This is a genomic window from Altererythrobacter sp. CAU 1778 (genome assembly GCF_054482795.1).
In genome coordinates this window covers 884,255-936,623 of sequence record NZ_JBTLRP010000001.1, presented here as the reverse complement: position 1 = coordinate 936,623, position 52,369 = coordinate 884,255, and the positions used below count along the sequence as shown (strand labels likewise).

65 protein-coding genes and 2 tRNA genes (2 of these 67 cut by a window edge) are annotated in these 52,369 nt (G+C 64.3%); 33 read left to right on the top strand and 34 right to left on the bottom strand.

The window, feature by feature from the left end; all coding sequences use genetic code 11:
* The 5 genes in view from ACXYN8_RS04290 to ACXYN8_RS04270 are tightly spaced (at most 58 nt apart) and all read right to left on the bottom strand, a layout consistent with a single transcriptional unit that may run on beyond the window.
* Positions 1-402, bottom strand: the start of a protein-coding gene (locus tag ACXYN8_RS04290) for an acyl-CoA dehydrogenase family protein (RefSeq protein WP_458888075.1). 744 nt of this gene lie to the left of the window's left edge; the window shows 402 of its 1,146 coding nt (coding positions 1-402); its start codon is at positions 400-402; its stop codon lies beyond the left edge, outside the window.
* Between the two features lie 58 nt (positions 403-460).
* Positions 461-850, bottom strand: coding sequence for a RidA family protein (locus ACXYN8_RS04285; RefSeq protein WP_458888074.1), 390 nt, complete (start codon positions 848-850; stop codon positions 461-463).
* Positions 847-1,161, bottom strand: coding sequence for an I78 family peptidase inhibitor (locus tag ACXYN8_RS04280; RefSeq protein ID WP_458888073.1), 315 nt, complete (start codon positions 1,159-1,161; stop codon positions 847-849). The genes ACXYN8_RS04285 and ACXYN8_RS04280 overlap by 4 nt, the downstream gene beginning before the upstream one ends.
* Positions 1,162-1,165: 4 nt before the next feature.
* Positions 1,166-1,660 carry a hypothetical protein gene (locus tag ACXYN8_RS04275; protein ID WP_458888072.1) on the bottom strand — a complete coding sequence of 165 codons (495 nt, stop codon included), beginning with the start codon at positions 1,658-1,660 and terminating at the stop codon, positions 1,166-1,168.
* A gap of 58 nt (positions 1,661-1,718) precedes the next feature.
* Positions 1,719-3,230, bottom strand: a complete 1,512-nt coding sequence (locus tag ACXYN8_RS04270) for a CoA-acylating methylmalonate-semialdehyde dehydrogenase (protein WP_458888071.1) — start codon at positions 3,228-3,230, stop codon at positions 1,719-1,721.
* Between the two features lie 226 nt (positions 3,231-3,456).
* Between ACXYN8_RS04270 and ACXYN8_RS04265 the strand changes: the two genes are divergently transcribed.
* Positions 3,457-6,339, top strand: a complete 2,883-nt coding sequence (locus ACXYN8_RS04265; RefSeq protein WP_458888070.1) for a TonB-dependent receptor — start codon at positions 3,457-3,459, stop codon at positions 6,337-6,339.
* Between the two features lie 75 nt (positions 6,340-6,414).
* Here the strand turns inward: ACXYN8_RS04265 and ACXYN8_RS04260 are convergent, their stop codons facing one another.
* Both ACXYN8_RS04260 and ACXYN8_RS04255 read right to left on the bottom strand, forming a co-directional pair.
* Complete coding sequence (locus ACXYN8_RS04260) at positions 6,415-7,740, bottom strand: alkaline phosphatase PhoX (protein ID WP_458888069.1); 1,326 nt, start codon at positions 7,738-7,740, stop codon at positions 6,415-6,417.
* A gap of 84 nt (positions 7,741-7,824) precedes the next feature.
* Positions 7,825-7,914 (bottom strand) — tRNA-Ser (locus ACXYN8_RS04255).
* 159 nt (positions 7,915-8,073) lie between these two features.
* Between ACXYN8_RS04255 and hspQ the strand changes: the two genes are divergently transcribed.
* Entirely contained in the window at positions 8,074-8,454 is a 381-nt protein-coding gene (gene hspQ / locus ACXYN8_RS04250; RefSeq protein ID WP_458888068.1) for a heat shock protein HspQ, read from the top strand.
* Here hspQ and ACXYN8_RS04245 read toward each other — a convergent pair.
* Positions 8,451-9,332 (bottom strand): ABC transporter permease, encoded by an 882-nt coding sequence (locus ACXYN8_RS04245; protein ID WP_458888066.1) that lies wholly within the window; start codon positions 9,330-9,332, stop codon positions 8,451-8,453. The two genes, hspQ and ACXYN8_RS04245, sit on opposite strands and share 4 nt — an antisense overlap.
* 91 nt (positions 9,333-9,423) lie before the next feature.
* Here ACXYN8_RS04245 and ACXYN8_RS04240 point away from each other — a divergent pair, with 91 nt between their 5' ends.
* Together ACXYN8_RS04240 and ACXYN8_RS04235 are read left to right on the top strand one after the other, a co-directional pair.
* Positions 9,424-10,131: a GcrA family cell cycle regulator gene (locus ACXYN8_RS04240; protein WP_458888065.1), complete on the top strand. Its 708-nt coding sequence runs from the start codon at positions 9,424-9,426 to the stop codon at positions 10,129-10,131.
* 64 nt (positions 10,132-10,195) lie between these two features.
* Positions 10,196-10,714 (top strand): DUF1993 domain-containing protein, encoded by a 519-nt coding sequence (locus tag ACXYN8_RS04235; protein WP_458888064.1) that lies wholly within the window; start codon positions 10,196-10,198, stop codon positions 10,712-10,714.
* Positions 10,715-10,721: 7 nt separating this feature from the next.
* Here the strand turns inward: ACXYN8_RS04235 and ACXYN8_RS04230 are convergent, their stop codons facing one another.
* A complete protein-coding gene (locus tag ACXYN8_RS04230; protein WP_458888063.1) occupies positions 10,722-11,405 on the bottom strand; it encodes a spermine/spermidine synthase domain-containing protein in 684 nt (227 codons plus the stop codon).
* 152 nt (positions 11,406-11,557) lie between these two features.
* Between ACXYN8_RS04230 and ACXYN8_RS04225 the strand changes: the two genes are divergently transcribed.
* The gene (locus ACXYN8_RS04225; protein WP_458888062.1) at positions 11,558-12,847 is read left to right on the top strand and encodes a sensor domain-containing diguanylate cyclase; all 1,290 of its coding nucleotides are present in this window, start codon (positions 11,558-11,560) and stop codon (positions 12,845-12,847) included.
* A gap of 117 nt (positions 12,848-12,964) precedes the next feature.
* Here ACXYN8_RS04225 and pnp read toward each other — a convergent pair whose 3' ends face one another.
* The 17 genes from pnp to pspF all read right to left on the bottom strand — a co-directional run bounded on the left by pnp (position 12,965) and on the right by pspF (position 29,852).
* Entirely contained in the window at positions 12,965-15,274 is a 2,310-nt protein-coding gene (pnp, locus tag ACXYN8_RS04220) for a polyribonucleotide nucleotidyltransferase (protein ID WP_458888061.1), read from the bottom strand.
* Positions 15,275-15,449: 175 nt separating this feature from the next.
* Positions 15,450-15,719 carry a 30S ribosomal protein S15 gene (gene rpsO / locus ACXYN8_RS04215; protein ID WP_458888060.1) on the bottom strand — a complete coding sequence of 90 codons (270 nt, stop codon included), beginning with the start codon at positions 15,717-15,719 and terminating at the stop codon, positions 15,450-15,452.
* 11 nt (positions 15,720-15,730) lie between these two features.
* On the bottom strand, positions 15,731-16,726 hold the full coding sequence (truB, locus tag ACXYN8_RS04210) for a tRNA pseudouridine(55) synthase TruB (protein ID WP_458888059.1): 996 nt from the start codon (positions 16,724-16,726) through the stop codon (positions 15,731-15,733).
* A complete protein-coding gene (locus ACXYN8_RS04205) occupies positions 16,719-17,402 on the bottom strand; it encodes a site-2 protease family protein (protein ID WP_458888058.1) in 684 nt (227 codons plus the stop codon). The genes truB and ACXYN8_RS04205 overlap by 8 nt, the downstream gene beginning before the upstream one ends.
* Positions 17,403-17,426: 24 nt before the next feature.
* A complete protein-coding gene (locus ACXYN8_RS04200; protein WP_458888057.1) occupies positions 17,427-18,005 on the bottom strand; it encodes a thymidine kinase in 579 nt (192 codons plus the stop codon).
* Positions 18,005-18,427: a 30S ribosome-binding factor RbfA gene (rbfA, locus tag ACXYN8_RS04195; protein WP_458888056.1), complete on the bottom strand. Its 423-nt coding sequence runs from the start codon at positions 18,425-18,427 to the stop codon at positions 18,005-18,007. The genes ACXYN8_RS04200 and rbfA overlap by 1 nt, the downstream gene beginning before the upstream one ends.
* A complete protein-coding gene (locus ACXYN8_RS04190) occupies positions 18,427-18,972 on the bottom strand; it encodes a DUF1697 domain-containing protein (RefSeq protein ID WP_458888055.1) in 546 nt (181 codons plus the stop codon). Before ACXYN8_RS04190 ends, rbfA begins: the two co-directional genes overlap by 1 nt.
* Positions 18,969-19,223 (bottom strand): hypothetical protein, encoded by a 255-nt coding sequence (locus ACXYN8_RS04185; protein ID WP_458888054.1) that lies wholly within the window; start codon positions 19,221-19,223, stop codon positions 18,969-18,971. The genes ACXYN8_RS04190 and ACXYN8_RS04185 overlap by 4 nt, the downstream gene beginning before the upstream one ends.
* A 22-nt stretch (positions 19,224-19,245) precedes the next feature.
* Positions 19,246-21,798, bottom strand: a complete 2,553-nt coding sequence (infB, locus tag ACXYN8_RS04180; protein ID WP_458888053.1) for a translation initiation factor IF-2 — start codon at positions 21,796-21,798, stop codon at positions 19,246-19,248.
* Between the two features lie 48 nt (positions 21,799-21,846).
* Positions 21,847-22,587 carry a DUF448 domain-containing protein gene (locus tag ACXYN8_RS04175; protein WP_458888052.1) on the bottom strand — a complete coding sequence of 247 codons (741 nt, stop codon included), beginning with the start codon at positions 22,585-22,587 and terminating at the stop codon, positions 21,847-21,849.
* Positions 22,568-24,289, bottom strand: coding sequence for a transcription termination factor NusA (nusA, locus tag ACXYN8_RS04170; protein WP_458888050.1), 1,722 nt, complete (start codon positions 24,287-24,289; stop codon positions 22,568-22,570). The genes ACXYN8_RS04175 and nusA overlap by 20 nt, the downstream gene beginning before the upstream one ends.
* 3 nt (positions 24,290-24,292) lie before the next feature.
* Entirely contained in the window at positions 24,293-24,868 is a 576-nt protein-coding gene (gene rimP, locus ACXYN8_RS04165; RefSeq protein WP_458888049.1) for a ribosome maturation protein RimP, read from the bottom strand.
* A 209-nt stretch (positions 24,869-25,077) separates the two neighbouring features.
* A complete protein-coding gene (locus ACXYN8_RS04160; RefSeq protein ID WP_458888048.1) occupies positions 25,078-26,199 on the bottom strand; it encodes a S8 family serine peptidase in 1,122 nt (373 codons plus the stop codon).
* A gap of 269 nt (positions 26,200-26,468) precedes the next feature.
* The gene (locus ACXYN8_RS04155; protein ID WP_458888047.1) at positions 26,469-28,052 is read right to left on the bottom strand and encodes a type II secretion system protein GspD; all 1,584 of its coding nucleotides are present in this window, start codon (positions 28,050-28,052) and stop codon (positions 26,469-26,471) included.
* Between the two features lie 127 nt (positions 28,053-28,179).
* Complete coding sequence (locus ACXYN8_RS04150; protein ID WP_458888046.1) at positions 28,180-28,467, bottom strand: hypothetical protein; 288 nt, start codon at positions 28,465-28,467, stop codon at positions 28,180-28,182.
* 4 nt (positions 28,468-28,471) lie between these two features.
* Positions 28,472-28,762 carry a hypothetical protein gene (locus ACXYN8_RS04145; protein ID WP_458888045.1) on the bottom strand — a complete coding sequence of 97 codons (291 nt, stop codon included), beginning with the start codon at positions 28,760-28,762 and terminating at the stop codon, positions 28,472-28,474.
* 67 nt (positions 28,763-28,829) lie between these two features.
* Positions 28,830-29,852 carry a phage shock protein operon transcriptional activator gene (gene pspF / locus ACXYN8_RS04140; RefSeq protein WP_458888044.1) on the bottom strand — a complete coding sequence of 341 codons (1,023 nt, stop codon included), beginning with the start codon at positions 29,850-29,852 and terminating at the stop codon, positions 28,830-28,832.
* A gap of 152 nt (positions 29,853-30,004) precedes the next feature.
* On the opposite strand from pspF, the gene ACXYN8_RS04135 reads away from it, so the two are divergent.
* The 12 genes from ACXYN8_RS04135 to ACXYN8_RS04080 all read left to right on the top strand — a co-directional run bounded on the left by ACXYN8_RS04135 (position 30,005) and on the right by ACXYN8_RS04080 (position 34,591).
* Positions 30,005-30,163 (top strand): hypothetical protein, encoded by a 159-nt coding sequence (locus tag ACXYN8_RS04135; RefSeq protein ID WP_458888043.1) that lies wholly within the window; start codon positions 30,005-30,007, stop codon positions 30,161-30,163.
* A 152-nt stretch (positions 30,164-30,315) separates the two neighbouring features.
* A complete protein-coding gene (gene pspA, locus ACXYN8_RS04130; protein WP_458888904.1) occupies positions 30,316-31,080 on the top strand; it encodes a phage shock protein PspA in 765 nt (254 codons plus the stop codon).
* A gap of 3 nt (positions 31,081-31,083) precedes the next feature.
* The gene (gene pspB, locus ACXYN8_RS04125; protein ID WP_458888042.1) at positions 31,084-31,392 is read left to right on the top strand and encodes an envelope stress response membrane protein PspB; all 309 of its coding nucleotides are present in this window, start codon (positions 31,084-31,086) and stop codon (positions 31,390-31,392) included.
* Entirely contained in the window at positions 31,389-31,868 is a 480-nt protein-coding gene (locus ACXYN8_RS04120) for a PspC domain-containing protein (protein ID WP_458888041.1), read from the top strand. Before pspB ends, ACXYN8_RS04120 begins: the two co-directional genes overlap by 4 nt.
* A gap of 5 nt (positions 31,869-31,873) precedes the next feature.
* Positions 31,874-32,251 (top strand): envelope stress response membrane protein PspC, encoded by a 378-nt coding sequence (gene pspC, locus ACXYN8_RS04115; RefSeq protein ID WP_458888040.1) that lies wholly within the window; start codon positions 31,874-31,876, stop codon positions 32,249-32,251.
* 28 nt (positions 32,252-32,279) lie between these two features.
* The gene (locus tag ACXYN8_RS04110; RefSeq protein WP_458888039.1) at positions 32,280-32,594 is read left to right on the top strand and encodes a hypothetical protein; all 315 of its coding nucleotides are present in this window, start codon (positions 32,280-32,282) and stop codon (positions 32,592-32,594) included.
* The gene (locus ACXYN8_RS04105) at positions 32,594-32,941 is read left to right on the top strand and encodes a hypothetical protein (RefSeq protein ID WP_458888038.1); all 348 of its coding nucleotides are present in this window, start codon (positions 32,594-32,596) and stop codon (positions 32,939-32,941) included. Before ACXYN8_RS04110 ends, ACXYN8_RS04105 begins: the two co-directional genes overlap by 1 nt.
* Positions 32,941-33,246: a hypothetical protein gene (locus ACXYN8_RS04100; RefSeq protein WP_458888037.1), complete on the top strand. Its 306-nt coding sequence runs from the start codon at positions 32,941-32,943 to the stop codon at positions 33,244-33,246. The genes ACXYN8_RS04105 and ACXYN8_RS04100 overlap by 1 nt, the downstream gene beginning before the upstream one ends.
* Before the next feature lie 13 nt (positions 33,247-33,259).
* Entirely contained in the window at positions 33,260-33,520 is a 261-nt protein-coding gene (locus ACXYN8_RS04095; RefSeq protein ID WP_458888036.1) for a hypothetical protein, read from the top strand.
* A gap of 38 nt (positions 33,521-33,558) precedes the next feature.
* On the top strand, positions 33,559-33,795 hold the full coding sequence (locus ACXYN8_RS04090) for a hypothetical protein (RefSeq protein ID WP_458888035.1): 237 nt from the start codon (positions 33,559-33,561) through the stop codon (positions 33,793-33,795).
* Between the two features lie 25 nt (positions 33,796-33,820).
* Positions 33,821-34,228 (top strand): SufE family protein, encoded by a 408-nt coding sequence (locus tag ACXYN8_RS04085; RefSeq protein ID WP_458888034.1) that lies wholly within the window; start codon positions 33,821-33,823, stop codon positions 34,226-34,228.
* A gap of 15 nt (positions 34,229-34,243) precedes the next feature.
* Complete coding sequence (locus tag ACXYN8_RS04080) at positions 34,244-34,591, top strand: YbaN family protein (RefSeq protein ID WP_458888033.1); 348 nt, start codon at positions 34,244-34,246, stop codon at positions 34,589-34,591.
* 1 nt (position 34,592) lies between these two features.
* Here the strand turns inward: ACXYN8_RS04080 and ACXYN8_RS04075 are convergent, their stop codons facing one another.
* Complete coding sequence (locus ACXYN8_RS04075; RefSeq protein ID WP_458888032.1) at positions 34,593-35,114, bottom strand: sterol desaturase family protein; 522 nt, start codon at positions 35,112-35,114, stop codon at positions 34,593-34,595.
* Positions 35,115-35,128: 14 nt separating this feature from the next.
* On the bottom strand, positions 35,129-35,530 hold the full coding sequence (locus ACXYN8_RS04070; RefSeq protein WP_458888031.1) for an acyl-CoA thioesterase: 402 nt from the start codon (positions 35,528-35,530) through the stop codon (positions 35,129-35,131).
* Positions 35,531-35,633: 103 nt separating this feature from the next.
* On the opposite strand from ACXYN8_RS04070, the gene leuC reads away from it, so the two are divergent.
* From leuC to ACXYN8_RS04025, 9 genes are all read left to right on the top strand, one after another.
* Positions 35,634-37,070 (top strand): 3-isopropylmalate dehydratase large subunit, encoded by a 1,437-nt coding sequence (gene leuC, locus ACXYN8_RS04065; protein WP_458888030.1) that lies wholly within the window; start codon positions 35,634-35,636, stop codon positions 37,068-37,070.
* 31 nt (positions 37,071-37,101) lie between these two features.
* Positions 37,102-37,275, top strand: a complete 174-nt coding sequence (locus ACXYN8_RS04060; protein ID WP_458888029.1) for an isopropylmalate isomerase — start codon at positions 37,102-37,104, stop codon at positions 37,273-37,275.
* Complete coding sequence (locus tag ACXYN8_RS04055) at positions 37,275-38,123, top strand: N-acyl homoserine lactonase family protein (protein ID WP_458888028.1); 849 nt, start codon at positions 37,275-37,277, stop codon at positions 38,121-38,123. Before ACXYN8_RS04060 ends, ACXYN8_RS04055 begins: the two co-directional genes overlap by 1 nt.
* Positions 38,123-38,713 (top strand): 3-isopropylmalate dehydratase small subunit, encoded by a 591-nt coding sequence (gene leuD / locus ACXYN8_RS04050; protein ID WP_458888027.1) that lies wholly within the window; start codon positions 38,123-38,125, stop codon positions 38,711-38,713. The genes ACXYN8_RS04055 and leuD overlap by 1 nt, the downstream gene beginning before the upstream one ends.
* A 24-nt stretch (positions 38,714-38,737) precedes the next feature.
* Positions 38,738-39,739: an NADPH:quinone oxidoreductase family protein gene (locus tag ACXYN8_RS04045; protein ID WP_458888026.1), complete on the top strand. Its 1,002-nt coding sequence runs from the start codon at positions 38,738-38,740 to the stop codon at positions 39,737-39,739.
* Positions 39,740-39,832: 93 nt separating this feature from the next.
* Positions 39,833-40,156, top strand: a complete 324-nt coding sequence (locus ACXYN8_RS04040) for a DUF1476 domain-containing protein (protein ID WP_458888025.1) — start codon at positions 39,833-39,835, stop codon at positions 40,154-40,156.
* A 19-nt stretch (positions 40,157-40,175) separates the two neighbouring features.
* Positions 40,176-40,409, top strand: a complete 234-nt coding sequence (locus ACXYN8_RS04035) for a BolA family protein (RefSeq protein WP_458888023.1) — start codon at positions 40,176-40,178, stop codon at positions 40,407-40,409.
* A gap of 40 nt (positions 40,410-40,449) precedes the next feature.
* On the top strand, positions 40,450-40,779 hold the full coding sequence (grxD, locus tag ACXYN8_RS04030; protein ID WP_458888022.1) for a Grx4 family monothiol glutaredoxin: 330 nt from the start codon (positions 40,450-40,452) through the stop codon (positions 40,777-40,779).
* Positions 40,780-41,059: 280 nt separating this feature from the next.
* Positions 41,060-41,872 (top strand): NUDIX hydrolase, encoded by an 813-nt coding sequence (locus ACXYN8_RS04025; protein WP_458888021.1) that lies wholly within the window; start codon positions 41,060-41,062, stop codon positions 41,870-41,872.
* A 5-nt stretch (positions 41,873-41,877) separates the two neighbouring features.
* Here the strand turns inward: ACXYN8_RS04025 and ACXYN8_RS04020 are convergent.
* Positions 41,878-41,954 (bottom strand) — tRNA-Arg (locus tag ACXYN8_RS04020).
* A 58-nt stretch (positions 41,955-42,012) separates the two neighbouring features.
* Between ACXYN8_RS04020 and ACXYN8_RS04015 the strand changes: the two genes are divergently transcribed.
* The gene (locus tag ACXYN8_RS04015; protein ID WP_458888020.1) at positions 42,013-42,735 is read left to right on the top strand and encodes a queuosine precursor transporter; all 723 of its coding nucleotides are present in this window, start codon (positions 42,013-42,015) and stop codon (positions 42,733-42,735) included.
* 25 nt (positions 42,736-42,760) lie between these two features.
* Here the strand turns inward: ACXYN8_RS04015 and ACXYN8_RS04010 are convergent, their stop codons facing one another.
* On the bottom strand, positions 42,761-42,970 hold the full coding sequence (locus ACXYN8_RS04010) for a PspC domain-containing protein (RefSeq protein ID WP_458888019.1): 210 nt from the start codon (positions 42,968-42,970) through the stop codon (positions 42,761-42,763).
* A complete protein-coding gene (locus ACXYN8_RS04005) occupies positions 42,967-43,101 on the bottom strand; it encodes a hypothetical protein (protein WP_458888018.1) in 135 nt (44 codons plus the stop codon). The genes ACXYN8_RS04010 and ACXYN8_RS04005 overlap by 4 nt, the downstream gene beginning before the upstream one ends.
* A 233-nt stretch (positions 43,102-43,334) precedes the next feature.
* Between ACXYN8_RS04005 and recF the strand changes: the two genes are divergently transcribed.
* Positions 43,335-44,420, top strand: a complete 1,086-nt coding sequence (recF, locus tag ACXYN8_RS04000) for a DNA replication/repair protein RecF (protein WP_458888903.1) — start codon at positions 43,335-43,337, stop codon at positions 44,418-44,420.
* Here recF and ACXYN8_RS03995 read toward each other — a convergent pair.
* Positions 44,417-45,118, bottom strand: coding sequence for an arylesterase (locus tag ACXYN8_RS03995; protein WP_458888017.1), 702 nt, complete (start codon positions 45,116-45,118; stop codon positions 44,417-44,419). The two genes, recF and ACXYN8_RS03995, sit on opposite strands and share 4 nt — an antisense overlap.
* Before the next feature lie 12 nt (positions 45,119-45,130).
* Between ACXYN8_RS03995 and ACXYN8_RS03990 the strand changes: the two genes are divergently transcribed.
* Positions 45,131-45,856 (top strand): ABC transporter ATP-binding protein, encoded by a 726-nt coding sequence (locus ACXYN8_RS03990; RefSeq protein WP_458888016.1) that lies wholly within the window; start codon positions 45,131-45,133, stop codon positions 45,854-45,856.
* Positions 45,856-48,378, top strand: coding sequence for an ABC transporter permease (locus tag ACXYN8_RS03985; RefSeq protein ID WP_458888014.1), 2,523 nt, complete (start codon positions 45,856-45,858; stop codon positions 48,376-48,378). Before ACXYN8_RS03990 ends, ACXYN8_RS03985 begins: the two co-directional genes overlap by 1 nt.
* Positions 48,379-48,385: 7 nt before the next feature.
* Here ACXYN8_RS03985 and ACXYN8_RS03980 read toward each other — a convergent pair whose 3' ends face one another.
* Positions 48,386-48,844 carry a DUF805 domain-containing protein gene (locus ACXYN8_RS03980; RefSeq protein WP_458888013.1) on the bottom strand — a complete coding sequence of 153 codons (459 nt, stop codon included), beginning with the start codon at positions 48,842-48,844 and terminating at the stop codon, positions 48,386-48,388.
* Positions 48,845-48,964: 120 nt separating this feature from the next.
* Here ACXYN8_RS03980 and ACXYN8_RS03975 point away from each other — a divergent pair, with 120 nt between their 5' ends.
* Positions 48,965-50,116 carry a glycosyltransferase family 4 protein gene (locus tag ACXYN8_RS03975; protein ID WP_458888012.1) on the top strand — a complete coding sequence of 384 codons (1,152 nt, stop codon included), beginning with the start codon at positions 48,965-48,967 and terminating at the stop codon, positions 50,114-50,116.
* Here the strand turns inward: ACXYN8_RS03975 and ACXYN8_RS03970 are convergent.
* Positions 50,113-50,556: a hypothetical protein gene (locus ACXYN8_RS03970; protein ID WP_458888011.1), complete on the bottom strand. Its 444-nt coding sequence runs from the start codon at positions 50,554-50,556 to the stop codon at positions 50,113-50,115. The two genes, ACXYN8_RS03975 and ACXYN8_RS03970, sit on opposite strands and share 4 nt — an antisense overlap.
* Positions 50,557-50,643: 87 nt before the next feature.
* Here ACXYN8_RS03970 and ACXYN8_RS03965 point away from each other — a divergent pair, with 87 nt between their 5' ends.
* Both ACXYN8_RS03965 and ACXYN8_RS03960 read left to right on the top strand, forming a co-directional pair.
* Positions 50,644-51,963 (top strand): replication-associated recombination protein A, encoded by a 1,320-nt coding sequence (locus tag ACXYN8_RS03965; protein WP_458888010.1) that lies wholly within the window; start codon positions 50,644-50,646, stop codon positions 51,961-51,963.
* On the top strand, positions 51,953-52,369 hold the 5' portion of the coding sequence (locus ACXYN8_RS03960) for a hypothetical protein (RefSeq protein ID WP_458888009.1). It continues 462 nt past the right edge of the window; only the first 417 of its 879 coding nucleotides appear in the window; it begins with the start codon at positions 51,953-51,955; its stop codon lies off the right edge, out of view. The genes ACXYN8_RS03965 and ACXYN8_RS03960 overlap by 11 nt, the downstream gene beginning before the upstream one ends.

Genomic DNA, 52,369 nt, shown 5'->3' with positions numbered 1-52,369 from the left:
GTCGGAGCCGCTGCCCGGCTCGGTCAGCGCATAGCTGGCGATCTTTTCCATGCTGACGAGGTCCGGTAGGTATTTCGCCTTCACTTCCGCCCCGCCGAAGCGGTCGATCATCCATGCGGCCATGTTGTGGATCGAGATATAGGCGCTGGTCGCAGGACAGCCGTAGGCCATCGCCTCCATCACCAGCGCTGCCTCCAGCCGACCGAGCGCAATGCCACCCGATTCCTCGGACACGTAGATCGCGCCGAAGCCGAGCTCTCCGCTCTGCTTGATGACATCGCGCGGGAAATGCGATTTTTCATCCCACTCGGCGGCGAAGGGCGTGATGTTGTCGGCAGTGAAGCGCTGCGCCATGTCCTGAATCGCGAGCTGGTCTTCGGTGAGCTGGAACTGGTTTCTCATGCAACTGCCCTAGCGAGGACCGGAGGCGGAGAAAAGGGTCGCCCGCGCTCCGCCTCGATCAATCCTCCACGATCGCTTCGGCTTCGATTTCCACTTTCCATTCTGGACGACACAGCCACGCGACGCCAGCCATGGTGGCAGCAGGCGGATGATCGCCAAAGAAGTTGGAATGAACGGCCCCGACTGCGTCCTGATCCGCCGGATCGGTTAGGAGCATTCGCGTACGCACGATACCGGCACCTGTTCCGCCGAGTTCCTCAATCGCTCGAATAATCAGATGAAAGCAACGCTCCGCCTGCGCGGAAACATCGCCGGGTGTGGTGGTCCCGTCATCCTCGACCGGCCCCGTCCCGGCAACGACGATGCGATCGCCCACCCGCACCGCGCGGGCAAAGCCGAATTGCGCTTCGTAGGGAGAGCCGGTGAAGGACCGGCTGCGCCCGCTCATCCGCAGCGCACCTCGGTAATCATCGAGTTCTCGTCATACATCACGTTCACCCGGTCCTCGCGATAATCCATGGTGAATACGGCGCCAGGCGGGCCCCAGCGCAAGCTCGTCGCGCCGGTGAGTTCGAGCGCGCGCTGCCCGGTTGCCGAGGTCGCCTGCTGGCCGACGAGAACCTGCCCGGCCTGCGCGTTGCATGCACCGGCTTCGGCGGGCGGACGGATCGTGTCGCCCGGTTCGGAACCAGGGTCAGCCATCGAGGTCGTGTAACCGCTGAGGGCAGCAGCCGTGACGAGGAGCAGGGGCCATTTCATGCATTTATCCTTTGCACATCGTGAGAGGAACGGGGTCGATCTGGGTCTGGCCATCGACGCCGGAAAGGGTCAGGGTCGTACCATCGTCGGACAGCGACATCCCCCGGGTCATTGTCCAGGTTTCGCCCTCCCCTTCCATGTCGAACGATACGTTGATTTCCTGCATCGATTCGATTTCGACCTGCGTGACGGTACCTCGGGATTCGTAGAAACCGACCAGCTCCGGCGAAACCTCTAGGCGGTTTTCCGAAGTCGGTTCGCACGCGCCCTCCTCGGAATCCCAGACCCCCAGGAAGCCCGCCGGGATTTCCTCCGCAACCGTCGCCTCTTCCGGCGCAGCAGCGCCACCGCTTCCGCCGTCAGGACCGGCCGCGATCTCCCGGTCGGTTGCCGCCGCGTCGACCTGATCGTCAGTCTGACGCTCTACCGGTTCGGCACAGGCGCTAAGCGCAAGCCCTGCCGCAGTCACGCTGGCGATACTGAAAAACCTGGCATTCATGAGGTAAGACTCCCTTTGCACGAACCAACGGAGGACCGGCAACGACCGTTCCCCGCGCTCAACCCATTGTCGGTATGATAAAGGCGTTGCTTCCATTGCCGCCGGGATCACTGGCGCCATCGGGCCAGCGTTGCGTGACCTTCTTGGCCTTGGTCCAGAACCTCAGGCCTTCCATGCCATATTGGTCGATATCTCCGAAGCCGCTGCGCTTCCACCCGCCGAAGCTGTGGTAGCTGACCGGCACGGGTATCGGCACGTTGATGCCCACCATGCCCACGTTGACCCGCGACGCAAATTCACGCGCGGCATGGCCATTGCGCGTGAAGATGGCGACACCATTGCCGTACTGATGCTCGCTCGGCAGGCGAACGGCTTCCTCGAAGTCGGCCGCACGCACGATCTGCAGGACAGGGCCGAAGATCTCTTCCTTGTAGCTTTCCATGTCGGGCGTCACGCGGTCGAGCAGCGTGGGACCGACGAAGAAGCCCTTTTCATGGCCTTGCAGGGAGAAGCCGCGCCCGTCGATGACGACTTCCGCGCCCTCCTTCTCCGCCGTGTCGATCCACTGTTCGACGCGGGCCTTGTGCTCGGGCGTGACGACGGGACCGTAATGTGCGTCCTTGTCGGTCGATACGCCGACACGAAGGGCGTTGATCGCAGGGATGAGCTTTGCCTTGAGCCGTTCCGCCGTGTCTTCGCCCACAGGCACCACGACGGGCAGCGCCATGCAGCGCTCGCCAGCGGAACCGAAGGCGGCCCCGGCGAGGTCGCCGACCACTTGATCCAGATCCGCGTCGGGCATGACAATGCCGTGGTTCTTCGCCCCGCCGAACGCCTGAACGCGCTTCGCATTGGCGGTGCCGCGCTGGTAGATGTACTGCGCGATGTCGGAGGATCCGACGAAGCTGATCGCTGCAATTTCGGGATGGTCGAGGATGGCTTCGACCATCTGCTTGTCACCGTGGACCACCTGCAGCAATCCTTCGGGCGCGCCTGCTTCCACGAACAATTGGGCAAGCCGCACAGGTACGCTCGGGTCGCGTTCGGACGGTTTGAGGATGAAGGCATTGCCCGCCGCGACGGCCATGCCGAACATCCACATCGGGATCATGGCGGGAAAGTTGAAAGGCGTGATGCCCGCGCCGATGCCCAGCGGCTGGCGCATCGAATAGACGTCGATGCCCGGCCCTGCGCCCTGCGTGTACTCGCCCTTAAGCGCCTGCGGGATGCCGCAGGCGAATTCGATCACTTCCAGCCCGCGCTGCACATCGCCATGCGCATCGTCGACGACCTTGCCGTGCTCGCTGGAAAGAAGCTCTGCCAGTTCCTGCTTGTGCGCTTCGACCAGACGCTTGAATTCGAACATCACGCGGGCGCGCTTCTGCGGATTGGTTGCCGCCCATTCGGGCTGCACTTCCATGGCCCTTGCGACCGCCGCGTCCAGCACGCTTGCATCGCCCAGCACGACCTCGGCCTGCACTTCCCCGGTCGACGGGTTCCAGACCTTGTGCGTGCGGCCGGAAAAGTCGCTTCCGCCGTGGCCCGCAATGAAGTGGTCGATCTGTCGCATACCAATGTCCTCTCTCGCGTGGTTCTTTCGCGAACCGCTTTTTTCGCTTTATGCGTTCCGAGATGTCGCCGCCGCCAGCCAAGCGCAAGAGCCTGTGACGTCTTGGCAACAAATGTGCGAAAAATGGCCGCAGACCAGCGATATATTGTCAAGGCACGCCGGATAGTGTTGTAGTCTGACCACGTAACCGCCTCGCAAAGGGCGGTACGCTTAGGAGAGGAATACTATGCGGGTCAGAACTACCCTGCTTGCCGGCGTGTGCGCCGGAGCAATCGCTTTCCCTGCCCATGCGCAGGATACCACTGCCGAGGAAGAAGCCATCGGCACGGGCAACGTCATTCTCGTCACCGCGCAGCGCCAGGCTGAAAGCCTGCAGGAAGTACCGATCGCCGTTTCCGCCTTCGACAGCGAAGCGCTGGAAACGCAGCAGATCGAAAACGCCAGCGACCTTCAGCTCACGCTGCCGAACGTCTCCTTCACCAAGAGCAACTTTACCGCGTCCAGCTTCACCATCCGCGGCATCGGCGACCTTTGCGTCGGCGTGACCTGCGACAGCGCGACCGCAATCCACGTCAACGGCAGCCCGCTGTTCGGTACGCGCCTGTTCGAAACGGAGTATTTCGATCTTGAGCGCGTCGAAGTGCTGCGCGGCCCGCAAGGTACGCTGTTCGGCCGCAACGCGACCTCGGGCGTGGTCAACGTCGTTACTGCCAAGCCGGACCTGTCCAGCTTTGGCGCCAAGGGCGAGCTGTCCTACGGCAATTACGATGCCATCACCGCGAAGGGCATGGTCAACCTGCCGATCGGCGACAGCATCGGCGTGCGCGTGGCGGGCTTCTACCTGACGCGCGACGGCTATACCGAAAACCTCTACGACAATTCGCGCATCGACGACCGCGACATGTTCGCGATCCGTGGCTCGATCCGCTTCGAACCCACGGTCGACACCACGATCGACCTGATGGCCTACTACTTCAAGGAAGACGACAACCGCCTGCGTATCCAGAAGCAGCTTTGCCAGCGCGACCCGACCGGCGTGCTGGGCTGCCTCAACGGTCGCCGGGACTTCGACAAGGTCAACGCCAACGCGACCTTCACGGGCACGCTCGGTTCCAGCGAATTCCTCGCCCTGCGCGGCATTCCCGCCAGCTTCGGCCTCAACAGCCTGTACGGCCCCGATGCCTATGCCGGCTTCGAAGAGCCGGACGACGTGCGCAAGGTCCGTACGCAGTACACGCCGACCTACGAAACCGACGAACTCCAGCTCCAGGCCCACCTGGAACAGAACTTCGGCGCGATGACGCTGGGCGTGACCGGCATCTACCAGGAAAACTTCGTCGACTCGCGGCAGGACTACAACCTGTCGATCGGCAGCAACCCGCAGGGCCCGACCGCCTTTGCAACACTGCAGGCATATGCCGCCATTCCCGGCGTGGGTGCCTACTTCCAGCCGATCGTCGACGCGCTGTTCGACGAAAACGGCAATCTGTGCAGCTCTGACGCACGGATCGACAATCTCGGCGCATTCGAAGGCAACCGCGTCTGCACGCCCAACGGCCCGCAGTTCGACCGTTCCACGCAGGACGGGAAAGCCTGGTCGGTGGAAGCCCTTCTCAACAGCGACTACGACGGCCCGTTCAACTTCCTGCTCGGCGGGATTTACGCAAAGAACGAAGTCGCCAACAACAGCTACTTCGTGAACACCTTCACGATCGATTACGTCGCAGGTGTGCTGGGCTCCTTCAGCAGCCTCGCAGGGGGGCTGCAGCCGTCCTATCTCGCGACTTCTTTCTTCCACAACAATACGCTGGACTTCGAACTGGAAAGCTTCGGCATCTTCGGCGAAGCCTATTACGAGGTTTCCGACCGGCTGAAGGTGACCGCGGGCCTGCGTTACAACGACGACAGCAAGAGCGTGCAGGCACGCAACACGCTGGCCAGCTTCCTCAATCCCTATTCCAATGACGGCGATCCGTTCACCTCGCCCTACGTCGGTAGCTACGACGCGGATTCGAGCACGCCGGAAATCGACGCGTTCCAGATGCGCGATGTCGGCTTCAACGAGATCACGGGTCGCTTCGTGGTCGACTATCAGGTGAGCCCGGACAACCTGCTCTATGCCTCGTATTCGCGCGGCTACAAGTCGGGCGGCATCAACCCGCCGGTGGACCAGGCATTCCAGGTCAACGACAGCTTTGGTCCGGAATCGATCGACGCATTCGAAATCGGCAGCAAGAACGTCTTTGGCAACGGTGCGCTGGTGCTGAATGCGACGGCCTTCTACTACAAGTACAAGGACTTGCAGCTCAGCCGCATCGTTGCCCGGACCTCCGTCAACGACACGATCGATGCCAATATCTGGGGCGTCGAGCTGGAAGGGCTGATCCGGCCGTCCGATCGCTGGCTGTTCAACCTCAACTTCAGCTACCTCAATGCCGAAGTCGCGGGCGACCAGTTCTTTGCCAACCCGCGCGATCCGGGCGGTGGCGATCCGGATGCGGTCATCATCAAGGACCTGCCGACGGGTTCGAACTGTGCCGTCACCGGCGCGGGCGCCAATGGCTTCGTCGCTGCCGTGAACGGCGGTCTCGGGCTGCAGGGTCCGACGGCCTTCCCCGACGATTCGGGCATAGCCTCGACCGGCGCATTCGGTGTCTGTTCGGTGCTGGCAGCGCAGGCCGCCAATCCCGTCCTGACCGGCATCTTCGGTCCGGTGCAGGTGCTGACGCCAGGCGTCGAAGTGAACCTGAAGGGCAACAAGCTGCCGCAGGCGCCGAACGTGAAGGCGTCGGCTGGCGTGCAGTACACCTACGACTTCAGCAACGGCATGACCTTCGTGCCCCGCTTCGACGTCGCCTTCACGGGTGAGCAGTACGGCAATGTCTTCAACGGCAACGTCAACCGCATTGCACCGTTCGTGCAGGCCAATGCCTCGGTCACGCTGAACGGTCCGGACGACAGCTGGTTCGTGCGCGGTTTCATCCAGAACATCTTTGACGACGATTCGGTGACCGGCCTCTACGTCACCGATGCGTCTTCGGGTCTCTACACCAATATCTTCACGCTCGATCCGCGCCGTTACGGCGTGACGGTCGGTTTCGAATTCTGATCGAAACGACAGCGTGAAAAAGCAAAAGGCCGGGCATCACGCCCGGCCTTTTTCGTTTGCGAAGCCTTCCGGTCGTTACGACCAGAGCCAAGGCCCGGTTATCGCGAGTGTCGCCGCAGGGCTGTAGGCGTTGACGAACAGCGTTCGCCCGTCGGGGCTGAAGCAGGCGCCGGCAGGCTCCGTCTGGACCCGCAGGCGCGCGAAAGGATAAGGCACGCCGTCGGGCGTGATGCCGCGCAGATGGTTGTCGACCACGTCGGTATACTGGTCCTCGCAGACGATCAGATGACCGTCGGGAGCGATCGTCAGGTTGTCGCCGTAACTGAACTGTTGCTTCGACGTACTTTCGAAGAACAGCTCCAGCCGGTCGACCCCTCCGGGATTGGGTGCGAAGCGGAATATCTGCCCCTCCTTCGCCGCACCGCCGCTGGTGGCGGCGAAGTACAGTTCGCCGTCGCCCATGTGGATGCCCTCGCCCCGCGCGATCACGAGGCCACCTGCCGCCGCACCGCGAAGCCTCAGGTCGTTCTGCGGTGCTTCGACGTCGTCCATGTCGATCCAGCGCACCGCATGGCTCTTGCCCACTGCCATGGCAGGAGACGTCCAGTTGCGGCTGTCCGCCGGTCCGTCGACGATTGCGAGCGCCTGTAGCCGGCCGCCCTCCGCCAGTTTCCCCGGCACCTTCGGGATGAAACGGTAGAGCATGGAATCCTCCATGTCCTCGGTCAGATAGACAACGCCCGTGCGCGGATCGATGGCCGCTGCTTCGTGATTGAAGCGCCCCATCGCCTTCAACGGCGTCGGTTCCACCAGACCTTCGGAGCGCGCGGGGACTTCGAACACCCAGCCGTGCCCAGCGCGGATCGCGGCATCGTCGGTGAACATCGATTCCTCACAAGTCAGCCAGCTACCCCAAGGTGTCGTTCCGCCCGCGCAGTTGCGGACTGTCCCGCCGAGCGAGCGGTGCTGACGTTCGACCTCCAGCGTCCGGGCGTTCAGGACGATGGTGGTGGTACCACCCGCCAAGGGCTGACCGTTCGCATCGCGGCCGAACGGATTGGCAATCGCTCCACCAGCACCGTGCCCCGGCCCCAGTTCGTGATTGCGGACAAGCGCAATGCGACCGCCGCCGAGGTCGAAGCAGCCCATGCCGTCCGCCCGGTCCGGCACCGTGCCACCGTCTGCCATCGCGTCACCGAGGCGCGAGATCACGCGGTAGGAGAACCCCTCCGGCAGATCGAGCATCCCGGCCGGATCGGCCTTGAGCGGACCGTAGGGTAGCACCGGCGCCACGCCGGGGGTCGCAATGTTGCGCGCCACGCAGCCGCTCGCCGCCAGCGCGGCAAAAGCCGATGCGGTCGATTGCAGGAAACGGCGGCGGTGAAGCGTATCGGGGATCATGGGTAAGGCGGCCTCGCGTTAAACACGCGAACCGGCTTAGGCCTTGATTGCGACTGTTGGAAGACACGTGCCGTGGAGATCGACTGGCGGAGAGGGTGGGATTCGAACCCACGATACGGTTGCCCGCATACCGCATTTCGAGTGCGGCGCATTCGACCTCTCTGCCACCTCTCCGCTTCGAGTCAGGCGCAACGGGCCGCGTAGGCCCAGGTCGTTGGAAAGCGGGCCGGTAGCGGATGCCCCGCCCCTTGCCAAGGGGGAATGCGCGCGAAATCGGGGCATTGCGGCGGCGCGCACTTGTTTCGCACTCGCAGCGAAATTACATTGGACCCAATGAACAGGACGCAGTTCTTCTCCCCGCAGGCGGGCCGCACGATCGATGCGCCCATGAATGCCGAGGCGCGCTTCGGCATCGGGGACGTCGTGCGCCACCGCATGTACGACTTTCGTGGCGTGATTTTCGATATCGACCCGGTCTTCGCCAATAGCGAGGAATGGTACCAGTCGATCCCCGAAGACAAGCGTCCGCGCCGCGATCAGCCTTATTACCACCTGCTCGCCGAGAACGAGGAATCGTCCTACGTTGCTTACGTCAGCCAGCAGAACCTGCTTGCTGACAGTGCCAGCGGCCCGGTCGATCACCCTTCGGTTGACGAAATCTTCGAAGGTTTCGCCGATGGTCGCTACCGCCTGCGGCGCGGGATGACCCACTAGCTTTTGATTTTCCAGCCGCTCTTCAGGATCTGATAGGCGAGCACCGCAAGCAGCAGGTTGAACAGGCCCAGCCCGATGGCCGCCTGCACCACGGCCGCGTTGGTGTTGCCGATGTCGCTTTCCCCCAGAAAGCCGAAGCGGAAGCCTGAAATCACGTAGAAAAACGGGTTGAGCCGGCTGATCGTCTGGAACGCGGGCGACAGGTTGTGAATGACGTAGAACGTGCCCGACAGCAGCGAAAGCGGTGCGACGACCATCGTCGTAACGGCAGCGGCGTGGTCGAACTTCTCCGCCCAGATCGAGGTCAGCAGCCCCAGCAAGGCGAGCATCAGCGCGCCCAGCAGACCGAACACGACGATCGCCCACGGATGCGCCGAGAACAGCTCTGCCCCCGGATAGAGCCAAACGGCGAAGGCGACTGCCGCGCCCACCAGCACCGCGCGCGTCATCGCAGCGAGCACGATGCCGGCCATCAGTTCACCCACCGACAAGGGCGGCATCAGCATGTCGATGATGGTGCCCTGGATCTTGCCGACAAGCAGCGCGAAGCTGGAATTGGCAAAAGCGTTCTGCATCATACCCATCATGATCAGGCCGGGCGCGATGAAGCTGGTGAAGGGAACGCCCAGCACCATGCGATCGCCGCGACCGAAAGCGACGGCGAAAATGATCAGGAACAGCACCGTGCTGACCGCCGGCCCCCAGATTGTCTGGGTCTGCACCTTGAGAAACCGGCGGACTTCCTTAATATAGAGGGTCCACAAACCGATGCGGTTGATGCCGTTGAATACCGGCACCCCCGGCGGGGCGAAGGGCGCCTCTGTCGAGACAGCTGCAGGTGTCTTGGATGCGGCGGGCATGTGGACTTGATCGGCCATTTGGCTGCGACTAGGGCCAAGCACCAGTGCTGGCAAGCAGCCGCTAGCAAGAATGGCTATCCGCCATGATGAAGGATTTGAAGATACCCTTATGAGCTGGACCGACGAACGCATCGCGAAGCTGACCAAGATGTGGGAAGGCGGCGCGACAGCCAGCCAGATTGCCGACGAACTGGGCGGTGTCAGTCGCAATGCGGTGATCGGCAAGGCCCACCGGCTCGGGCTGAAATCGCGCCCGTCGCCAGTGAAGGCAGCCGAAGCGAAGAAAGCCGCGGCGAAGACGACCGCGGCGGAAAAGCCCGTGGCGAAGCCGGTCAAGAAAGCGGCAGCGCCTGCGCCCAAGCGCGCGCCCGCTCCTGCCGCGCCGCGTCCGGAAGCGGAAGCCAAGCCGGCTCCCGCAAGTCCGAGCACCGGCGGCGCCAGTGGCAATTCGCAGCCCATTCCCAACCGTTCGCCCGATCTTCCGAAGATCGTTTCGGTCGGCCCCGGCGGGTTCCTGCGTCAGGGCCCCGGCGATCAGCAGGCACCGATTCCCCCCGCGCCACCGCGCCGCCTCGTTCCTGCGAAGCCCAGCGCCGATATTGCCGACAAGACGAGCCTGCTCGACCTGTCGGAAAAGGTCTGCCGCTGGCCGATGGGCCATCCTGGCGAGCCTGACTTTCATTTCTGCGGCGAAGCGGTGAACCCCGGCTTCCCATATTGCGTCCAGCATTGCGGCCGGGCGTATCAGGCACAGCTGCCCCGCGGTGCGCGGCGTCCGCCCCCGCCCCTGCCCTTTGGCGGTCCCCGCGTCCGCTGATCGAGAATTCCGGCCCGGCCCGTCACGCGACAGGCCGGGCCTTTTTCATGGAGAGGAGAGGTTCATGGCAATTTCGCTTTACGACGCCTTCGTGCCCGGCTGCCGCCAGATCCTGGCCGGGCTCGGCAAACTGGTAGACAAGGGCGAAGCCTTTGCGGCGGAGAATGGCGCGGGCCTGATCGACGCCCGACTGGCCGAGGACATGTGGCCGCTTCCCTGGCATATCCGCGCGTGCTGGTTGCACTCCGCCCAGACGCTGGCGCTGATCCCCGCCGGCGAATTCTCACCCGACTTCACCGACATTCCGGCCGACTGGGCGGCGATGCGTGCCATGCTGGCCGACGCCGCCAGCACGCTCGCCGCAATCGAACCCGACGCGCTGGAAGCGCTGGTCGACAAGCCCGTCGGCTTCGTGCTGGGCGGCAATCGCCTGTTCGACATGACGGGCCAGAATTTCCTGCTGAGCTTCAATCAGCCCAACTTCTATTTCCACGCCACGACCTTCTACGACATACTGCGTGCGCAGGGCGTACCGCTGAGCAAGCGGGACTTCATGGGACCGCTGCCGATTATCGGCGCCTGAGGATCGGTCAGCCGCGTTTGGTGGCGAACCAGATCGTGTGCTTGGGGCCCTTGTTGTTCGGACGGGCGCGCACGAAACGTTCTTCAACCTCGAAGCGGGCGTCCTTGAGTCGGCGGGTGAACCTGTGGTCGGGCGCGGCCGACCATACCGCCAGCACCCCGCCCTCGTTCAGCGCATCGCGCGCGCGGGCCAGGCCGGTTCGCGAATAGATCTGCTCGTTCCCGTCGCGCACCAGGCCGTCCGGACCATTGTCGACGTCGAGCAATATGGCATCGAAGCGCGCAATCGTCCCGTCGGAGGCGTCGTCGATGACCGCAGCGACGTCCGCAATCTCGATCGCAAGCCGCGGGTCGGACAGGCTGTCCCCCGTCAGTTCCGCCATCGGCCCGTGCGCCCAGTCGATGATGTCAGCGACCAGTTCCGCTACGACGACCTCGCTGTTTGCCGCCATGCGGGCGAGTGCCGCACGCAGAGTGAACCCCATGCCGTAGCCGCCGATCAGGACGCGCGGCTGCACCGCCTTCACCCGCTCCAGCGTCAGTTCCGCAAGCTGTTCTTCGGAAAACTGCATCCGGCTGCTCATCAATTCTTCGCGGCCTATCATGATGATAAAGTCGCTGCCGTGAGAGACGAGGTGCAGGCTATCCCCATCGGGGATTTTTGCTTTGGCGAGTTCGATCCGAGGAAGCATTGGCTAGCTTTAACGCAGGTGCAGCATTTCGCAACGGGTAGCCATTAAATCAGGGCCGGACAAAAAGGGCAGTTGTTCGTACTTTTTCGAACGGCTCGTTAACCTGTTTCATACATTGTCGGATTATTCGCTCTCCTCGGGGGATAGAATTCATGGACGCATATGCGTCGGAGACCAGCAAAGGGATGCTCTGGCTGCAGGCAAGCGGCCGGTTGGGTCTCCTGCTCGTCGGACTCTCGACGATCGCTGCGGGAACCTGCGTGTTCCTGGCGGAAGGCGCGGTGCGTTACGTCGCGGTCGGCTTCCTCCTGCTTCAGATACTCGTCCTGTTGAACGCCACGGCGGCCTACGGCCTCGCCACGCGCGCCTTTACCGCCACGTTCAAGCAACGCTCCATGGCGCAGGATTCGCACGCGCAGGTGCAGGAACTGTTCGCGATGACGGACATGTTGCAGGCGGCGGAAAGCTACTCCGACGCCGGCGCCGTCCTCAATGCCGCGGCGGCACGGCTGTTGCCCGATTGCGGCGGTGCATTCTACGTGTTCAACAACTCGCGCGACCGGCTCGATCTGTCGCACAGCTGGAATTATCCCGAAGGTCATCGTCCGCCGGAATCGCTCAGCCCGGATCAGTGCTGGGCGCTGAAGCGCGGGAAGCCGCACCTCAATTCGCCCATCGCGGAGACGCTGTGCTGCATGCACCACGGCACGGGCATCGCGGCGAGCGAGATTCCGATGATCGCGCGCGGCAAGGTCCACGGCCTGCTGATCGTGGCGATGGAGGATTCGGCCAAGGCGACGCAGAAGCTTCAGGAAACGCACCGGACGGCGCGTGCGCTGGCGGATTCGATCTCGCTTGCCATCGCCAATATCGCGCTGCGCGAGAAGTTGCAGACGCAGTCGCTGCGCGATCCGCTGACCGGCCTTTACAACCGCCGTTACATGGAAGATTCGCTGCACCGCTATTCGGAGCTGACCAAGCGCGGCGGTCCGTCGCTCTCGGCGATCATGATGGATCTCGACAATTTCAAGCGCCTCAACGACGAGGAAGGCCATGCGCGCGGCGATGCCGTGCTGGCCGCGGTAGCGTCGAGCATTGTCAGCAACGTGCGCCCATCGGACATCGTTTGCCGCTATGGCGGAGAGGAATTCCTGATCCTGCTGCCCGATTCCGACCTCAAGGCAGGGCGCGACCTAGCGGAGCGCCTGCGCCTCCAGACCGAGCAGCTGGGCGCGGCCTACGACTGCAAGATTTCCGCCTCCTTCGGCGTGTCCAGCATGCCGGAGACGGTTCTCGAAAAGAACGAGTTGATCGAGCAGGCCGACAAGGCCCTGTATCACGCCAAGCGCAACGGCAAGAACCGGGTAGAGATCGCACAGACGAGCGATCATCCGTCGGGACGCGATCCGGAAACGACGCCGCGTCTCGCCGCTGCCAACTAGGCACGGGTCTCCTTCCAGCGCACAGGCAGAGAAAAGGCCGCCGAGGATTGCTCCCCGGCAGCCTTTTCTGTGTCGTGGCGGCCCCGGTTTTGCCGGGGCCTGCCGATCGACAGGCGATCAGTCTTCCTTGAGGAAGGCCGGCATGTGGCCACCGCCGTTGCCGCCGCCATTGTCGTCGCCGTCGCGGTTGCCGCCACGCTCGCCGCCATCACGACGACCGCCACGATCACGACCACGGTCGCGATTGCCGCGCGGGCCACGACGATCGCCGCGGTCGCTGCTGCCTTCACGCTTTTCGCGCGGAGGGCGGGTGTCTTCCAGCTCTTCGCCGGTTTCCTGGTCGACGACGCGCATCGACAGGCGGACCTTGCCGCGGTTGTCGATTTCGAGAACCTTGACCTTAACTTCCTGCCCTTCGGACACGACGTCGGTCGGCTTCTCGACACGCTCGTTCTTCATTTCACTGACGTGGACGAGACCGTCCTTGCCGCCCATGAAGTTCACGAATGCGCCGAAGTCGACGATGTTGACGACCTTGCCGTTGTAGACCTTGCCGACTTCCGCTTCTTCGACGATGCCGAGGATCCACTTCTTCGCGGCTTCGATCTGGTCGAGGTCGCTCGAGGAGATCTTGATCACGCCTTCATCGTCGATGTCGACCTTGGCGCCGGTTTCGGCAACGATCTCGCGGATCACCTTGCCGCCCGTACCGATGACGTCGCGGATCTTCGACTTGTCGATCTGGATCGTCTCGATGCGCGGAGCGTGCTTGGACACTTCCGTACGCGAACCGGTCAGCGCCTTATTCATCTCGCCCAGGATGTGCGCGCGGCCGGCCTTCGCCTGCTCGAGCGCCTTGGACATGATTTCCTGCGTGATGCCGGCAACCTTGATGTCCATCTGCATGGTGGTGATGCCGGCTTCGGTGCCCGCGACCTTGAAGTCCATGTCGCCGAGGTGATCTTCGTCACCCAGGATGTCGGACAGGACGGCGAAGTCGCTGCCTTCCAGGATCAGGCCCATCGCGATGCCCGACACAGGACGTTCGATCGGAACGCCTGCGTCCATCATCGACAGACAGCCACCGCAGATCGTCGCCATCGAACTCGAGCCGTTCGACTCGGTGATGTCCGACAGAACGCGGATGGTGTAAGGGAAGTCGTCATGCGTCGGCAGCACGTTGTGCAGCGCGCGCCATGCCAGCTTGCCGTGCCCCGTATCGCGACGCGACGGGGCGCCGAAACGACCGACTTCGCCAACCGAATACGGCGGGAAGTTGTAGTGCAGCATGAAGCGTTCGTACGACAGGCCTTCGAGACCGTCGATCATCTGCTCGCTTTCCTTGGTGCCGAGCGTGGTCGAGCACAGCGCCTGCGTTTCGCCGCGGGTGAACAGCGAGGAACCGTGCGCGCGGGGCAGCACGCCGACAATGGCTTCGATCGGGCGGACCTGATCGAGCTTGCGGCCATCGATACGGGTGCCGTCCTTCAGGATGGCGCCGCGCACGATGTCGGCTTCGATCTTCTTGGTCAGCTTGATCGCGGTCATGCGCTGCTGGCCGTCGAAGCTTTCGCCGGCGTAATGCGCCTTCACCTTTTCACGAGCGGCATTCAGCGCGTCCGAGCGTTCCGACTTGTCGGTCAGCTTGTAGGCGGCAGCGATATCGTCGCCGATCATCGCCTTGATGGCCGACTTCATGTCTTCGTTGCCGTCCTGCGAAGCGACGTCCCACGGATCCTTGGCGGCCTGTTCGGCCAGGTCGATGATCGCATTGACGACCGGACGGATGTTGTCGTGAGCGAAGGCAACCGCACCGAGCATTTCGGCTTCGGTCAGTTCCTTGGCTTCCGATTCCACCATCATCACGGCATCGCCGGTGGCGGCGACGATCAGGTCGAGGCGACCGTCGTCGGACAGCGCGGTGGCCTGCTTCGGATTGAGGATGTATTCGCCATTCTCGAAACCGACGCGGCAGGCGCCGATCGGACCCATGAAGGGCACGCCGGAAATGGTCAGCGCAGCCGATGCGGCGATCATCGCCAGAACGTCGGGCTCGCATTCGCCATCATAGCTGAATACCTGGGCGATGACGTTGATTTCGTTGTAGAAACCTTCGGGGAACAGCGGACGGACCGGACGATCGATCAGACGGCTGGTCAGCGTTTCCTTTTCGGTCGCGCCGCGTTCGCGCTTGAAGAAGCCGCCCGGGATACGACCGGCCGACGAGAATTTTTCCTGGTAGTGGACGGTCAGCGGGAAGAAGTCCTGACCTTCCTTGACGCTCTTCGCAGCGGTGACCGCGCAAAGGACGACGGTTTCGCCGTAAGTGGCGAGGACCGCGCCGTCAGCCTGACGGGCAATGCGGCCGGTTTCCAGAGTGAGGGTCTTTCCGCCCCACTCCAGCGATACAGTTTTCGTGTCGAACATGGATTTTCCTTATCGAACCCGCGAAGCCTGATTGCGGCGCGGGGCCTACTTGTTCCGGGAAAGCCGGCCCGGTCCGGTGCGGGGCTGATTTCGCCCCATGTGTCCGCCCCGCGCCGAATTGCGCCGGGGCCGGATAGACAAAGGGCGGCCACTCGAGCCGCCCTTCGCAAAACTCTTACTTACGAAGCCCAAGCTTCTGGATCAGCGCGTTATACCGCTCCACATCCTTCTTCTTCAGATAGGCGAGGAGCGAGCGGCGCTTGTTGACCATCATCAGCAGGCCGCGGCGCGAGTGATTGTCCTTGTGGTGATCCTTGAAGTGTTCGGTCAGGTTGCGGATACGCTCGGTCAGGATCGCGACCTGCACTTCCGGGCTGCCCGTGTCGTTCTTGTCGCGGGCGTTGTCCTTGATGACCTTCTGCTTCGTTTCGGGTGTAACCGACATAAATTCTCTTTCTACTCAGCGACATCGGCAAGGTTGAAGCCCCGCACGACCTTGGCCGTGCCATCGATGAGTTCCATCAACGCCACCGGCACGTCGTGCAGACTGGCAAGATAGAGCCCATCGCTTTCGGGCATTCCCAAGATGACCCGGCCCTGTCGGACCGCCTGCGCACTATCGGGATCGAGTTTCAGAGCCGGGATGTCGTCCAGCCCCGCCTCGAGCGGCAGGAGGAGGTCTTGAAGTCGCGCGCCCTTGCCGATTTCGTTGAGTTTGTCCAGCGAAATCGCCTGTTCCTCGCGGAACGGACCGGCCTTTACACGGCGCAGATAGGTAACGTGCCCGCGCGTTCCAAGCGCCAGCGCGATGTCCCGTGCAAGGGAGCGGATATACGTCCCCTTGCTGACCGAAGCGCGCAGAGTGACGCTGTCGGCAAGCTCCAGCGGCGCGGACGGGTCGTAGGGGTCCGGACGGCCACTGGTGGTGGCAAAGGCAGAGGTGAGTTCGCCGTGGTCCCGTTCCGACGCGAGCGAGAGAGAGTGGATTGTCACCCGGCGCGTCTTCATCTCCACATCCTCGCCAGCGCGCGCAAGATCGTAGGCGCGCTTGCCGTCGATCTTGACGGCCGAATAGGCGGGCGGTGTCTGTTCGATCTCGCCGGTGAAATGCTCCAGCACCGCCGCGACGGCAGCCATCGGCGGGAATCGGTCGGACGTTGCGATGATCTCCCCCTCGGTGTCGAGCGTGTCGGTCTGCGCGCCGAACTGGACCGTGAACTCGTAAATCTTGCTCGCGTCGAGCATCCGGCCAGCCAGCTTGGTCGCCTCGCCCAGCGCGATCGGCAGCACGCCCTCGGCCAGCGGGTCGAGCGTGCCCCCGTGACCGACCTTGACCTTCGCATAACCGCCCTCGCGCAGATTGCGCTTCACCGCCCCGACCGCCTGCGTCGAGCCGAGACCGCGCGGCTTGTCGAGGATCAACCAGCCGTGGGGAGCAAAAGCGTCACTCACCGGCAATCGACGATGCGAGGCTGAGGTATTTTTCCAGCGCCCAGTCAACCGGCGGGCCGATGGTCTTGTCGAGCACGCCCAGTTGCGGGGCGAACCACGTCAGCGCGATCAACCCGACGAACAGGAGCATCCCGAAGGGCCGCAGCCGCTCGTAATGATGCACCCAGCGGCGCGGCATGGCGCCCTCCAGTATGTGCGACCCGTCGAAAGGCGGGATCGGCAGCAGGTTGAAGACGGCGAGGAAGACGTTGATCAGGATGAAATAGAACAGTCCCGTGGCGAGGAGCCCCGGTTCCGCACCCGGTGCAGGGGTCAGCTGCGTCGCGAACACCCCCAGCAACACCGCGCCGATCCCGGCGAGCAGGAAGTTCGTCCCCGGTCCGGCCGCGGCCACGGCCATCATGCCGAAACGCGGGTTGTCGAGGCGATCCTTGCGGACCGGCACGGGCTTGGCCCAGCCGAAGATTGGCCCCCCGACGACGGCAAGGAAACCCGGCACCAGAATCGTTCCGATGGGATCGACGTGCCGCAAGGGATTGAGGGTGAGCCTGCGCTGCTCCTTCGCCGTCGGATCGCCCAGCGCGAGCGCGACCCAGCCGTGGGCGACCTCATGGAAGACGATGGCGATCACCAGCGCGGGCACCAGCACCGCGATCAGCGTGAGTGTGTCTGTCATGTCGGGAAGATAGGCGCTGACGCGCTATCCCGCCAGCGCCGCGGTGAAATGCTTGCGGCACAGCGCGAGATAGCGATCATTGCCACCAATCTCCGTCTGCGCGCCCTCGCTCACCGCTGCGCCGCTATCGTCGACGCGCAGGTTCATCGTCGCCTTGCGCCCGCAGTGGCATACGGCCTTCAGCTCGACCAGCGCATCGGCAATGCCGAGCAGGGCGGCGGAGCCGGGGAACAGTTCTCCCTGAAAATCGGTGCGCAGGCCATAGCACAGCACCGGAATGCCCGCCTCGTCAGCCACGCGCGCCAGTTGCCACACCTGCGCGGGAGAGAGAAACTGCGCCTCGTCCAGCAGCACGCAATGCAGCGGCGTCGCGGCATGGCGGGCACCGATGGCGTCCCACAGATCGGTGTCGCCGGTGAACCGGTTGGCATCTGCGCCAAGGCCGATGCGGCTCTCGATCGCCTTGTCCGCGCCCCGATCGTCGAGCTGAGCGGTCCAGAGCATGGTTTCCATGCCCCGCTCCCGGTAATTGAAGTCGGCCTGGAGCAGCGTGGTCGATTTGCCCGCATTCATGCTGGCGTAGTAGAAATAGAGCTTCGCCATCAGGCGCCCGCTTCCTCATCCTCGTCGCCATCGTCCTCCAGATCGCGCGCCACCTTCGGATCACGCAGCAGCGCCTCGATCCGGTCGGCTTCGTCGAAACTCTCGTCCGGGCGAAACTTCAGCTTGGGCGCGAATTTCAGGCCGAGACGCTTGGCAACCTCACGCTGGAGATAGGCCGTATTCTGCCGCAACGCCTTCACGATCTCGCCTTCGTCCTTGCCGAGCAGCGGCTTGACGTAAGCGGTGGCGTTGCGAAGGTCTGGTGTCATGCGGACTTCGGTGACGGCGATATTCGCCGCGCTCACCCTCTCGTCATGCACTTCCTGCCGGGCGAGCAGTTCGGACAGGATATGGCGCACCCGCTCCCCCACCTTCAGGGTGCGGACCGATTGCTGTTCGGTGGTGAATTGCTGGCGGGCCATCAGCCCTCCCCTTCCATCTTTTCCAGAATGCGGCGCAGCGAACCGATGTTGCGCGCGGTGAAGCGGCAGCCCAGCCGCCGCTCGATAAAGCCCGTGGTCAGCCTGCTGTCGCCCACGCCCCCGACGTAATCGACGAACAGGCAGCGATCGCCCAGCGCCAGCTTCTCCGGCCCGCGGCCCTCGTAATCGGCGCAAATTCTCTCGAAGCCGCCCTCTTCCGGCGCCCGCTCCAGCAGCAGGGTATGAACGAATTTCGCCTCCCCGCTGTCCTTGAAGGGATTGTCCTCGATCGCGGCGCGTACGCCATCGGTATCGCGGACCGCTGCAAAGGTCGGGAAACCGAAGCGGTCGTTGACGATGAAGCTCAGCATCTCGGTCAGGCCTTCATCCGGCCGCTCGTCGAAGGAAAACAGCACATTGCCGCTGGCGACGACGGTCTCGACGTCTTCCAGGTCCTCCCGTTCCAGCGCATCGCGCAGGTCCGCCATCTTCAGCCGGTTGCCGCCGACGTTCATGCTGGCGAAGAAGGCGCAATAGCGCGTCACTGCTCTTCCGTTCGGTTGCGGGCGCGGGCGCGGCGAAGGGTGGCGAGCAGCGCGTATGGCACAGCGACGTAGAGAAACGTGACCAGCCACACCGCGATCCACCCGACCGGGCCGTGCGGCATCGGATCGAGCATGACCGCGGCAGCAGTCGGCATGATCGCGGCCAGCGCCAGCAGGAGGAAGCTGCGCGGATGAAGGTCCGCGATCTTCCAGCCTGCAACGGCGCCGATGACGATCAGGATCAGGCCCATTCAGGCTGCCTTTCTGCCTGCCTTAAAGCGTGCGCTCACGCTCCTCGACCTCGAAGACTTCGAGCTGGTCGCCCGGCTGGATGTCGTTGGTATCCTCCAGCACGACACCGCATTCGAGACCTGCACGCACTTCGTCCACGTCGTCCTTGAACCGGCGCAGCGACGCGATGGTGGTCGCCGAAACGATGACGTCGTCGCGGGTGAGACGGGCGAACAGACCCTTGCGGATGACGCCTTCCTCGACCAGCAGACCGGCCGCCTTGTCGCGCTTGCCCGACTTGAAGACTTCCTTGACCTGCGCACGGCCGACCACGTTCTCGACCTTGAGCGGGCCGAGTTCGCCGAGCATCTCTTTCGTGATCTCGTCGGTCAGGTGATAGATGACGTCGTAATACATCATCCGCACGTTATCGCGCTTGATCAGGTCACGCGCCTTGGCATTCGGACGCACGTTGAAGCCGATGATCGGCGCGTTCGAGGCCGCAGCCAACGTAACGTCGCTTTCGGTGATCGCGCCGACGCCTGCGTGCAGGATGCGGACTTTGATGTCGTCGTTCGAGAGGTTGTGAAGCGCGGTGTTGATCGCCTCCACGGACCCTTGGACGTCGGCCTTCACCAGCAGCGGGAACTCGATGACGTTGCTGGCCAGCGTGTTGAACATGGTGTCGAAGCTGGTCGGAGCGAGCGCGGTGCGCTTCTCCGTTGCCTTTTCCTGGCGATACTGCGCGACTTCGCGGGCGCGCTGTTCGTTCTCCACCACGGTCAGCAAATCGCCCGCCGCAGGCACACCGCCGAGGCCGAGGACTTCGACCGGCATGGAGGGTCCGGCTTCCTTGATCTGCTTGCCCTGATCGTCGATCAGCGCGCGCACCTTGCCGCTCTGCGTGCCGACGACGAAGGTGTCGCCGCGCTTCAGCGTGCCGCGATTGATCAGCACGGTGGCGACAGGACCGCGGCCCTTGTCGAGCTGCGCTTCCACCACGGTCGCTTCCGCGTCGCGGTCGGGCCGCGCCTTCAGCTCCAGCAGTTCGGCTTGCAGTGCGATCTTCTCGATCAGTTCATCGAGGCCAGTGCCCTTGGTCGCGGACACTTCCACGTCCTGCACGTCGCCCGACATCCCTTCCACCACGACCTCGTGTTCGAGCAGACGCTCGCGAACCTTCTGGGCATTGGCTTCGGGCTTGTCGATCTTGTTGATAGCCACGATCAGCGGCACATCGGCAGCCTTGGCGTGTTTGATCGCCTCGACCGTCTGCGGCATGATACCGTCGTCCGCCGCGACCACGAGGATCACGATGTCGGTGACGTTGGCACCGCGCTGGCGCATTTCGGTGAAGGCGGCGTGGCCCGGCGTGTCGAGGAAGGTGATCTTCGACTTGTCCTTCGTCGTCACCTGATACGCACCGATGTGCTGGGTGATGCCGCCGGCTTCGCCCTTCGTCACATTGGTCTTGCGCAGCGCGTCGAGCAGACTGGTCTTGCCGTGGTCGACATGGCCCATCACGGCCACCACCGGCGGGCGGGGCTGCAAGGTTTCTTCGGGATCCTGCTCCGCCGTGCTGTCGATATCGACATCGGCTTCGGAGACCTTCTGGATGTTGTGGCCGAACTGTTCGACCAGCAGCTCTGCCGTGTCCTGATCGATGGTCTGGTTGACCGTCACCATCATGTCGAGGTTGAACAGTTCCTTGACCAGGTCGGCGCCCTTTTCGCCCATGCGCTTGGCGAGTTCGCCCACCGTGATCGCCTCGGGCACCACGACGTCGCGAACCTGCTTCTCGCGCGGCTTGTTGGAGCCGCCGCCCTGCAGGCGACGTTCCTTTTCACGCGCGCGCTTGAGCGCGGCGAGGCTGCGGGCACGGCGGCCCTCGTCCTCGTTCAGCGCCTTGTTGACCGTCAGCTTGCCCGAACGACGCTTGTCGTCGGTTGCAGGCGCGGTGCGGGCCTTCTTCTTATCTTCCTTCTTGGGCCGCTTGATCTCGGGCCGGGCGACCGGCGAGAACTTGCGCGGTGCAGGCGTGGCCGTGCCGGCATCGGTGGATGCGGCGGCGGCGGGCGCTTCCTCGGCCTCGGCCTCGGCCTCTGCGGGCGCTTCGGTTGCAGGCTTGGCTTCCTCCGCCGCGCGAGCCTTCGCGTCGGCTTCGGCCTGCTTTTCCTGCTCGCGATTTTCCTCGGCGCGCCGCTTTTCCTCGGCGGCAGCCTTCTTCGCCTGCTCGTCGTCGCGCACGCGCGCTTCTTCGGCCTGGCGCAGGCGGTCTTCCTCGGCCTCGCGCTGGAGACGGGCGACGCGTTCCTGCGGCGTCTCATCCGAGGGCGCGGGCTTCTTCGCGACCGGGGCTGGCGCGGGTGCGGGAGCCGGTGCGGGTGCGGGGGCCGGAGCGGGCGCTGGTGCAGCCTCCGGCGCCGTCGCGGCTTCCTCACCGGGCTTCACGAGCTTGCGGCGGCGCTTCACCTCGACCGCCACCTTGTTGGTGCGACCGTGGCTGAAGGTCTGCTTGACCTCGCCAGCATCGACCGACCGCTTCAGCCCGAGGGGCTTGCGGGTACGGGTCGGTTTGTTGTCACTGTCGCTCATAAAACTCGTATTTCCTTCACATCAATCCATGTCGACCACGCGCCCGCGTCACGCAGGCTGGCCACCCAATTCCTTGGCCGTATCTTCGGGCTTGGCCCCCTGAAAACGCAGCAATCGCGACACGATCTGCATCACACGCTCGGTCGCACCGTCGTTGGCGAGCGCCAGGTGGACGACATTGTCGCGGCCCAATGCCACAGACAGGGCGTCGCGGTCCAGTGGCAAGCGGATGCCACGCCGGTCGCTGCCTTCCATGTCGCTGCCCACCCGCCAGGCCTGGTCGAGCTTCTTGCACCCGTCCTCGCCCGCATCGCAGGCGTGGCCGAGCCACGCAACCGCACCTTCGCGCGCGGCGCGATCGATGCGGTCATTGCCCAAGATAAGCGTTCCGCTGCGTTTTTCGAGACCCAGCCGGTCCAGCAATGCCTTAACCAGCCCGCGCTCGATCAGATCGGGCAATTCGGGCGGGATCGCCAGATTGCCGGTCTTGAACGCGCGAGACAGGCCGCCTTTCAGCTTTCCGTTCGCCAGCGCCTCGCTCAGCGCGGCGCGATCGACACCGAGCCACGCACCGCGGCCCGGAGCCTTGGCGAGTATATCAGGCAGAACCGCGCCATCGGGACCAAGCGCCAGGCGAACCATCGCGGAGCGTTCGCCACTTTGGCCCGTAATGACGCAGCGGCGTTCAGGCCCGTTTTCCTGCGCGCGCGCCTTGCCGGACCCCGGTTTGCGGGGTCGCGGCGTGTCAGCGATGTCGGAACTCAGGCGCTCATTGGGTGGAGTCCGCATCGGCGGCCTCCTGCGTTTGCCCCTGCGGGGCAGCTTCGCTTGCCTCAGCTTCGGCAGGCGCCGCAGCTTCTGCATCGCCGTCGGTCGCTTCGGCAGCCGCCTGCGGCTCTTCGTCGTCGAACCAGTGTGCGCGGGCAGCCATGATGATTTCGTTGCCCTGCTCTTCCGAGAGGCCGAATTCACCCAGCACGCCGCCCTTGTCTTCCGGACGCGGCGCAGGGCGGCGCATCGGCGGACCATCAGGGCTCTGACGGCGACGCGGCGCTTCGCGCTTCTTCGCGATCAGTTCGTCGGTGGCGAGATCGGCCAGATCGTCGAGCGTCTTGATGCCGGCCTTGCCCAGCACAACCAGCATCTGTTCGCTGAGGTGCGCGATTTCGGCCAGATCGTCCTCGACGCCCAGTTCGCGGCGCTCGGCACGATAAGCTTCTTCCTGACGCTCGATCGCCTCGAGCGCACGGCTCTGAAGTTCCTCGGCCAGTTCTTCGTCGAAGCCTTCAATCATCGCCAGTTCGTCGAGCTGGACATAGGCGACTTCCTCGAGATCGGCGAAGCCTTCGGCGACCAGCAGCTGCGAAAGCGTTTCGTCGACGTCGAGTTCTTCCTCGAACATCTTGGAGCGTTCGGAGAATTCCTTCTGTCGCTTCTCGCTCGCCTCGTCCTCGGTCATGATGTCGATCTGGTGGCCGGTCAGCTGGCTGGCGAGGCGCACGTTCTGGCCGCGGCGACCGATCGCCAGCGACAGCTGGTCTTCGGGCACGACGACTTCGATGCGGCCTTCTTCTTCGTCCAGCACGACGCGCGCCACCGTGGCGGGCTGCAATGCGTTGACGACGAAGGTGGCGGTGTCCTCGCTCCAGGGGATGATGTCGATCTTCTCGCCCTGCAGTTCCTGCACCACCGCCTGCACGCGGCTACCCTTCATGCCGACGCAGGCGCCGACCGGGTCGATGGAGCTGTCGTGGCTGATGACGCCGATCTTGGCGCGGCTGCCCGGGTCGCGGGCGGCGGCCTTGATCTCGATGATGCCGTCGTAGATTTCCGGCACTTCCTGCGCGAACAGCTTGCGCATGAAATCGGGATGCGCGCGGGTCAGGAAGATTTGCGGCCCGCGGTTGTTGCGTTCCACCTTGCTGATCAGCGCCCGAACGCGCTCGCCCACGCGGGCGGCTTCGCGCGGGATCTGCTGGTCGCGGCGGATGACGCCTTCGGCGCGGCCGAGGTTGACGATCACGTGGCCGAACTCAACCGACTTGATCACGCCGGTGATGACTTCGCCGGCGCGGTCCTTGTATTCTTCGAACTGACGTTCACGCTCTGCATCGCGGACCTTCTGGAAGATCACCTGCTTGGCGCTCTGCGCGTCGATGCGGCCGAGATCGACCGGCGGCAGCGGATCGACGATGAAGTCGCCCACGCTCGCGCCGTCTTCCAGCTTCTGCGCCTGCTTCAGGTCGACCTGCTTGAAGTAGTCCTCGACCTCTTCGACGACCTCGACCACGCGCCACAGGCGCAGGTCGCCGGTCTGCGGATCGAGCTTCGCGCGGATGTCGTTTTCCGCGCCGTAGCGGGCACGCGCCGCCTTCTGGATCGCTTCTTCCATCGCTTCGACGACGATCGCCTTGTCGATCATCTTTTCCGAAGCGACCGCATTCGCGATCGCGAGCAGTTCAGCCTTGTTGGCGGAAATCGCACTGGCCATGAGTTAGTCTGCCTTCTCTTCGTCTTGAATATCGTTGTCTTCGTAAATCTCTTCGGCACCGTCGGTGTCGAGGGGGCGAGTCGCGGCGATCAGCGCGTCGGTCAGCACCAGTCGCGCCGAATGGATGGCTTCGCGCGGGAAAGACACCGTTCCGCTGCGGTTATCCTCCATCGTCACAGTATCGCCTTCGATACCGGACAGGATTCCGCGGAAGTTGCGCTGCCCGTCCCAGCCCTTGTCCATGCTCACCTTGGCTTCGTGCCCGGCCCAGTTCGCGTAATCCTTCGCACGGGTCAGCGGCCGGTCGATGCCAGGGCTGCTGACTTCGAGGTGGTAGGCGCCTTCGATCAGCACTTCCCCGCCCTCTTCCGCGGCGTCGATCGCGTCGGATACGCGGCGCGACAGGGCGGCGCACTGTTCGATCACGAGCTGCCCGGTGGCCGGGTCTTCCGCCATGATCTGCAGGGACTGTCCGCCGTCGCCAGCTTCGGACGGCATCATCTTCACGCGCACGAGGTCGAAGCCGAGCGCCCGCGCTTCGGGTTCGATCACTTCGGTCAGGCGTGCGATGTCTGCCATTCAATCTCCATTGGCCTCGCCATGCGACAAACCGGTTTCGGGCCGGCCCCTCGCGGCGCCAGCATCCAAACCTCGTCGATGTCGGGATGACGGTCAGATAGGCGGGTACCGTCAGAAAAGCAACACGGCAGTTCGTGCCGCCTGCTTTTCGTCATCAAAAAGGGGCCCGGCGCGAACCGGACCCCCTTTTTGTCACAGGATCGGAAGGCTCAGGGCACGACGCCGATCACGTCGGCATTGCCGTCCGGATCGCCGTTGACGCGGCCGCCATTGCCGACATTGCCCTGAAGCAGGATGCCCGCGAGGTGCGGCGTCGCCATGCTGGTGCCGGAAATGGTGTTGTAACCGCTGCCGGTCCAGGTCGACTTGATCGAGGAACCCGGCTCCGCGAAATCGACCGGAGGATTGCCGAAGTTGGAGAACGACGACCACCTGTCGCCGATCGCGAAGGACGAGACGGTGTAGACGTTCGGTCCGTTGGCACGCGCAGGAGAATGGCTGTTGGCGTTGTCGCTTTCGTTACCGGCCGCGAGCGCGAAGCGCACGCCGCCCGAAGCTGCCGACACGACGGCATCGTCCAGCGCCTGGCTGACGCCGCCACCAAGGCTCATGTTCGCAACGTCGCCAGGGCGGCCATATTGCGCGACGTGGTTGATCCCGGCGATCACGCCCGAGGTGGAACCCGAACCGCGACGGTCCAGCACGCGGACCGACACGACGGGCGCACCCGGAGCGACGCCGATAACGCCGATGGCGTTGTCCAGCGCGGCGATCGTGCCGGCGACGTGCGTGCCGTGGCCGTTCTGGTCACCCGCGTCACCGCGCACGAAGCTGGCCGAGCGGCCGAGGTCGACGTTGAGGTCCGGGTGATCGAGCTGGACACCGCTGTCGATGACCCAGGCGGTTGCGAAGCTGCCTGCGCCGCCGCCATTGACGCGTGCGATACCCCAGGGGGTCTCCTGCGCTGGCTGGGCGCCGCCGCCGGCGCTGCCGCCCGGCTTGGCCTTCGCCTGCCACTGGCCGGTCGTGACGACCTGGTCCTGCTCGCAATATTTGATGTTGGAATTGTTACGCTGCATGTTCGCGATTGCCTGTGGTGCGGCGTTCACGGCGAAGCCCCTCAGCGCGACGTCGTACACGAACTTCACCTGCGCGCTCGCAGCCTGAGCGGCGCGGTTGGCTTCTGCCTTGGCATTGCCGCGCGACACGCTCTTGTCGAAAACGCAGATGTAACTGTTGGCGATCTTGTCGCCGGCCTTTTGTGCCTGTGCCGGCGTGGCGAGTGCAACAAGGGGAAGCGCCGCAGCAGCGACGAGCAGTTTCTTTTTCATGTAGTCCCTCACTTCCAAAAGATATGCGGAAAGACGCGACCCGCGCCCGAAGCATAGTGAAGGCATAATGCAAAAGATGGACTTGTCGATAGGGTGGGAAAAAACGAAATAAAATTTCGTCATGCAAACGCGGCGTTAAGTCTAAATCATCGTTTTGGCAATAATGTTCAGACAGCCAAACGACCTTCTTCTTCATACAGGAGTGGCCCGCGAATTTGTTCGCAGGCTGTTTGCTAACTTCTACAATATCGGAATTGGTCTCGGGAATATTACTGAATAGCAGGCAGCTCCGTTCGCATTGCCTCTGCATTGGCCTCCGCTTCCTCGAACCGGCGATGCCGGACGATGCGCGGGGTGATGACGATGTAGAGTTCGGTCTTGTTCGAGGTCGAGGTTTCGTTGCGGAACGCCCGGCCGATCAGCGGTATGTCGCCGAGCAGCGGGATCTTCGACGTATTGGTGAGCACGTTTTCCTGCGTCAGCCCGCCGATGACGAATGTTTCGCCGTCGCGCACCGACGCGCTGGTTTCCGCCTCGCGCTGGCTGATCGTCGGGTAGCCTTGGCTGAAACCCGTCACGCTTGAGACAACGCCGTAGATTTTCGAGGTTATGTAGCCGTCGCTCGATACGCGCGGCGCGATTTGCAGCGTCACGCCGACGTTCACATACTGCACCTGCTGGGAAACGCCGTTGACCCCCGACAGCTGGATCGAGGTGAGGATCGGCAGCGCATCGCCGGTGATGATCTTGGCGGTCGACCCGCTCTGCGCCGCGATGCGCGGTCGCGAGACGATCCGGCCCTCGCCCTTCGAAATCTGCAGGTTGATCGCTGCCTGCAACTGGCCGGAGATCAGGATGTCCATCGGATCGACGCCGAACGGATTGGCGCCGCCGCGCGTCACCGTGCCGGCAGCTATCTCGCCATTCTGATTGGTGAAATCGACGCCGAGGTTGCGCGCTCCCGTTTCCGACAATTCGACGAACTGGGTTTCGAGAATGACGCTGTCGACCGGCACGTCGATCAATTCGATCTGCCGCTTTACCCGGTCGATCCGGTCGGGCGAGCCGGTAATCCAGATCGCGTTGAGGCGCCGGTCGATGGCAAGGCCGTTGCCGAAGTTCTGCCCCAGCGGAAGCTCCTCCGCCTGCGCCTGCTGCTGCGATCCGACGTAACTGGTCTGCTGGTTCACGCCCGGCGAGCCGAAGCCCGGTTCCCGGCGGATGAAGACATCGTTGGGCTGGATTTCCACGCCTTCGGTCAGCAGGCCGATGACTTCCGAGACGTCGGCGTATTTCAGCAACACCAGTTCGAACGCATCGCCTGGCTGGTAAGCGTCGATCGGCCCGCGGTTGAGTTCCTGCTGCGGGAGGACATCCTCCCCTTCGGAACCGATGGGGCGGCTGCCGATCTCTTCCTCGTCGCTCACCCGCTCCACCCGTACCTGCAGCGAGTTGGCGCCGATCCGCTCGGTCTTCACCCGCGCGGGGACGGCGGTGTTCATCCGCATGATGAGGCTGGAATCCTGCGTCACGAACATCAGCGTCCGCACGATGCCGCGGAAGGACTGACGGCTCTTCACCCGGCCTGTCTTGAGCGTCGTCGCCATGACCACTTCGGGCGTGCTGGGGTTGTTGTTGAGGTCCGCCGACCGTGGCTCGTTCGGGGAAAAGCGCAGGATGTAGGTCGCCGCCTCGTCATCTTCGGTGACGACGCGCATATCTTCCAGCACCGAGGGGACGACCTGCGACTGGGCGCGGACCATCTCGGGCGCGCCGAGCAGGAGCGCGGCGAACAGCACGAAAGCGACAAGAATACTGCGGTGCCCGGCGACGCGGGCGAACGCGATTTGCATAGTTGGATAGATTCCCAATCCCGGCAGGCAAGTTATCGCATTCGTGCCGTTGGGCAAGATAGCCGGGAAGGAAGGGTTGCGGAGCGTGGCCGTTCGGCAACAACGGGTCACGGAAACCCGCCTTTCCCTAGGGACAATCGACCGCCCAAGGATTCGCGCCACAGCGCTTTTCGGTGCGAACTTCGGGCTGCCGGTCTTCCAGACTGTCGATCGAGCGCCCGGCAAATACGACCATTCCGAATGCCAACCCGGCAGTCAGGACACCGAAAACAATGCCCGCGATCCGCCTGCCGCTGGGGCGGACATTGCGTTCGTAATGGTACTTCCGACCGTTCGCGTCCTTTCGGCCGGTCAGATGATCGATGGTGGCTGCATGGTCCACGCAGAGGTCCACCAAGGTGTCGATCAGCCCCATGGCGTCACTGGCTGCCGCAATTGCGCTCCGCTTCGCGCGCGGCGCGGTCCAGCGAATCCTGCATGGCGTCGATGCGGTTGGAATTCACCGCGTCCTCCCACATGACGTCGTATGCTTCCTGCGCCCGCTGGCAACGGCGGTCCGCTTCTCCGCTCGCGTCGTAAGCGGCCGTCATTCCCGCTTCAGCAACGGTGTCGATGTTGTAGGTCAGCCATGTGCCGCCGAGGCCAATGAGGACGACCACACCGATCCAGGCGCAGCCGAGCGCCTTCAGCACGGTTTTGAAACTTTCCACCGCAACCCCCTCTTGCGCCTGAAAAGACTAGCCCATCGACCTCAAGAATTGCTTAATCGGGCCTCGGTCAGTCCTCGGCAAGGCCGTGCTTCTTGATGCAGTGACGCAGCTGGTCGTAGCTGAGCCCCAAAGCCTTCGCCGTCTGGCGCTGGTTCCAGCGGTTCTTGCCGAGCGCGTGTTCGATGATCGCGCGTTCATGGGCATCCACCGCGCCGCGCAAGTCATCGACGGAATCGTAATCGGTGGACGCCTCCGAAGCGTCGATCCTCGGCGGAGCCTGCGCCGCTTCCGCAGGGCGGGTCGGGCCGAGCGGCTTCCATGGCGAATCGAACGGGTCGAACTGGGCGTGGCCGATGGGACTGTCCCAATCGTCCCAGCGATAGACGGCGCGTTCGACCACGTTGCGAAGTTCGCGCACGTTGCCGGGCCAGTCGTAGTTCTCCATCTGGCGGGCGACGTGCTCGGAAAATCCGGGCCAGCCCTCCCAACCGAGCTCGGCAGCCATGCGCCGGCCGAAGTAGTCGGCGAGAACTTCGACATCGCCTTCGCGCACGCGCAGTGGCGGCAAGGTGATGACTTCGAAACTGAGCCGGTCGAGCAGGTCGGCGCGGAAATGCCCCTGCTCCGCCCGGCGCGGCAGATCTTCGTTGGTCGCACCGACGATCCGAACATCGACCCGCATCGGGCGCGAGGAACCGATCCGGGTAACCTCGCCATATTCGACCGCGCGCAGCAACCGTTCCTGCGCCGCCATGCTGAGCGTACCGAGTTCGTCGAGGAACAGCGTCCCGCGATCGGCCTCTTCGAAGCGGCCCACGCGCGACTTGGTGGCGCCGGTGAAGGCGCCCGCCTCATGGCCGAAAAGCTCTGCTTCGATGAGCGTTTCGGGGAGCGCGGCGCAATTCATCACGACGAGCGGCTGGTCCCAGCGATCGGACAGGCGATGGAGGCGTTCGGCGATCAGTTCCTTGCCGGTCCCGCGCTCTCCGATGACCAGCACCGGGCGCTGCATCGGCGCCGCACGGCTGGCCCGCTCGACCGCGTCGAGGAAGGCGCTGGACTGGCCGATAAATTGATTATCCCGCTCCATTGACTAACAGATAGGATATATTCCCAACCTTTGGCAATAAGCACCGTCACCGCGCCAAGGGTCGGGACATAAATCACTTTAAAACAACTACTTGTCAAACTGGCACGGTGTTTGCTGATATGTGAACGAACCCGATAAAAAGGATCGACACAATGAACCGCCACTTCTTCCAATCGCCGCTCGGATGGGCATCGCTCGCCAGCATCACCGCGATGGTTGCGTTCAACATCGCCGCGCTGACCTGGCAGGTCGACGGCGCCACCGCTTATGTCGCCGGCCCCGCCGCCATTCACCAGATGGAACTGGCGTGAACGCGCGAACCCCATCTACCCCCTTAGGGTCGGAGCGTTCCGTTTCCCCCAAGTCGGGCGCAAACCAGTCCTCGCGCCTGTCGGATGCTTCGGCCCTAACCCCCATCCCCGACGCGCCGCGCCGGGCCCGCATCGACGAGGAAGTCGAACGGATCCGCCGCAGCCCTACCCCGACGCAAGACAACACGATCTATTCAACCCTTGGAGTTCCCCTGATGGGCATATTCTCGCGCACGCGTGACATCATCGCCGCCAATTTCAACGACATGCTCGACAAGGCGGACGACCCGCAGAAGATGATTCGCATGATCATCCTCGAAATGGAGGAAACGCTGGTCGAAGTCCGCGCCAGCGCCGCGCGCACCATTGCCGATCAGAAGGAAATGCACCGCCACGTGGTGAAGCTCGACCGGCTTCAGGCCGACTGGGCTGAGAAGGCGCAGCTCGCGCTGTCGAAAGATCGTGAGGATCTCGCCCGCGCCGCGCTGCTGGAAAAGAAGAAGGCGTCGGAAATGGGCGAGCAGCTCAAGACCGAGATCGCCGTGCTCGACGACGCGCTGCGGGCCTATGATGCCGACATCGCGAAGCTGCAGCACCGCCTGCGCGAAGCACGCAGCCGCCAGGGCCAGATCGCCGCGCGGCTCGAAAGCGCGGAGAACCGCGTAAAGCTGCGTTCGCTCATGACGACCGAGCGCACCGACGAGGCACTGGCGCGCTTCGACCAGCTCGAGCGCCGGGTCGACTACGCCGAAGGCCGCGCAGAATCGCTGCAACTGGCCGACGGCACCGGCAAGCCGAGTCTCGCGGATGAAATTGCCGCGCTGCAAGGCGACGACAAGATCGACGACGAACTCGCGGAAATGAAACGCGCGCTGGGCCTCGACAGCACCGACAGCGCCGGGACGAAGGAGGGTTAACCCATGGAATTCGATTGGGTCATCGTGATGATCGGCATCTTCGTGGGCCTGCCCTGGGTCGTGCTGCATTACATCACGAAATGGAAAACCGCGGCCACCATCACCACCGATGACGAATCGCTGCTGGAGGACCTCTATCAGCTCGCCAAGCGGCTCGACGACCGGATGGACACGGTCGAACGGCTGGTCGCGGCGGACAATCCCGACTTCAACAGCCAGCGCCGTCTCCTCGACGGTGACGAGAAAGCTGCGAGCCTGCGCGAACTTGACCGCATGCTGGCCAGCGAACGCGCGAAGGGAGACATGGCATGACCATTACCAACACACTCTACAAGGATCCGGCGCGCGGCAAGATCACAGGGGTCTGTGCAGGTATCGCCAACTTTCTGAACACCGATCCGCTCTATGTTCGAATTGGCGCGATCGCGCTCGGTTTCCTCACCAACGGCCTGGTCCTGCTTGCCTATATCGCGCTCACCATGGTGCTGAAGGTTCAGCCGGAAACTGGCCAGAACGAAGCGAGCTTCGCACGTCGTTACGAGCCGGCCCGCCCGGTCCCGACGGAGCCTTACCGGGCAGAGCCGATGCGTACCGCCCGCGCGCCCGATCCGATCGACATCGAACTTGCCGAAATGAAGGCGCGCCAGCAGCGCTTCGACAGGGAGCTGGAACTCGCTGACGCCGCGTCGCCCAGCTTCCCGGAAACGCCCGGCACCCTCGAAGGCGACACCTCGCGCAATTCCGGTCGCACGCTCGAAGGTGTGCCCGCCAGCAAACGGAAGGTCTGAAAGCGATGAACAGCCCCCGCACGACGCTGTACAAGGACAGCTTCAACAAGAAATTCATGGGCGTATGCGCCGGCATCGCGGACTACACCGGGATCAACGCCATCTGGGTACGGCTAGGTGCCCTGGGCCTGACGTTCCTGAGCGGCGGCCTGACCATCCCGGTCTACATTCTCATGGGGCTGCTTCTGAACCGCAAGCCGCCGCACCTTTATGTCGAGCCTGACGAACAACGCTTCTGGCAGCGAGTGCGGCAGAACCCGAAGCGCAGCGCGCGGGAAATCCGCAGCCGAATGCGCGACATCGACCGCCGCCTGGCGGACGTCGAAAGCTACTACGTCAGCAACAATCCCCGGCTGAATGCCGAGATCGAACGACTGCGCTGACCAACCAATTGCAGAAGGGAAGAAATCAATGATCGGCGAACTTACGGGACTAATGGCGGTAACAGCGCCCTTCCTCATGGTGCTCGGCATCGTGTGGATCTCCAAGAAGAGCAAGCTGGAGGACAAGCGCCTCAACGCCACCGCCGGCGCCAGCGCGGAAAAGGCGGCACAATACGCCAGCAAGGTGCAGGCACTCGAAGACCGCGTCGCCGTGCTCGAACGGATCGTCACCGACCGCGGCTACGACGTGGCCACCCAGATCGAGGCGCTGCGCGACACCCGCCGGGTCGAAGACCACGGCAACGGCGTGCCACTCGACATCGCGAAGCGGGAGACCGCGTGATGGAATGGGGCGGCCCCGGCTTCGTCATCGCCATCATCGCGGTCAGCTATGGCGGATGGATTCTCAACAACTGGATCCGCGCCAAGCATGGCTACGCCCTGGAAGACGAGTGGGGCGGCAAGAGCGAGCGGCGCGACAGCGACGAGGCGAAGCAGCTCAAAGCTGAAAACATTCGGCTGCACGAGAAGCTCGACGCGATGCAGGATCGCATGATCGTGCTGGAGAAGATCGTGACCGACAAGGGCTACACCCTGTCCGAAGAGATCGAGGCACTGCGAGATGTGCGCCGTGCAGAAATTAGCGACAGCGGCGTGCCGCTCAGCGTCGCCAAGCGGGAGAACGTATAATGGATTTTATCGGAAGCACCGGCGTTGCCATAGCCTGCACCGCCATTGCGATCGGCTGGGTCATCAACACCTGGATCCGCGTGAAGCACGGCTACCCGCTCGAAAACAGTTGGGGCAAACCTGTTTACCCCAAGAACGATCAGGCGGTCGAACGGGTCAAGTTGCTGACGCAGGAGAATGCCGAACTGCGCGCCGAACTCGGCTCGCTGAAGGATCGCCTCGCCAACGTCGAGCGGATCGTGACCGACAGCGGCTATCGCCTCAGCCACCAAATCGAAACGCTCCGCTCCGGCGAAGCCAACTGAGAAAGGGCGTATGATGAGCTTCTGGACCGCCATCGTATTGATCGTCGCCATCAGCACGATCTCCGGCGTCTTGATCGAACGCTACAAGGCGATCGGCAAGACCGGCAGCCGCGAGGCCCAGGACGAGCGCGACCGGCTGCGCGAGGAACGCGACGCCGCCAAGGGCGAACTCGCTGACCTGCGCGAGAGGGTGAAGGTGCTCGAACGCATCGCCACCGATGAACGCGGGGCGAAGCAGATCGCCGACGAAATCGAATTCTTGAGGGACAGGTAGGTCGAAACCCGCCCGCACAGGGCCAGGTTCCACGGAGCATGAGCATGACCGAACAGATCTTCATCACCGCCGCATCGCTCACCGGGCTCGGCATAATCGCCTTCGCGGCGCTGCACGGCTGGCAGGGCTGGCTCGAACTCAAGCGGAGCGAGCTGGACCTGCACCGCCCCGAGCGGGAGCGCGGATCGCCCGAAGGCGCGGCGCGGATCGAACTCGCCGACCTCAAGGAACGCGTCCGCCAACTGGAAGCCATCGCCAACGGGGTGGAACTTTGAGGCGGTGCTGCTAGTTGCGCCCTCCATGCGCTCACTCGACGATATCCGCGAAGAATATGAATTTCTCGAAGGCGACGAACGCTATCGCCTGCTGATCGAGCTGGGGCGAGAGCTCGACCCCATGCCCGATGCACTGAAGACCGATGCCACGCTGGTGCGGGGATGCTCTGCCAGCGTCTGGGTATATCCAACCGAGCAGGGGGAGCGCCTGCATTTCCTCGCCGACAGCAACGCCGCGATCACCAAGGGCATCGTCGCGCTGGTCATCGCCGCGGTGCAGGATCGCCCGGCGGATGAAGTCGCGGCGATGGACGTGGCAGACGCGCTGGGCCCGTTCGATCTAAAGAACCAGCTCAGTTCCAACCGCACGCAGGGCGTGCCAAACATGATCGCGCTCGTGCAGGAACACGCCGCGCGGATCGCCGCGGGCTGAGCGGCCCCGGCTGCCATGCGGCACGTCTATCTCGTCTGCGGAATTGTTTTCGTAGGTCTGGCGATCATCGGTGCCTTCCTGCCGATCATGCCGACCGTGCCTTTCCTGCTGGTCGCCGTCTATTGCTTCGCACGGAGCAATCCGGAGTGGGAGAAGCGCATTCTCGACCATCCGACATGGGGGCCGCAGGTGCGCGACTGGAAAGAGAGGCGCGCCATCAGCCGCCGGGCGAAGACCATGGCGATCGGCGCGATGACGACCGGCGCGGTGTTCACGTGGTACACGCTGGGCGCGCCGTGGTACTATGTTTCGCTGGCGATATTGCTGATCTGCGGCAGCTGGATCGCCACGCGCAACGAGTAGATCAGGCGCCCGCGCTTTCGCGCACAATGGCAATCCCGGCTTCGCGTTGACGCTTGAGTTCGGCCTTCAGCGCCTCCGGTCGACGGGCAAAGACGAAACCGAAGCTGACCCCGCCTTCCTTGCCTATGGTCGCATGATGCAGCTTGTGCGCCTGCACCAGTCGCTTGGCGTAGCCGCGCTTGGGCACCCAGCGGAAGTAGCGCTGATGCACCAGGCCGTCGTGAACCAACGTGTAGATCACGCCGTAGAACAATATGCCGAGGCCGATCCACGTCGCGGGCCACCATGCGCCTGCGCCCATCACCAGCGGGCTGCCGAGCGCGAACATCGAAATGCTCATCGCCGCGCCGACGATGGCGTAGAGATCGTTCTTCTCCAGAAAGTTGTCGTGCGGTTCGTGGTGGTCGCGGTGCCAGCCCCAGCCGAACCCGTGCATGATGTACTTGTGGCTCGCCCAGGCGACCCACTCCATCGCGAGAACTGTCGCGAGGACGATAACGGCAGGGAGCAACCAGTCGGGCATGATCCCAGTATAGGTTACTCTGCCGCTGGAAAAAAGAACTCGCGCAAATGATCGCCGATGCGCGCCGGGCGCAAGGTGGCGGCATCGATGCAGCACCAGCTCGACTTGACCTCGGCCAGCACCTCTTCCCCGCGGGAGATGACCGTGTGGTAAAAGGCGCGCGCGCCGTGGAAGCTTTCCAGCACCGTGCGCGCGACCACGTCGTCTTCGAGGAAGGCGGGCTTGCGGTAGGTAATCTCGTGCTTCAGCGCGACCCATGCCTTGGCGGCGGCATCTTCCGCCGGGGCGAGCTTGTTCCAGTGCGCCAGCACCGCGTCCTGAACCCAGCCGAGATAGCGGGCGTTGTTGACGTGCCCCATGAAATCGATGTCGGCGGGGCGAATCGTGATCGGATGGGCATAGGGTTTTGCTGACATACGTGTCAGTTAGCACATAAAATCTTACCTTTCGATAACGCATCGAATTTTGCGCGCGACATCGCTTGCCGCTGTCGCCCGGTTACCGCTAATTTCGCATCCCATGACCGATAGCCCGCGCACCTTGTACCAGAAGATCTGGGACGCCCACGTGGTGGAACGCCGCGACGACGGCACCTGCCTGATCTACATCGACCGCCACCTGGTGCACGAAGTCACCAGCCCGCAGGCGTTCGAGGCGCTGCGCATGAGCGGGCGCAAGGTCCGCCGCCCGGAACTTACCCTCGCCGTTCCCGACCACAATCTGCCCACCACCCCGCGCGTCGATGGCGGCGGGCAGCGCCTGCCGATTGCCGACCCGCAAAGCGCCGCGCAGCTCGCCGCGCTGGAGAAGAATGCGCCCGATTTCGGCATCCGGTACATCGACGCGGTCGATCGCAACCAGGGCATCGTCCACGTGGTCGGGCCGGAACTGGGCTTCTCCCTGCCCGGCACGACCATCGTCTGCGGCGACAGCCATACCGCCGCGCATGGCGGGGTCGGCGCGCTGGCCTTCGGCATCGGCACCAGCGAGGTCGAGCACGTGCTGGCCACGCAAACGCTGCTGCTCAAGCAGTCGAAATCGATGGAAGTGCGCGTCGAAGGGGACCTTGGCCCCGGCGTTTCGCCCAAGGATCTCATCCTGCACATCATCGGCGTCATCGGCACGGCGGGCGGCACCGGCCATGTCATCGAATATCGCGGCCGCGTGTTCGAGGAAATGAGTGTCGAAGGTCGCCTGACGGTCTGCAACATGAGCATCGAAGGCGGTGCGCGCGCCGGATTGATCGCGCCCGACGAAAAGACCTTCGCCTATGTCAGCGGGCGTCCCTACACCCCGCAGGGCGACGACTGGGCCGCGGCACTGACATGGTGGAAATCGCTCCGCACCGATGATGGCGCGGTGTTCGACAAATCGGTCGTCATCGACGCCGCCGATGTCGAGCCGACCGTGACCTGGGGCACCAGCCCGGAGGACACGATCGCCATCGGCGGCGCAGTCCCCGATCCGGCGAGCTTTGCCGATCCGTCCAAGCAGGCTGCCGCGGCCAAGAGCCTCGATTACATGGGCCTCACCCCCGGCACGCCGATGGACGCGGTGGAGGTGCAGAACGTCTTCATCGGCAGTTGCACCAACAGCCGGATCGAAGACCTGCGCGCCGCTGCCGAAGTGCTGCGCGGCCGCAAGAAGGCGAACAATGTGCGCTGGGCCATCGTCGTCCCCGGATCCGGCCTCGTGAAGATGCAGGCGGAAGAAGAAGGGCTCGACCGCGTCTTTACCGAAGCGGGCTTCGAGTGGCGCGAACCGGGCTGTTCGGCCTGCCTCGCGATGAACCCGGACAAGGTGCCGCCAGGCGAACGCTGCGCATCCACCAGCAACCGCAATTTCGTCGGGCGGCAGGGTCCGGGCTCGCGCACGCACCTGCTTTCCCCCGCCATGGCCGCCGCTGCCGCGGTGACCGGGCGGCTGACCGACGTGCGCAAGCTCGTCTCCGCTTGATTAGCGGTTACGCCCGACGCAAGGTGAAGACATGACAAAGAAACTCCCCAAATCGCTCGGTGGCAAGGCAGCGGTCGCTGCCGGAGCCATCGGTTCCGCCGCCATCGCCGCCGCGTTGCTTTACGCAGGCCGACGCAAGGAGAAGCAGAACACGCCGACCCAGCCGGGGCCGATCCCCTCTGGCGAGAACCCGGAAACCGATTGATGCGACGCGCGGCGCGGACCATCGCAACGCTCCTGACAGGTGCCCTCGCCTGTCTGTCTGCTTCCGCGCCGGCGCAGGATGGGCCAACGATCGAAATGTGGCGGCTGGACTGCGGGACGCTGGAGATCAGCGACGTTGAAAGCTTTTCCGACACGCATCTGTACGACGGCCAGCCCAAGACGCTGACCGACAGCTGCTATCTCATCCGGCACGGCGAACGTCACTTGCTTTGGGATGCGGGGCTGATTGCCGCCGTGGCCGGAGCGCCCATGACACAGGGCGTCTACACCATCTCGATCGGCAGCACGCTGGTCGAACAGCTGGCGGAGCTTGGCCTTGCGCCTGGCGACATCGACATGGTGGGCATCAGCCATCGGCATTTCGATCACATCGGGCAGGCGGCCAGCTTCCCTCAGGCGGAGCTGCTGATCGGCAGCGCCGACGCGCAGACCATCGCAGGCGGCGCGGATGCCGACGCGGCCAGCGCCCTCGCCCCGTGGTTTGGCGAAGGGGCGACGGGCAAACTGACGCCTGTTACCAAGGACAAGGATATTTTCGGCGACGGCAGCGTCACCATGCTGGCAATGCCGGGACATACCGATGGGCACAGCGCTCTGCTCGTCCGCCTGCCGCAAACCGGACCGGTGATGCTGACGGGCGATCTCTACCATTTCACCGAACAGATCGAGAACCGCGGCGTCCCGCAGTTCAATTCCAACCGTGCCGACACGCTTGCATCCATGGACCGGTTCGACCGCATGGCCGCAAACCTGGGCGCGACCATCGTGATCCAGCACGAGGCGAGCCATATCGCGCGCCTCCCCGCCTTCCCAGAAAGCGCGAAGTAATGAACCCCATTTCCACCATAGAGGGCCGCGCGATCCCGCTCGGCCTCAAGAACGTCGACACCGACGTCATCATTCCCGCGCATTGGCTCAAGACGGTGACCCGCGAAGGGCTGGGACAAGGGGCGTTCGAAACGATCCGCGAAACGCCGGGCAATCCCTTCGACGTGGAGGATTTCGCCGGTGCGCCGATCCTCATCGCGGGCGACAACTTCGGCTGCGGATCGAGCCGCGAACACGCCGCATGGGCGATGCTCGACCTCGGCATCACCGCAGTCATCGCGCCGAGCTTCTCCGACATCTACGCCAGCAACGCCTTCAAGAACGGCATCCTGACGGTGGAGTTGCCGCAGGAACAGGTCGACCGCCTGCTCGAAGTGGCGCAGGATCACCCCATTACCATCGACCTCGAAAACCAGACCGTCACCACGCCCTTTCAGGATCGCTTTGCGTTCGAGATCGACCCATTCCGCAAGCACTGCCTGCAAGAAGGGCTGGACGAGGTGGGGCTGACACTGGCACGGGATACCGCGATTTCGAATTACGAATCGCGGAGGTCGCAGGACATGGCCTGGATCACCCCCTCCGCCTGACACGGACGAGAGAGGAGTGCTGCGATGAAAGCCCTGTTGACGAAGGAAGTTGGCGGACCAGAAACGCTGGTGGTCGAAGATATCGCGGAACCCGTTGCCGGACCCGGCCAGGTCGTCGTGAAAGTCGCCGCCTGCGCGATCAATTTCCCCGACACGCTGATGATCCGCGACCTCTATCAGTTCAAGCCGGAACGTCCCTATTCCCCCGGCGGAGAGATTTCGGGCACGATCGAAGCTGTCGGCGAAGCCGTCGAAGGCTGGCAGGTCGGCGACAAGGTGCTGGCCGGAATCGGCAGCGGCGGCCTGCGCGAAAAAGTCGCGATCGAAGCACACCGTCTTTTCAAAGTTCCCGAAGGCGTGGACACGGTGCAGGCCAGCGCCCTGCTGATGACTTACGGCACGACGATCCACGGGCTGAAGGATCGCGGCGACATCAAGGAAGGCGACACGGTGCTGATCCTCGGCGCGGCGGGCGGTGTGGGTCTATCGGGTGTCGAACTGGCAAAGGCCTACGGCGCGCGCGTGGTCGCTGCCGTCTCCAGCGAGGAAAAGGCCGAGGTCGCCCGCAAGGCCGGCGCCGACGAAGTGGTGATCTACCCCCGCGCGCCGTTCGACAAGGAAACGTCGAAACAGCTTGCCAATGATTTCAAGGCCGCGGTGGGCAAGGACGGCGCGGACATCGTCTATGACATCGTCGGCGGCGACTATTCCGAGCCTGCTCTGCGCGCCATCGCATGGGAAGGCCGCTTTCTCGTGGTCGGTTTTCCGGCCGGGATCGCGAAGATGCCGCTTAACCTGACCCTTCTGAAAAGCTGCGACATTCGCGGGGTCTTCTGGGGTGCATTCGCGGCGCGCGATCCGAAGGCCAACGCGGCCAACATCGCGGAACTGTTCGACCTGTGGAAAGCGGGCAAGATCAACCCGCTGGTCAGTGAGACCTACCCGCTCGACCGCGCGCACGAAGCCATCGCCAAGCTGGAAAATCGCGGCGCGGTGGGCAAGCTCGTCGTCACCATGGACGCCTGAGTGACCGGAGAGCCTTGCATGGTCGGCTGAACCGGCTTGCGGCGCTGGCCCCGCGTCCCTAGATCGGGCGCAAGCAATCTCAAGGGGCCAGCAATGACCGATTTCAAAGACCGCGAGCGCGGGGAAGAAGCCAAATACGCCATGGACGGCGAAACCGCGTTCAAGGTGGCCGCGCGCCGCAACCGCCTGCTCGGCGAATGGGCGGCTGTCCTGATGGGTCTGACCGATGAAGAGACCGATGCCTACAAGAAGGCGGTCGTGCAGGCCGATTTCGAAGAGGCCGGCGATGAAGACGTCATCCGGAAGGTGCTGGGCGACCTTACCGCGGCCGATTGCGATGTCAGCGAATCCGACATTCGCAGCAAGCTCGACGAATGCAGCATCGAGGCGCGTCGCCAGCTGATGTCAGACAGCTGAGCGGGCGGAACGACCAGCCATGCCCATGCCAGCCGAAGACATCGAAACGATGATCCGCGCTGCCCTCCCCGATGCGGAGGTCGAGATCACCGACCTGCGCGGCGACGGGGACCATTACGCCGCGCGCGTCACCAGCCCGGCCTTTGCCGGCAAGAGCCGCGTGCAGCAGCACAAGATGGTCTACGAAGCGCTGGGCGGGCGCATGGGCGGCGTGCTCCACGCCTTGCAACTGACAACGGTCGTTCCCACGTAATTTCGCAGATACGAATTCCCGCAAGAAAGCAGGCCTACCAATGTCCGACACCAACCAGCGCATCGCCGATCTCGTCGGGGCGAACGACGTCGTCCTGTTCATGAAAGGCACGCCGCTGTTCCCGCAATGCGGTTTTTCCAGCCGCGCCGTCGCCATTCTCGACCATTGCAACGTTGCTTATGAAAGCGTCGATGTTTTGCAGGACATGGAAATCCGCCAGGGCATCAAGGGCTTCTCCGATTGGCCGACCATTCCGCAGCTCTACGTGAAGGGCGAATTCGTCGGTGGCAGCGACATCATGATGGAGATGTACGAGGCCGGCGAACTGCAGACGCTGATGCAGGAAAAGCAGGTCGCCGCCGCGAGCTGACGCACCTGCCAAAACATACGAAAGCTAAACCCCGCTTCGGCGGGGTTTTTCGTGTGCGGTTGTGTTCAGGAAACTTCGGGAGAGGCGGGGCCGGGAGACTCGGGGGGTGGGGTGAGACAGCCCCGCCTCTTTATCGAAGGTACGCGGACTTACTCGCACGAGCCGTGCCAGTTCCAACATTTCCAGCATTTGTGCGGGTTACGATGGTTACCACCGGGTAAACCGAAAGCTGATCTGTCAAGAATTCCGACAACGAAGAGCAATCGCACGTTAGCGGGGCTTGGCAATCGGCGCGCCGGGTTCCAGACTTGCCGCCATGTATCTCTCCGATGATCCGGGCATCACCCCGGCTGCCACTGTCGTCGTCTTCCGCCACGCCCCTGCCGGCGGCCCGCCCGAACTGCTGATGCTGATACGGTCGAAAACCATGTCATTCGCCGGTGGCATGGCGGTGTTCCCCGGTGGACGGGTGGACGATGCCGATCACGTTCTCGCCGCGCAGATCGAGCATGGTCTGGACGCAGACGAGGCCGCGCACCGCGTCGCTGCCGTGCGCGAAACGCTGGAGGAATCGGGCCTCGCCATTGGTGTGTCCGGAGAAATCTCCGCCGCGACCGCACGCGAGGCGCGCACCACGCTGCTGCGAGAGAAACTGCTCGCGCCGGTGCTCGATGCGTTCGGCTGGCAACTCGATCTCGAAACGCTGACCCCCTTCGCCCGCTGGCTGCCGCAGGGGCTGCATATGCGGGTCTTCGATACCCGGTTCTACCTTGCCGACCTGGGCACCGGGGCCGTCGATGTGGCGGTCGACCAGACCGAGAACTCCAGGCTGTTCTGGGCCAGCGCGCAAGGGGTGCTGGATATGGCCGACACGGGCGAGGTGAAGCTCATCTACCCGACCCGCCGCAATCTGGAGCGGCTCGCCCAGTTCGCCACCTACGATGAAGCCCGCGCGCAGGCCGAGGCAATCCCTGTCCGAACGATTACCCCGGAGATCATGGAGCAGGATGGCCAGCGCTGGCTGACCATACCCGAGAATGCCGGCTATCCGGTGCTTGGCGAGCCGATGAAGAGCGCAGATCGCGGCGACTGAAAGACTGGCGCGCCCGGCAGGACTCGAACCTGCTGCCTCAAGATTAGAAGTCTCGCGCTCTATCCAGATGAGCTACGGGCGCGCGCCCGGTGCGCCATAGCCCGCTTTTCCCGTGCGGCAAATGCGGTTACGCCGCGTCCATGAACCAGCCGCATCTCCCCCGCGTCGACGCCAGCGCCGAAAGCGGCCAGCGCTTCCGCTATTACGACATCGTCATGGCCAGCTTCGTGGCGATCCTGCTGCTCTCGAACATCATCGGCGCGGCGAAGCTTTCGACCGTGGCGGGCTTTACCTTCGGCGCGGGGATCCTGTTTTTCCCGATCAGTTACGTCATTGGCGACGTGCTGACGGAAGTTTACGGCTACGCCCGCGCGCGGCGCGTGATCTGGGTGGGGTTCGGGGCGCTGGTGTTCATGGCCTTCATGGCCTGGGCGGTGGTGGCCATGCCGCCTGCGGACAGCTGGACCGGGCAGGAAGCATATGAAAGCGTCTTCGGGCAGGTGCCCCGCATCGTGCTCGCCAGCATAATCGCCTTCTGGGCCGGCGAGTTCGTCAACGCCTTCGTACTGGCGAAGATGAAGATCTGGACCGCCGGTAAGGCGCTTTGGAGTAGGACGATCGGTTCGACCGTGTTCGGCCAGGCGGTGGACAGTGCAATCTTCTATCCCGTCGCCTTCCTCGGCGTTTGGGAAACCCGCGATGTGCTGGTCGTAATGGTCACGAACTGGGGGCTGAAGGTTGCCTGGGAAGCCGCGCTGGCGCCCGTAACCTACAAGGCGGTCGGTTGGCTCAAGCGCCGCGAAGGGGTGGATGTGTTCGATGAAGGCACCGACTTTTCCCCCTTCGGGCGATCGGGTGGGTAGTGATCCCCCGTGGAGGGGCTGCCGCTCAGTCGGCGAGCAGCCCGATCGCGAGGTAGATGAGGATGGCGGTTCCGAAGCCCAGCAACGTGGCGGCGACGAAGCCGATCCGCACCAGCATCGGGTCCCAGTTGAAGTGATTGGCGATGCCGCTGCATACGCCCATCAACTTGCCGTTCGCATGATCGAGGCGGAAGCCAGCAGGGCGAACGGCGTCGTTGCGAGTAATGCGGCTCATGCGATCACTCCGGCGTAGGGCATTGCGGCTTCGTTCAGCGGCATCACCGAACCGGCGAAAAGGATGAAGCTGATCGCAAAGGCCGTCACGGCGGCTGCGAAGCGCTGGTTAAGGTTGGAAAGTCCCGTCATTTTCGTATTCCCTTCTGTAGTGGCGGGCTTGATTGCCTGCCATGCCAACCACTTTGCAGGAGACGTGCCAGTTTGGAAAAATGGCGGAATTCCGCGGTTTTCTTAACGCACGACCGACGCCCGAGGAACCTGAACATCCAATTAATGGGAAATTTCGCCAACATTTGGATTTGGAGCTTCGCGCACATTATGGTGGCTTGCCATATCCGCCTGAATTAGCGGTGCTCGCGACCATGGCGCTCGACCGCATCACCCTCACCGACTTTCGAAATCACGCCACGTCGTCGCTGGTCGGGATGGGCCGGTTCAACTTGCTTGTGGGGGAAAACGGCGCGGGCAAGACCAACGTACTCGAAGCGATATCGCTGCTTGCGCCCGGCCGGGGGATGCGCCGCGCGGCCCTGCCCGACATGGTGCGCTTTGGCGGGACCGGCGGCTTTGCGATCAGCGCCGACCTGCTGACCGTGCCGGATAGCGAGGCGGTGCGCCTTGCCACTGGAACGCGCGCCGACCGCCCGGGCCGCAGGATCGTCAATATCAACGGCGCGGAAAAGCCTGCCAACGTGCTGGGCGAGTGGCTCAGCCTGTCATGGCTTACTCCCTCGATGGACGGTCTGTTCATGGCGAGCGCGGGCGAAAGGCGGCGCTTCCTCGACCGGCTGGTGCTCGCCGTCGATCCTGCCCACGCCCGCCATGCCGCGCGCTACGAAAACGCCCTGCGCGAACGCAATCGCCTGCTTTCTGACGAGCGCGCGCCGGACCCGGCATGGCTCGACGGGATCGAGAAACACATGGCGCAGCACGGCGGCGCGCTGATTGCCGGACGCGCATTGTTGGTGGAGCGACTGGGTAACGCACTCGACGGACTGCCGGACGAACCTTTCGCCCGCCCCGCTCTCACCTTGCTGGCGGAACGCCCCGCCCAGCCCGACGACCTCCTCACCTTCTGGAAGGACGCGCGCTCCGCTGACCGCGCTGCCGGGCGTACGCGCAAGGGCCCCCATCGCGACGATCTGGCAGTGACGATGGCGAGCAAGGCGATGCCGGCCGCGGCCTGTTCGACCGGAGAGCAAAAGGCGATGCTGATAGCGATCACCCTCGCCCACGCGGGCCTGTCCGCCTCGGAACGTCCGCAAGTCCTGCTGCTCGACGAGGTCGCGGCGCATCTCGATCCGGTTCGGCGCGAGGCGCTGTTCGCCCGGTTGTCGGATAGCGGCGCGCAGGTCTGGATCACGGGCACGGAAAGCGCGCCGTTCGAAGCCATTTCAGCAGACAGCGCACGCTGGCGCGTCACCGGCGGGAGCGTCGTGCGCCTCTAGCCCTGCGGGTCGGGCAGCGCGCCCGCCACGTCCTCTACCGTGAACTTCACCAGTTCTCCGATCCCCTCTGCCGTGGGGTGAACGCGGTCGTTCTGGATCAGTTGCGGCTGATCGTACACCGGCTCAAGGAAGAAGGGCACCAGCCGGGCGCCATACTCCTGAGCGAGATCAGCGTAGATCGCATCGAAGGCATTTTGATATTCCACGCCGTTGTTCGGCGGCGCGCGCAGGCCCATCAGGAGAACCGGGATCTCCCGCTCGCGCAATTCGTCCAGCATGGCGGCGAGGTTGGCACGCGTTTCGGCAGGCGAAATCTGCCGCAGCAGATCGTTGCCGCCGAGTTCGAGGATAACCAGCTCCGGCTTCTGCGCCTGCCCGTCCAGCACGAAGCCCAGCCGCTGCCGCCCCGCGGCGGTCGTGTCCCCCGATACGCCGGCATTGGTCAACGTGGCATTGACGCCGCGCGCACGCAGCGCGTTCTGCAATTGGGCCGGATAACTTTCATCATTGTCCACGTTGTAGCCTGCGAACAGGCTGTCCCCGAAGGCCAGGATGCGACGCTCCGGCCCCATCACCGGAAGCGGATCCCCGGAGTGGGCGCGCTGCGTCTCGCTCTCGACCGCTTGCGTCGGGGCGGCATCGCCCCCACATCCGGCGAGCGTCAATCCGATCGCGCCGCCCAATATCATCCGCCACATAAGGATCGCCTCTTGTTCACCGAAGGTCAGGCCGCATCGCCATCGGGGCAAAGCGATACACAAGCGATTGCCGCACGCAAGCTGACCCTGTCGCTGGGCGGTCAATCGGGCGAAGCGACCGAAATCCTGCGCGGCATCGACCTCAGCGTGCCGCATGGACAGACGCTCGCGCTGCTCGGCCCGTCCGGGTCCGGCAAAAGCTCGCTGATGGCGGTCCTATCCGGGCTGGAGCGGGCCAGCGGCGGAGACTTGCAGGTTGCGGGACAGGATTTCACCGCAATGGACGAAGACGGCCTCGCCCTCGCCCGGCGCGGCAATATCGGCATCGTGTTGCAGGCGTTTCATCTGCTTCCCACCATGACCGCGTTGGAGAATGTCGCCGTTCCTCTGGAGCTGGAGGGTCGCAGCGACGCGTGGGAGCGCGCGGAGGATGAATTGCAGGCGGTCGGCCTCGGTCACCGCTTGTCGCACTTCCCAACCCAGCTTTCGGGCGGCGAGCAGCAGCGCGTTGCCATCGCGCGCGCCATCGCGCCGCGCCCGGCACTGATCTTCGCGGACGAGCCGACCGGCAATCTCGATCAGGCGACCGGAGAAACCATCGTCGAGCTGCTCTTCGCGCGCCGCGCGGAAACTGGCGCAACCCTCGTGCTGATTACCCATGATCCCGCGCTGGCCCGGAAGTGCGACCGGGTCATCACGCTGGCCGACGGGCGCATCGCGACGGACACCCTGGGTTGATGCCGCAAACCTTATCGTGGAGCACGGCCTGGCGCATCGCGCGGCGCGACCTGCACGCACGCTTTCGCGGGCTGCGGTTGCTTCTGGTATGCCTGTTCCTCGGCGTCGGCGCCCTTGCCGCGATCGGCACGCTGACCGGCGCGATCGGTAGCGAGATCGATACGCGGGGACGCGAACTGCTGGGCGGTGATTTGCAGGCGGAAATCTGGCAGCGCGACGCCTCGGCGGACGAGCTTTCGGGGTTTGCCGAATATGGCGCGGTGTCGTCCGGTTATCGCCTGCAGGCCATGGCGCGCGCTGGCGAGCAGGCCGCCCCCATCGGGCTGAAGGCGGTGGACGGCAACTGGCCGCTGGTCGGCAGCTTCACTCTCACCGACGGACGCACCACCGGCGCGCCGCCTGTGGGCAGCGCCTGGCTGGCGCAGGGCGTTGCCGACAGGCTCGGCATTGCAGAGGGAGCGCGCTTCTCCATCGGCACGCAGGAACTCACCTACGCCGGAACCATCGAAACCGAGCCAGACAAGCTGAGCGAAGGCTTCTCTCTCGGCCCGACGGTAATCGTTGGCGAAGACTTTCCAGCGGCCGCGGGCCTTCTCGCGCCGGGCGCCATGTATCGTGCCAAATACCGCATCGCTTTCGACGCGAATGCCGACACCGAAGCGGTACAGGAGGCGCTGGAACAGCGTTTCCCCAACGCCGGGTTCGAATATCGCAATCGGGAGCGGGCGTCTCCCGGCATCGACCGCTTCGTCGGGCGGATGGGCGAATTCCTGACGCTGGTCGGCCTGGCCGCCCTGGTCATCGCCGGGATCGGCATTGGCGGCGGCGTGTCGTCCTATCTCGAGGCACGGCGGAGCAGCATTGCCACGCTCAAGATTCTCGGCGCGAGCAGCCGTGACATCGGCCGCATCTACGCGTTGCAATTGGGTGCGGCAGCGCTGGCGGGAAGCATCGCGGGGCTGGTCGTGGGGGTGCTGGTCACCCCTGCGCTCGGGGCAGCCTTGCAAGGCCTGCTTCCGGTTGAAACGGGCTTCGTGTTCGACCCTTGGGCGCTGCTGCGGTCTGCCTTGTTCGGCCTTCTGGTTGCCGTGGTGTTCGCCGCACCGCCGCTGGCCCGCGCGCGGCGCTTTCCGGCGATGGCGCTGATGCGGACATCGTCAGGCGGCTTTTCGCGCGACTGGCGCAGCAGCCTGCCGCTGGTGGCGGCGGGCCTGACAGGCATCGCGTTGCTCGCAACGCTGGGCACGCGCGACCCAGTGCTGGCGCTTTATTTCCTGATCGGCGCGGCGGCAGTGTTCGGCCTTTTGGCTGCGCTGGGCTGGCTTATCCGGCGCCTTGCCGCCCGGGCGCCGCGTCCGCGACGGCCGCTGCTGCGCCAGGCGCTTGCCAATCTGCACCGTCCCGGCGCGCCGACCGGACAGCTCGTTACCGCCCTTGGCTTCGGCCTTTCCGCCTTCGTCCTGCTTGCCGCGATCCAGACCGCGATCGACGGCAACATCGCCCAGCGCGTGCCGGAACAGGCGCCCGACTATTTCGTGCTCGATGTGCCCCGCGAGCGCGCGGATGCCTTCACCGCCGAGGTGCGCCGCGTCGATCCCGATGCGACCTTGCGAACCGTGCCCGCCCTGCGTGGACGCATCCTTGCCTATGGTCCGGACGATGGGCAGGTGCGCGTATCCGATCTCGAAGACCTACCTGACGGCGCATGGCCTCTCAGGGGCGAGCGCGGACTGACCTATGCCGACGCCATCCCCGACGGCAACTCGCTGACCACGGGCGACTGGTGGCCCGCCGACTATTCGGGAGAACCGCTGGTTTCCGTCGACGAGGAACTGGCGCAGGCCATCGACCTCAAGGTCGGCGATACGATCACCGTCGGCCTGCTCGGCGTCGAGCGGACGGCGCGGGTCGCCAGCCTGCGGCGGATCGATTGGGAGAGCATGGGCTTCAACTACGTGCTCGTGTTCTCGCCCAATGCGATCTCCGACGCGCCGCACAACCTTGCCGCCACGATCGAACTGTCGGACGGCGTGCCGACCGCGCCGCTGTTGCAGGCGCTGGTCCGCGAGTTTCCCTACAGCTCGGTGATCGAGATCGGACAGGTTCTGGAAGAAGCGCGCACGATTCTCAGCCAGGTCGGCATCGCGGTGCTGGCGGCCGCATCGGTCGCCGTGCTCGCCGGCATCGCCGTGCTGCTCGGCGCGATCGCGGCAGCGCGGGAACGGCGGCTCTACGACACCGTCGTCCTGCGGGTACTGGGCGCCAGCCGTCGTCAGATCTGGCTGGTGCTGCTGGCAGAGTTCGGCTTGCTCGCTGCGCTGCTGGCAGTCGTCGCGCTGGGTCTTGGCGGAGCGATCGCGTGGGGCGTGGTGACGCAACTGTTCGAATTCGACTGGCTGCCCCACTGGCCCACCGTGCTGGCCGTGCTCGGAACCGGTATCGCACTGGTGCTGGCCTTTGCGCTCGCCGGCTCGGCCCCGCTGCTGCGGGCCAAGCCAGCGCGCGCATTACGCGAACTCTAGGGCAAACTTACTCGAACACGCCTGCCTCGCCCCTGCCCTTGGGGTCGGGACCGTAGCGGTTGGGTCCGGGCGTTCCCGGCAGCAACATGATGACCAGCAGCGCGATCGAGGCGATGATACCCACGAACGGGATGAAGCCCGCCACGAAAAAGCCGAGATACCACCAGCCCGACATGTCGCGATCGTGCAACCGGCGAACCGTGACGGCGATCGAAGGAATGATGATCGCCACAATCCACAACAGGATCAGCAGCCCCAGACCGCCGGTCAAAAGGCCCAGTCCGGCGGAAGCATCGCCAGCCCCGCCTTCCGCGAAAGCCCCGGCAGCCCCGGCGGAACCGAACACGATAACCGACAAGACGAAGCCCACGATCACGTTAAGGAGCGTGAACATCCAGTATTCCATCCTGCGCGACCGTCCCGTGAATTCGGCGTATCGCTTGAACGGCAGGATCATGTATTCCATCGCAAATCCCCCTCTGTCATTGCAGGACAGCAATCATCACAGGTGCACCGACTTGGCAATATGGCCTGTCCGGTTTTGGACGACTCGCCAAGCCGTGATGGAGCGGTTAGGGCTCCGGCGATGACGACCGCGAAGCTCCGCATTGCCCTGTTCAGCGGCAACTACAACATCACTACGGACGGCGCGAACCGCGCACTCAACCGGCTGGTCGAGTATCTGCTGCGTCAGGGCCATCAGGTGCGGGTCTATTCCCCCACGGTGGACGAGCCCGCTTTCGCGCCGCAGGGGGAGCTGGTCAGCGTGCCGTCGTTCGCCATCCCCGGCCGGGCGGAGTATCGCTTTCCGATGGGTCTCAACGCCGAAGTCCGCGAGGATCTCGGCAAATTCGCGCCCGACGTCGTCCACGTTTCGTCCCCGGATCTCAGCGCCCGCGCGGCCGTTCGCTGGGCGCGCGAACACGGCGTCCCCGTGCTTGCATCGGTGCACACGCGGTTCGAAACCTATCCGCGCTACTACAAGCTCGGCTTCCTCGAAGGCCCGCTGGAGGCATGGCTGCGCGAATTCTACCAGCGCTGCGATGCCTTGGTGACACCTTCACCCAGCATGATCGACACCCTGCGCGCGCAGGACATGAACGACGACATATCGCTCTGGTCGCGCGGGGTCGACCGCGAGGTCTTCAACCCCTCCCGCCGCGACGGGGACTGGCGGCGCGCGCTCGGCATTGCGGAAGGTGACGTTGCGGTCGGCTTCCTCGGCAGGCTGGTGATGGAAAAGGGGCTGGATGTCTTCTCCGATACCATAGCCGTCCTGCGAAATCGCGGCGTTGCCCATCGCGTGCTGGTGGTGGGAGATGGCCCGGCACGCGAATGGTTTGCAGAGCGTCTGCCCGGCGCCTGCTTCGTCGGCTTCCAGAACGGCAGCGACCTTGGCCGCGCGGTGGCGAGCATGGATGTGCTGTTCAACCCTTCCGTCACCGAAACCTTCGGCAACGTCACGCTGGAAGCGATGGCGTGCGGCGTGCCGGTGGTCGCAGCCAAGGCGACCGGCAGCCAGAGCCTGGTCGCGGATGGGATCAACGGCGCCCTCGCCGCGCCGGGCGATACCGAGGCGTTCGCCGATGCGCTGGAGCGTTATTGCGCCGACCCCGTCATGCGCCGCGCCCACGGTGACGCGGGCGCAGCCAAGGCGCGGGCGTTCGAGTGGGACGCGATCAATCAGGCGGTGGCGGATGCCTACGCCCGGCTCGTCGCGCGCAAGTCCGCGCCCTAGCGCAGCACGCCCTGCCGCTTCATGCTGACGGCGTAGATCAGCAGAAAGGTGGCGATCGACCACAGGACGATCGGAAACCACGCCGGCTGCATCGCGGCGAGTTCGGGTGGCAGTTCCGCGCCTGCTTCGTAAAGCGTCGTCACTGCGATGCCGACCAGCGAGATGGCGAAGGCCCAGACGGCATACCGGCTCCGCATCAGCAGCAGGATGGAACCGAGAAACGCGCCCATCGTGCCGAGCGCCCAGCCGCCATGCGCCCACGCGGGAAATGCGTCGAGATAGGCGATGCCTTCGGGCGGGTATTGCATCGCCGCGAACCACGCCTCGCTCCGCAGGCTGGAAAAGACGTAATCCGCCGCACCTATCGCGTTCCACAACAACGACAGGATGGCGACGACCCACAGATGCCAAGGGGTGCGTGTTCGTGATGAAATTGCCATAAGCTTCTCCCACTCGCGACCCCGCGGTTTTATGCGCCGCTCTCACGGGAATGGCAAATGGAGGGGACGGCCCCTATCTTGCTCGCCATGGCCGACCTTTTCCCCGACAGCCTTCCCGACATTGCCCGCAACGGCGCACCGCGAGAGGATGCGCCGCTGGCTGACCGCCTGCGCCCCGCCTCGCTGGACGAGGTGATCGGGCAGAATCACCTGACCGGGCCGGAAGGCGCAATCGGGCGGATGGTCGCCGCTGGTCGCCTGTCCAGCATGATCCTGTGGGGACCGCCCGGTACGGGCAAGACCACCATCGCCCGCCTGCTGGCCGACGCGGTCGGAATGCGCTTCGAAAGCGTCAGCGCGGTGTTCAGCGGCGTTGCCGATTTGAAGAAGGCATTTGCGGCTGCCGACAAGGCGGCGGAAGCGGGGCAGCGCACGCTGCTGTTCGTTGACGAGATCCACCGCTTCAATCGCGCACAGCAGGACGGCTTTCTCCCCTTCGTGGAGCGCGGGACGGTGACGCTGGTCGGCGCAACGACCGAAAATCCCAGCTTCGCGCTCAACGCCGCGCTGCTCAGCCGCGCGCAGGTGCTGATCCTGCAACGGCTCGACCGCGAGGCGCTCGGCCAGCTGCTTGACCGCGCGGAAGACCTGCAAGGTCCGCTGCCGCTGACGCCGGAAGCACGCGACGCGCTGGTGGCGAGCGCGGATGGTGACGGGCGCTTCCTGCTCAACCAGGCCGAAACGCTCTATAACGCGAAGATCGGGGAGCCACTCGACCCGGCGGCGCTCGGCGCATTCCTGCAACGCCGCGTGGCCGTCTACGACAAGGACCGGGAAGGTCATTACAACCTTATTTCGGCGCTTCACAAATCGGTGCGCGGCAGCGACGTTCAGGCGAGCCTCTACTACCTTGCCCGGATGCTTACCGCTGGCGAAGAGCCCCGCTTCCTCGCCCGGCGGCTGGTCCGCATGGCAGTGGAGGATATCGGCATGGCAGACCCGCAGGCGCTGGTGCAGTGCATGGCGGCAAAGGACGCCTACGAATTCCTCGGCAGTCCGGAGGGCGAACTGGCGCTCGTGCAGGCCTGCATCTACCTTGCCACGGCGCCCAAATCGAATGCCGCCTACAAGGCGATGAAAAGCGCCTTCCGCAGCGCGAAGGAGACCGGCAGCCTGATGCCGCCGCAGAACATCCTCAATGCGCCGACCAAGCTGATGAAGGACATCGGCTACGGTTCGGGCTACACCTATGATCACGACGCCGACGAAGGCTTCTCGGGCGACGATTACTGGCCGGACGAGATGGAGCGGCAGGCCTATTACCAGCCGGTCGATCGCGGGTTCGAACGCGAGGTGAAGAAACGGCTGGATTACTGGGACAAGCTGCGGATGGAACGTGGCGCCTGACCGTTTCTCCCACTTCCTTGCCATCGACTGGTCGGGCGCCAAGGGCCGCACGCAGAAAGGCATTGCCCTTGCCATGGCCGATGCCGAAGGTGGACCGCCGGTGCTCGTCGAACATCGCTGGAACCGGGGCGAGGTTCTCGACATCCTGCGAGACGCGCTTCCCGCCGACACGCTGGTGGGGGTAGACCTCGGCATCGCGCTGCCGTTTGCCGATTGCGGCAGCTACTTTCCGCATCACGATGACCCGCCCCGCACCGCGCCCGAGCTATGGGCGCGGATCGACGCCGTTTGCCGGGACGAGCCGAACCTCGGCGCGCAGGCGTTCGTCGACCATCCCGACTTCGGGCCGTATTTTCGCAACGGCAGCGAAACCGGGGCGCATTTCGGCTGCGACGATGCTGCCCAT

What these genes read in the sequence shown, in the direction of transcription:
- ACXYN8_RS04035 (WP_458888023.1), top strand. Translation starts at nt 40,176, where the DNA reads ATGCCCATGCCAGCCGAAGACATCGAAACGATGATCCGCGCTGCCCTC.
- ACXYN8_RS04155 (WP_458888047.1), bottom strand. Translation starts at nt 28,052, where the DNA reads ATGCAAATCGCGTTCGCCCGCGTCGCCGGGCACCGCAGTATTCTTGTC.
- ACXYN8_RS04235 (WP_458888064.1), top strand. Translation starts at nt 10,196, where the DNA reads ATGGCAATTTCGCTTTACGACGCCTTCGTGCCCGGCTGCCGCCAGATC.
- ACXYN8_RS04095 (WP_458888036.1), top strand. Translation starts at nt 33,260, where the DNA reads ATGAGCTTCTGGACCGCCATCGTATTGATCGTCGCCATCAGCACGATC.
- ACXYN8_RS03980 (WP_458888013.1), bottom strand. Translation starts at nt 48,844, where the DNA reads ATGGAATACATGATCCTGCCGTTCAAGCGATACGCCGAATTCACGGGA.
- ACXYN8_RS03975 (WP_458888012.1), top strand. Translation starts at nt 48,965, where the DNA reads ATGACGACCGCGAAGCTCCGCATTGCCCTGTTCAGCGGCAACTACAAC.
- ACXYN8_RS03970 (WP_458888011.1), bottom strand. Translation starts at nt 50,556, where the DNA reads ATGGCAATTTCATCACGAACACGCACCCCTTGGCATCTGTGGGTCGTC.
- rimP (WP_458888049.1), bottom strand. Translation starts at nt 24,868, where the DNA reads ATGGCAGACATCGCACGCCTGACCGAAGTGATCGAACCCGAAGCGCGG.
- ACXYN8_RS04120 (WP_458888041.1), top strand. Translation starts at nt 31,389, where the DNA reads ATGACCATTACCAACACACTCTACAAGGATCCGGCGCGCGGCAAGATC.
- ACXYN8_RS04045 (WP_458888026.1), top strand. Translation starts at nt 38,738, where the DNA reads ATGAAAGCCCTGTTGACGAAGGAAGTTGGCGGACCAGAAACGCTGGTG.
- ACXYN8_RS04090 (WP_458888035.1), top strand. Translation starts at nt 33,559, where the DNA reads ATGAGCATGACCGAACAGATCTTCATCACCGCCGCATCGCTCACCGGG.
- hspQ (WP_458888068.1), top strand. Translation starts at nt 8,074, where the DNA reads ATGAACAGGACGCAGTTCTTCTCCCCGCAGGCGGGCCGCACGATCGAT.
- ACXYN8_RS04060 (WP_458888029.1), top strand. Translation starts at nt 37,102, where the DNA reads ATGACAAAGAAACTCCCCAAATCGCTCGGTGGCAAGGCAGCGGTCGCT.
- ACXYN8_RS04225 (WP_458888062.1), top strand. Translation starts at nt 11,558, where the DNA reads ATGGACGCATATGCGTCGGAGACCAGCAAAGGGATGCTCTGGCTGCAG.
- ACXYN8_RS03995 (WP_458888017.1), bottom strand. Translation starts at nt 45,118, where the DNA reads ATGTGGCGGATGATATTGGGCGGCGCGATCGGATTGACGCTCGCCGGA.
- ACXYN8_RS04075 (WP_458888032.1), bottom strand. Translation starts at nt 35,114, where the DNA reads ATGCCCGACTGGTTGCTCCCTGCCGTTATCGTCCTCGCGACAGTTCTC.
- pnp (WP_458888061.1), bottom strand. Translation starts at nt 15,274, where the DNA reads ATGTTCGACACGAAAACTGTATCGCTGGAGTGGGGCGGAAAGACCCTC.
- ACXYN8_RS04070 (WP_458888031.1), bottom strand. Translation starts at nt 35,530, where the DNA reads ATGTCAGCAAAACCCTATGCCCATCCGATCACGATTCGCCCCGCCGAC.
- infB (WP_458888053.1), bottom strand. Translation starts at nt 21,798, where the DNA reads ATGAGCGACAGTGACAACAAACCGACCCGTACCCGCAAGCCCCTCGGG.
- ACXYN8_RS04080 (WP_458888033.1), top strand. Translation starts at nt 34,244, where the DNA reads ATGCGGCACGTCTATCTCGTCTGCGGAATTGTTTTCGTAGGTCTGGCG.
- ACXYN8_RS04015 (WP_458888020.1), top strand. Translation starts at nt 42,013, where the DNA reads ATGAACCAGCCGCATCTCCCCCGCGTCGACGCCAGCGCCGAAAGCGGC.
- ACXYN8_RS04040 (WP_458888025.1), top strand. Translation starts at nt 39,833, where the DNA reads ATGACCGATTTCAAAGACCGCGAGCGCGGGGAAGAAGCCAAATACGCC.
- grxD (WP_458888022.1), top strand. Translation starts at nt 40,450, where the DNA reads ATGTCCGACACCAACCAGCGCATCGCCGATCTCGTCGGGGCGAACGAC.
- ACXYN8_RS04005 (WP_458888018.1), bottom strand. Translation starts at nt 43,101, where the DNA reads ATGACGGGACTTTCCAACCTTAACCAGCGCTTCGCAGCCGCCGTGACG.
- ACXYN8_RS03965 (WP_458888010.1), top strand. Translation starts at nt 50,644, where the DNA reads ATGGCCGACCTTTTCCCCGACAGCCTTCCCGACATTGCCCGCAACGGC.
- ACXYN8_RS04085 (WP_458888034.1), top strand. Translation starts at nt 33,821, where the DNA reads ATGCGCTCACTCGACGATATCCGCGAAGAATATGAATTTCTCGAAGGC.
- ACXYN8_RS04105 (WP_458888038.1), top strand. Translation starts at nt 32,594, where the DNA reads ATGGAATGGGGCGGCCCCGGCTTCGTCATCGCCATCATCGCGGTCAGC.
- ACXYN8_RS03985 (WP_458888014.1), top strand. Translation starts at nt 45,856, where the DNA reads ATGCCGCAAACCTTATCGTGGAGCACGGCCTGGCGCATCGCGCGGCGC.
- nusA (WP_458888050.1), bottom strand. Translation starts at nt 24,289, where the DNA reads ATGGCCAGTGCGATTTCCGCCAACAAGGCTGAACTGCTCGCGATCGCG.
- rbfA (WP_458888056.1), bottom strand. Translation starts at nt 18,427, where the DNA reads ATGGCCCGCCAGCAATTCACCACCGAACAGCAATCGGTCCGCACCCTG.
- ACXYN8_RS04260 (WP_458888069.1), bottom strand. Translation starts at nt 7,740, where the DNA reads ATGATCCCCGATACGCTTCACCGCCGCCGTTTCCTGCAATCGACCGCA.
- leuC (WP_458888030.1), top strand. Translation starts at nt 35,634, where the DNA reads ATGACCGATAGCCCGCGCACCTTGTACCAGAAGATCTGGGACGCCCAC.
- pspF (WP_458888044.1), bottom strand. Translation starts at nt 29,852, where the DNA reads ATGGAGCGGGATAATCAATTTATCGGCCAGTCCAGCGCCTTCCTCGAC.
- rpsO (WP_458888060.1), bottom strand. Translation starts at nt 15,719, where the DNA reads ATGTCGGTTACACCCGAAACGAAGCAGAAGGTCATCAAGGACAACGCC.
- ACXYN8_RS04100 (WP_458888037.1), top strand. Translation starts at nt 32,941, where the DNA reads ATGGATTTTATCGGAAGCACCGGCGTTGCCATAGCCTGCACCGCCATT.
- ACXYN8_RS04265 (WP_458888070.1), top strand. Translation starts at nt 3,457, where the DNA reads ATGCGGGTCAGAACTACCCTGCTTGCCGGCGTGTGCGCCGGAGCAATC.
- ACXYN8_RS04010 (WP_458888019.1), bottom strand. Translation starts at nt 42,970, where the DNA reads ATGAGCCGCATTACTCGCAACGACGCCGTTCGCCCTGCTGGCTTCCGC.
- pspC (WP_458888040.1), top strand. Translation starts at nt 31,874, where the DNA reads ATGAACAGCCCCCGCACGACGCTGTACAAGGACAGCTTCAACAAGAAA.
- ACXYN8_RS04175 (WP_458888052.1), bottom strand. Translation starts at nt 22,587, where the DNA reads ATGCGGACTCCACCCAATGAGCGCCTGAGTTCCGACATCGCTGACACG.
- recF (WP_458888903.1), top strand. Translation starts at nt 43,335, where the DNA reads ATGGCGCTCGACCGCATCACCCTCACCGACTTTCGAAATCACGCCACG.
- ACXYN8_RS04275 (WP_458888072.1), bottom strand. Translation starts at nt 1,660, where the DNA reads ATGAATGCCAGGTTTTTCAGTATCGCCAGCGTGACTGCGGCAGGGCTT.
- ACXYN8_RS04110 (WP_458888039.1), top strand. Translation starts at nt 32,280, where the DNA reads ATGATCGGCGAACTTACGGGACTAATGGCGGTAACAGCGCCCTTCCTC.
- ACXYN8_RS04285 (WP_458888074.1), bottom strand. Translation starts at nt 850, where the DNA reads ATGAGCGGGCGCAGCCGGTCCTTCACCGGCTCTCCCTACGAAGCGCAA.
- ACXYN8_RS04245 (WP_458888066.1), bottom strand. Translation starts at nt 9,332, where the DNA reads ATGGCCGATCAAGTCCACATGCCCGCCGCATCCAAGACACCTGCAGCT.
- ACXYN8_RS04185 (WP_458888054.1), bottom strand. Translation starts at nt 19,223, where the DNA reads ATGGGCCTGATCCTGATCGTCATCGGCGCCGTTGCAGGCTGGAAGATC.
- ACXYN8_RS04240 (WP_458888065.1), top strand. Translation starts at nt 9,424, where the DNA reads ATGAGCTGGACCGACGAACGCATCGCGAAGCTGACCAAGATGTGGGAA.
- ACXYN8_RS04280 (WP_458888073.1), bottom strand. Translation starts at nt 1,161, where the DNA reads ATGAAATGGCCCCTGCTCCTCGTCACGGCTGCTGCCCTCAGCGGTTAC.
- ACXYN8_RS04205 (WP_458888058.1), bottom strand. Translation starts at nt 17,402, where the DNA reads ATGACAGACACACTCACGCTGATCGCGGTGCTGGTGCCCGCGCTGGTG.
- ACXYN8_RS04135 (WP_458888043.1), top strand. Translation starts at nt 30,005, where the DNA reads ATGAACCGCCACTTCTTCCAATCGCCGCTCGGATGGGCATCGCTCGCC.
- leuD (WP_458888027.1), top strand. Translation starts at nt 38,123, where the DNA reads ATGAACCCCATTTCCACCATAGAGGGCCGCGCGATCCCGCTCGGCCTC.
- ACXYN8_RS04230 (WP_458888063.1), bottom strand. Translation starts at nt 11,405, where the DNA reads ATGCTTCCTCGGATCGAACTCGCCAAAGCAAAAATCCCCGATGGGGAT.
- pspB (WP_458888042.1), top strand. Translation starts at nt 31,084, where the DNA reads ATGGAATTCGATTGGGTCATCGTGATGATCGGCATCTTCGTGGGCCTG.
- ACXYN8_RS04150 (WP_458888046.1), bottom strand. Translation starts at nt 28,467, where the DNA reads ATGGGGCTGATCGACACCTTGGTGGACCTCTGCGTGGACCATGCAGCC.
- ACXYN8_RS04200 (WP_458888057.1), bottom strand. Translation starts at nt 18,005, where the DNA reads ATGGCGAAGCTCTATTTCTACTACGCCAGCATGAATGCGGGCAAATCG.
- ACXYN8_RS04160 (WP_458888048.1), bottom strand. Translation starts at nt 26,199, where the DNA reads ATGAAAAAGAAACTGCTCGTCGCTGCTGCGGCGCTTCCCCTTGTTGCA.
- ACXYN8_RS04055 (WP_458888028.1), top strand. Translation starts at nt 37,275, where the DNA reads ATGCGACGCGCGGCGCGGACCATCGCAACGCTCCTGACAGGTGCCCTC.
- ACXYN8_RS04270 (WP_458888071.1), bottom strand. Translation starts at nt 3,230, where the DNA reads ATGCGACAGATCGACCACTTCATTGCGGGCCACGGCGGAAGCGACTTT.